The organism is Myxococcus sp. AM010 (assembly GCF_013372585.1).
GTDB classification, from domain to species: Bacteria; Myxococcota; Myxococcia; order Myxococcales; family Myxococcaceae; genus Myxococcus; species Myxococcus vastator.
Window position 1 is genome coordinate 1 of the sequence record NZ_JABXEO010000046.1, and the last position, 55,000, is coordinate 55,000.

Annotated in this window: 53 protein-coding genes, 6 tRNA genes and 1 pseudogene (1 of these 60 cut by a window edge); 15 read left to right on the forward strand and 45 right to left on the reverse strand. The window is 69.9% G+C overall.

The features are described from left to right. Positions 1–471 (forward strand): annotated as a pseudogene (locus HV826_RS20880) (tol-pal system YbgF family protein); the annotation flags it as partial. 22 nt (positions 472–493) lie between these two features. Here HV826_RS20880 and HV826_RS20885 read toward each other — a convergent pair. Both HV826_RS20885 and HV826_RS20890 read right to left on the reverse strand, forming a co-directional pair. Further along, the gene (locus HV826_RS20885; protein ID WP_176418790.1) at positions 494–1,684 is read right to left on the reverse strand and encodes a tRNA-uridine aminocarboxypropyltransferase; all 1,191 of its coding nucleotides are present in this window, start codon (positions 1,682–1,684) and stop codon (positions 494–496) included. Between the two features lie 208 nt (positions 1,685–1,892). Next, a complete protein-coding gene (locus tag HV826_RS20890) occupies positions 1,893–2,675 on the reverse strand; it encodes a hypothetical protein (RefSeq protein ID WP_217918714.1) in 783 nt (260 codons plus the stop codon). Between the two features lie 260 nt (positions 2,676–2,935). Between HV826_RS20890 and HV826_RS20895 the strand changes: the two genes are divergently transcribed. Together HV826_RS20895 and HV826_RS20900 are read left to right on the forward strand one after the other, a co-directional pair. Continuing rightward, a complete protein-coding gene (locus HV826_RS20895; protein WP_176418792.1) occupies positions 2,936–3,700 on the forward strand; it encodes a 16S rRNA (uracil(1498)-N(3))-methyltransferase in 765 nt (254 codons plus the stop codon). Positions 3,701–3,731: 31 nt separating this feature from the next. Continuing rightward, a complete protein-coding gene (locus HV826_RS20900; RefSeq protein ID WP_176418793.1) occupies positions 3,732–5,282 on the forward strand; it encodes an aminopeptidase P family protein in 1,551 nt (516 codons plus the stop codon). 6 nt (positions 5,283–5,288) lie between these two features. On the opposite strand, the gene HV826_RS38115 is transcribed toward HV826_RS20900, so the two are convergent. From HV826_RS38115 to HV826_RS20975, 15 genes are all read right to left on the reverse strand, one after another. Next, a complete protein-coding gene (locus HV826_RS38115; RefSeq protein ID WP_176418794.1) occupies positions 5,289–6,668 on the reverse strand; it encodes a DUF2914 domain-containing protein in 1,380 nt (459 codons plus the stop codon). A gap of 90 nt (positions 6,669–6,758) precedes the next feature. Continuing rightward, a complete protein-coding gene (gene grxD / locus HV826_RS20910; protein WP_176418795.1) occupies positions 6,759–7,079 on the reverse strand; it encodes a Grx4 family monothiol glutaredoxin in 321 nt (106 codons plus the stop codon). A gap of 14 nt (positions 7,080–7,093) precedes the next feature. Then, positions 7,094–7,351, reverse strand: a complete 258-nt coding sequence (locus tag HV826_RS20915; RefSeq protein WP_176418796.1) for a BolA family protein — start codon at positions 7,349–7,351, stop codon at positions 7,094–7,096. Further along, entirely contained in the window at positions 7,351–7,896 is a 546-nt protein-coding gene (locus tag HV826_RS20920; RefSeq protein ID WP_176418797.1) for a YqgE/AlgH family protein, read from the reverse strand. Before HV826_RS20920 ends, HV826_RS20915 begins: the two co-directional genes overlap by 1 nt. Before the next feature lie 72 nt (positions 7,897–7,968). Next, on the reverse strand, positions 7,969–8,430 hold the full coding sequence (locus HV826_RS20925) for a response regulator (protein ID WP_163782692.1): 462 nt from the start codon (positions 8,428–8,430) through the stop codon (positions 7,969–7,971). Between the two features lie 69 nt (positions 8,431–8,499). Continuing rightward, positions 8,500–9,312 carry an ABC transporter permease subunit gene (locus HV826_RS20930; RefSeq protein WP_176418798.1) on the reverse strand — a complete coding sequence of 271 codons (813 nt, stop codon included), beginning with the start codon at positions 9,310–9,312 and terminating at the stop codon, positions 8,500–8,502. Beyond that, positions 9,309–10,193 carry an ABC transporter permease subunit gene (locus tag HV826_RS20935; RefSeq protein WP_176418799.1) on the reverse strand — a complete coding sequence of 295 codons (885 nt, stop codon included), beginning with the start codon at positions 10,191–10,193 and terminating at the stop codon, positions 9,309–9,311. Before HV826_RS20935 ends, HV826_RS20930 begins: the two co-directional genes overlap by 4 nt. Further along, on the reverse strand, positions 10,190–11,896 hold the full coding sequence (locus HV826_RS20940; RefSeq protein WP_176418840.1) for a peptide ABC transporter substrate-binding protein: 1,707 nt from the start codon (positions 11,894–11,896) through the stop codon (positions 10,190–10,192). The genes HV826_RS20935 and HV826_RS20940 overlap by 4 nt, the downstream gene beginning before the upstream one ends. A 138-nt stretch (positions 11,897–12,034) precedes the next feature. Continuing rightward, positions 12,035–14,482, reverse strand: coding sequence for an endopeptidase La (lon, locus tag HV826_RS20945; protein WP_176418800.1), 2,448 nt, complete (start codon positions 14,480–14,482; stop codon positions 12,035–12,037). 198 nt (positions 14,483–14,680) lie between these two features. Then, positions 14,681–16,846, reverse strand: a complete 2,166-nt coding sequence (locus HV826_RS20950) for a prolyl oligopeptidase family protein (protein WP_176418841.1) — start codon at positions 16,844–16,846, stop codon at positions 14,681–14,683. A gap of 197 nt (positions 16,847–17,043) precedes the next feature. Further along, positions 17,044–18,327, reverse strand: a complete 1,284-nt coding sequence (gene clpX, locus HV826_RS20955) for an ATP-dependent Clp protease ATP-binding subunit ClpX (protein ID WP_217917562.1) — start codon at positions 18,325–18,327, stop codon at positions 17,044–17,046. Positions 18,328–18,544: 217 nt separating this feature from the next. After that, entirely contained in the window at positions 18,545–19,165 is a 621-nt protein-coding gene (gene clpP / locus HV826_RS20960) for an ATP-dependent Clp endopeptidase proteolytic subunit ClpP (RefSeq protein ID WP_011552098.1), read from the reverse strand. A 21-nt stretch (positions 19,166–19,186) separates the two neighbouring features. After that, a complete protein-coding gene (gene tig, locus HV826_RS20965) occupies positions 19,187–20,464 on the reverse strand; it encodes a trigger factor (RefSeq protein ID WP_176418801.1) in 1,278 nt (425 codons plus the stop codon). 106 nt (positions 20,465–20,570) lie between these two features. Further along, positions 20,571–20,652: transfer RNA gene (locus HV826_RS20970), tRNA-Leu, on the reverse strand. Positions 20,653–20,757: 105 nt separating this feature from the next. After that, positions 20,758–20,830, reverse strand: a tRNA-Lys gene (locus tag HV826_RS20975). Between the two features lie 385 nt (positions 20,831–21,215). On the opposite strand from HV826_RS20975, the gene bet reads away from it, so the two are divergent. Further along, positions 21,216–22,352: a phage recombination protein Bet gene (gene bet, locus HV826_RS20980; protein WP_176418802.1), complete on the forward strand. Its 1,137-nt coding sequence runs from the start codon at positions 21,216–21,218 to the stop codon at positions 22,350–22,352. An 87-nt stretch (positions 22,353–22,439) separates the two neighbouring features. On the opposite strand, the gene HV826_RS20985 is transcribed toward bet, so the two are convergent. The 14 genes from HV826_RS20985 to HV826_RS21050 all read right to left on the reverse strand — a co-directional run bounded on the left by HV826_RS20985 (position 22,440) and on the right by HV826_RS21050 (position 30,645). Beyond that, positions 22,440–22,513 (reverse strand) — tRNA-Arg (locus HV826_RS20985). A gap of 23 nt (positions 22,514–22,536) precedes the next feature. Next, a tRNA-His gene (locus HV826_RS20990) sits at positions 22,537–22,610 on the reverse strand. A gap of 131 nt (positions 22,611–22,741) precedes the next feature. Continuing rightward, complete coding sequence (locus tag HV826_RS20995; protein WP_176418803.1) at positions 22,742–23,164, reverse strand: hypothetical protein; 423 nt, start codon at positions 23,162–23,164, stop codon at positions 22,742–22,744. A 143-nt stretch (positions 23,165–23,307) separates the two neighbouring features. Further along, positions 23,308–23,384 (reverse strand) — tRNA-Arg (locus HV826_RS21000). A 36-nt stretch (positions 23,385–23,420) separates the two neighbouring features. Further along, positions 23,421–23,494, reverse strand: a tRNA-Pro gene (locus HV826_RS21005). Between the two features lie 76 nt (positions 23,495–23,570). Beyond that, positions 23,571–24,164, reverse strand: coding sequence for an RdgB/HAM1 family non-canonical purine NTP pyrophosphatase (gene rdgB / locus HV826_RS21010; protein WP_176418804.1), 594 nt, complete (start codon positions 24,162–24,164; stop codon positions 23,571–23,573). Beyond that, positions 24,161–24,874, reverse strand: a complete 714-nt coding sequence (rph, locus tag HV826_RS21015) for a ribonuclease PH (RefSeq protein WP_176418805.1) — start codon at positions 24,872–24,874, stop codon at positions 24,161–24,163. The genes rdgB and rph overlap by 4 nt, the downstream gene beginning before the upstream one ends. 87 nt (positions 24,875–24,961) lie before the next feature. Continuing rightward, positions 24,962–25,771: an N-acetylmuramoyl-L-alanine amidase gene (locus HV826_RS21020; protein WP_176418806.1), complete on the reverse strand. Its 810-nt coding sequence runs from the start codon at positions 25,769–25,771 to the stop codon at positions 24,962–24,964. A gap of 50 nt (positions 25,772–25,821) precedes the next feature. After that, entirely contained in the window at positions 25,822–26,880 is a 1,059-nt protein-coding gene (gene selD / locus HV826_RS21025) for a selenide, water dikinase SelD (protein WP_176418807.1), read from the reverse strand. Between the two features lie 64 nt (positions 26,881–26,944). Further along, entirely contained in the window at positions 26,945–27,883 is a 939-nt protein-coding gene (locus tag HV826_RS21030) for a DUF4388 domain-containing protein (protein ID WP_176418808.1), read from the reverse strand. Between the two features lie 5 nt (positions 27,884–27,888). Further along, on the reverse strand, positions 27,889–28,611 hold the full coding sequence (locus tag HV826_RS21035) for a lipopolysaccharide assembly protein LapB (RefSeq protein ID WP_176418809.1): 723 nt from the start codon (positions 28,609–28,611) through the stop codon (positions 27,889–27,891). Between the two features lie 39 nt (positions 28,612–28,650). After that, the gene (locus tag HV826_RS21040) at positions 28,651–29,355 is read right to left on the reverse strand and encodes a hypothetical protein (RefSeq protein WP_176418810.1); all 705 of its coding nucleotides are present in this window, start codon (positions 29,353–29,355) and stop codon (positions 28,651–28,653) included. After that, positions 29,352–30,128 (reverse strand): outer membrane protein assembly factor BamD, encoded by a 777-nt coding sequence (locus HV826_RS21045; protein ID WP_176418811.1) that lies wholly within the window; start codon positions 30,126–30,128, stop codon positions 29,352–29,354. The genes HV826_RS21040 and HV826_RS21045 overlap by 4 nt, the downstream gene beginning before the upstream one ends. Before the next feature lie 10 nt (positions 30,129–30,138). Continuing rightward, a complete protein-coding gene (locus HV826_RS21050; RefSeq protein WP_176418812.1) occupies positions 30,139–30,645 on the reverse strand; it encodes a regulatory protein RecX in 507 nt (168 codons plus the stop codon). 35 nt (positions 30,646–30,680) lie between these two features. On the opposite strand from HV826_RS21050, the gene HV826_RS21055 reads away from it, so the two are divergent. Continuing rightward, a complete protein-coding gene (locus HV826_RS21055; RefSeq protein WP_176418813.1) occupies positions 30,681–31,418 on the forward strand; it encodes a hypothetical protein in 738 nt (245 codons plus the stop codon). 27 nt (positions 31,419–31,445) lie between these two features. Here the strand turns inward: HV826_RS21055 and HV826_RS21060 are convergent, their stop codons facing one another. The 4 genes from HV826_RS21060 to HV826_RS21075 all read right to left on the reverse strand — a co-directional run bounded on the left by HV826_RS21060 (position 31,446) and on the right by HV826_RS21075 (position 36,147). Further along, positions 31,446–32,861, reverse strand: coding sequence for a type IV pilus twitching motility protein PilT (locus HV826_RS21060; protein ID WP_176418814.1), 1,416 nt, complete (start codon positions 32,859–32,861; stop codon positions 31,446–31,448). A gap of 133 nt (positions 32,862–32,994) precedes the next feature. Next, a complete protein-coding gene (rpsI, locus tag HV826_RS21065; RefSeq protein ID WP_140789134.1) occupies positions 32,995–33,396 on the reverse strand; it encodes a 30S ribosomal protein S9 in 402 nt (133 codons plus the stop codon). Positions 33,397–33,410: 14 nt separating this feature from the next. Then, positions 33,411–33,857, reverse strand: a complete 447-nt coding sequence (rplM, locus tag HV826_RS21070) for a 50S ribosomal protein L13 (RefSeq protein ID WP_176418815.1) — start codon at positions 33,855–33,857, stop codon at positions 33,411–33,413. A 214-nt stretch (positions 33,858–34,071) separates the two neighbouring features. Then, a complete protein-coding gene (locus HV826_RS21075) occupies positions 34,072–36,147 on the reverse strand; it encodes an ATP-dependent helicase (RefSeq protein ID WP_176418816.1) in 2,076 nt (691 codons plus the stop codon). Between the two features lie 127 nt (positions 36,148–36,274). On the opposite strand from HV826_RS21075, the gene HV826_RS21080 reads away from it, so the two are divergent. Next, positions 36,275–36,757: a hypothetical protein gene (locus HV826_RS21080; protein ID WP_176418817.1), complete on the forward strand. Its 483-nt coding sequence runs from the start codon at positions 36,275–36,277 to the stop codon at positions 36,755–36,757. Between the two features lie 16 nt (positions 36,758–36,773). Beyond that, a complete protein-coding gene (locus tag HV826_RS21085; RefSeq protein ID WP_176418818.1) occupies positions 36,774–37,271 on the forward strand; it encodes a caib/baif family protein in 498 nt (165 codons plus the stop codon). Positions 37,272–37,295: 24 nt separating this feature from the next. Here the strand turns inward: HV826_RS21085 and HV826_RS21090 are convergent, their stop codons facing one another. After that, on the reverse strand, positions 37,296–38,483 hold the full coding sequence (locus HV826_RS21090) for a class I SAM-dependent rRNA methyltransferase (protein ID WP_176418819.1): 1,188 nt from the start codon (positions 38,481–38,483) through the stop codon (positions 37,296–37,298). A 5-nt stretch (positions 38,484–38,488) separates the two neighbouring features. Beyond that, positions 38,489–39,721: a metallopeptidase family protein gene (locus HV826_RS21095; protein ID WP_176418820.1), complete on the reverse strand. Its 1,233-nt coding sequence runs from the start codon at positions 39,719–39,721 to the stop codon at positions 38,489–38,491. A gap of 112 nt (positions 39,722–39,833) precedes the next feature. On the opposite strand from HV826_RS21095, the gene HV826_RS21100 reads away from it, so the two are divergent. Next, positions 39,834–40,415, forward strand: coding sequence for a nucleoside triphosphate pyrophosphatase (locus tag HV826_RS21100; RefSeq protein WP_176418821.1), 582 nt, complete (start codon positions 39,834–39,836; stop codon positions 40,413–40,415). 11 nt (positions 40,416–40,426) lie between these two features. On the opposite strand, the gene HV826_RS21105 is transcribed toward HV826_RS21100, so the two are convergent. Both HV826_RS21105 and HV826_RS21110 read right to left on the reverse strand, forming a co-directional pair. Then, positions 40,427–41,389 (reverse strand): hypothetical protein, encoded by a 963-nt coding sequence (locus HV826_RS21105; RefSeq protein WP_176418822.1) that lies wholly within the window; start codon positions 41,387–41,389, stop codon positions 40,427–40,429. 13 nt (positions 41,390–41,402) lie between these two features. Beyond that, positions 41,403–42,347 carry a zinc ribbon domain-containing protein gene (locus tag HV826_RS21110; protein ID WP_255217329.1) on the reverse strand — a complete coding sequence of 315 codons (945 nt, stop codon included), beginning with the start codon at positions 42,345–42,347 and terminating at the stop codon, positions 41,403–41,405. A gap of 527 nt (positions 42,348–42,874) precedes the next feature. On the opposite strand from HV826_RS21110, the gene HV826_RS21115 reads away from it, so the two are divergent. Next, a complete protein-coding gene (locus HV826_RS21115; protein WP_240358844.1) occupies positions 42,875–43,117 on the forward strand; it encodes a hypothetical protein in 243 nt (80 codons plus the stop codon). Between the two features lie 61 nt (positions 43,118–43,178). Here the strand turns inward: HV826_RS21115 and HV826_RS21120 are convergent, their stop codons facing one another. Together HV826_RS21120 and HV826_RS21125 are read right to left on the reverse strand one after the other, a co-directional pair. Beyond that, positions 43,179–43,430 (reverse strand): hypothetical protein, encoded by a 252-nt coding sequence (locus HV826_RS21120; RefSeq protein ID WP_176418823.1) that lies wholly within the window; start codon positions 43,428–43,430, stop codon positions 43,179–43,181. 163 nt (positions 43,431–43,593) lie between these two features. Then, entirely contained in the window at positions 43,594–45,087 is a 1,494-nt protein-coding gene (locus tag HV826_RS21125; protein WP_176418824.1) for a PD40 domain-containing protein, read from the reverse strand. Between the two features lie 120 nt (positions 45,088–45,207). Here HV826_RS21125 and HV826_RS21130 point away from each other — a divergent pair, with 120 nt between their 5' ends. Further along, the gene (locus HV826_RS21130; RefSeq protein WP_176418825.1) at positions 45,208–46,005 is read left to right on the forward strand and encodes a TatD family hydrolase; all 798 of its coding nucleotides are present in this window, start codon (positions 45,208–45,210) and stop codon (positions 46,003–46,005) included. 28 nt (positions 46,006–46,033) lie between these two features. Next, the gene (locus tag HV826_RS21135; RefSeq protein ID WP_176418826.1) at positions 46,034–46,894 is read left to right on the forward strand and encodes a ThiF family adenylyltransferase; all 861 of its coding nucleotides are present in this window, start codon (positions 46,034–46,036) and stop codon (positions 46,892–46,894) included. Between the two features lie 12 nt (positions 46,895–46,906). On the opposite strand, the gene HV826_RS21140 is transcribed toward HV826_RS21135, so the two are convergent. Next, positions 46,907–47,890 carry a PD-(D/E)XK nuclease family protein gene (locus HV826_RS21140; RefSeq protein ID WP_163784521.1) on the reverse strand — a complete coding sequence of 328 codons (984 nt, stop codon included), beginning with the start codon at positions 47,888–47,890 and terminating at the stop codon, positions 46,907–46,909. A gap of 96 nt (positions 47,891–47,986) precedes the next feature. Here HV826_RS21140 and HV826_RS21145 point away from each other — a divergent pair, with 96 nt between their 5' ends. From HV826_RS21145 to HV826_RS21155, 3 genes are all read left to right on the forward strand, one after another. Beyond that, positions 47,987–48,814, forward strand: coding sequence for an SDR family NAD(P)-dependent oxidoreductase (locus HV826_RS21145; RefSeq protein ID WP_176418827.1), 828 nt, complete (start codon positions 47,987–47,989; stop codon positions 48,812–48,814). After that, on the forward strand, positions 48,811–49,935 hold the full coding sequence (gene mutY / locus HV826_RS21150) for an A/G-specific adenine glycosylase (protein ID WP_176418828.1): 1,125 nt from the start codon (positions 48,811–48,813) through the stop codon (positions 49,933–49,935). Before HV826_RS21145 ends, mutY begins: the two co-directional genes overlap by 4 nt. Before the next feature lie 155 nt (positions 49,936–50,090). Continuing rightward, positions 50,091–50,315 (forward strand): DUF2934 domain-containing protein, encoded by a 225-nt coding sequence (locus HV826_RS21155; RefSeq protein ID WP_176418829.1) that lies wholly within the window; start codon positions 50,091–50,093, stop codon positions 50,313–50,315. Between the two features lie 63 nt (positions 50,316–50,378). Here the strand turns inward: HV826_RS21155 and HV826_RS21160 are convergent, their stop codons facing one another. Both HV826_RS21160 and HV826_RS21165 read right to left on the reverse strand, forming a co-directional pair. Beyond that, complete coding sequence (locus HV826_RS21160) at positions 50,379–51,218, reverse strand: FRG domain-containing protein (protein WP_176418830.1); 840 nt, start codon at positions 51,216–51,218, stop codon at positions 50,379–50,381. A gap of 61 nt (positions 51,219–51,279) precedes the next feature. Continuing rightward, positions 51,280–52,371 carry a hypothetical protein gene (locus HV826_RS21165; RefSeq protein ID WP_176418831.1) on the reverse strand — a complete coding sequence of 364 codons (1,092 nt, stop codon included), beginning with the start codon at positions 52,369–52,371 and terminating at the stop codon, positions 51,280–51,282. Positions 52,372–52,510: 139 nt separating this feature from the next. On the opposite strand from HV826_RS21165, the gene HV826_RS21170 reads away from it, so the two are divergent. Continuing rightward, a complete protein-coding gene (locus HV826_RS21170; RefSeq protein ID WP_255217331.1) occupies positions 52,511–53,107 on the forward strand; it encodes an outer membrane beta-barrel protein in 597 nt (198 codons plus the stop codon). Between the two features lie 68 nt (positions 53,108–53,175). On the opposite strand, the gene HV826_RS21175 is transcribed toward HV826_RS21170, so the two are convergent. Further along, positions 53,176–55,000, reverse strand: partial view of a HEAT repeat domain-containing protein gene (locus HV826_RS21175; RefSeq protein ID WP_255217332.1) — the 3' portion only. 116 nt of this gene lie beyond the right edge of the window; the window shows 1,825 of its 1,941 coding nt (coding positions 117–1,941); its start codon lies beyond the right edge, outside the window; it ends in the stop codon at positions 53,176–53,178.

Consider the following 55,000-nt stretch of genomic DNA (forward strand, 5'->3'; position numbering starts at 1 on the left):
CTCCCCGCGGAGGCCCTGGCCCCCGTCGCCGCCGCGGGAGGCCCTCCGGCCGAGCCCCGGGCCCCCGTGGACCCGAACCAGGAGTTCGCGCCCTACCCCGCGCCGTCGGTGAACGTCCCCGTCGAGCCCGCGCCCCAGCCGCCTCCGGAGGCCGTGGCGAAGAAGGCCGCGAAGAAGCGCGGCCCCATGATTCCCATGGCCCTGGTTTCCAGGGACGCGGACGAGCGGTTCCTGGGCTACGCCCGGCTCCAGGTGAACTCGCGCAAGTGCGAGCGCTTCCTCGTGGGACTGGACGAGATTGCCCAACGCAGCCCCCGGGCCGCCCACCGCGAACAGGCGCGCTACCTGCGCGCGCGGTGCTTCGAGGAGAAGCTCGAATCCCACCGGGCCCGGGACGAGTACCGCCAGTACCTCAATGACTTCCCGCGAGGACGCTACGCCAAGGAGGCCAAGACGGGGCTGCTGCCTTGAGCGGGCGGCAACGGGCGCGGACTCAGCTGCCCGTGCGCGGCAGCTTCTGGGGCGGCTCGGTGGCGTTGCCTCGCTCCACCAGCTCGCGCACCACGGACTCCAGCGCGCGGATGCGTCGGCCCGCGCGGCCCGGGGCCCACTGCGGCACCTCCGGGCCCTCCAGCTGCGTCATCGCCTGCTCCACGCCGCCCGCCTTGCCCTTCAGCGCGCGCGCGGTGGCCAGGCGCACGCTGCTGGCCGGGCGCCGGGTGATGCCGCCCGCCCACAGCAGGTCCAGCGCGAACGTGGTCCACACCGCCAGCTCGTCATCGGGACGAAGGAAGGCCTCGAAGCGCTTCATCGCCTCCGCCCGGGGCTCCCCCGCGCGGAGGATGTCTTCCGACAGCTCCACATGCAGCGGCGTGCTGTAGGCCAGGGGCTGCTCGGGCGCGATGATGGCCTCGAAGCGCTCGCCCGTGGCCGGACGGCACGCCACCGCGTGCACCAGCTCCGTGGGAATCTCCTCGGCCCCCGCGGGGTGGGCGTTCGCCTCGCCGTAGAAGACGACGAGCTTCTCGAAGCGCTCCGCCAGCGTGCGCAGCTCCAGCGGCGGACGCCACGGCCCGAAGTAGATGCGGCGCCGGTTGGGCGAGGTGCGCGTCGACTGCCGCGCCAGCTGCGTGTCCACCATGTACTCGAAGGCCCGCAGCATGGTGTCGAAGCGCGCCGGGTCGCCTTCCAGGACGCCCAGCATCTCCACCACCGCCTCGATGGTGGACACGCAGTGGTCCGCGGGCTCCGCGCGAATGCGGTAGTTGCTGGGTCGGCGCGGCACGAAGCCGATGCGCGGCAGCCCCGCCAGCACCGGGTTGCGCGAAACGACTTTCTTCGCCTGCGGCCAGGTGCCGTCCACGACGATGAGCGTCTTGGGGGGATTCAGCCGCGCCTCTTCCACGGAGATTGCGTCCTCGCCCGGGAAGAGCACCGCCACGGAGTCCCGCTGCGCGGCCAGCTCTTCAATCCGCCGGTGGCCGGTGAAGTCCACGCCTTCATGCAGCTCGGAGTTGCTCAGCGACAGGTGGGCCATGCGCGCGGTGCCGATGGCCACGCGGCTCTCACGCGGGTGCTGGAGGAACACGACGCGCGTGCGCGTCTCCAACCGGGGCGGCAGTTGCGCGCAATAACACGCGCTCTCGGGACGGCGGCAACGCAGGCAGAGGTTACGCACGGCCACCGCCTTTACGGCACGCCCCGATGAGGGGCAAGTCCCACCACGGGAGGGCCGGGCAGGCCGAGTGCCCGGGGACCGGCTTCCCCAGGACACCGGCGGCCGGGCACGCCCCTGGACCCAGGCGTTCTCACGCGTGCTGCCGGTGGCCCCGGTCGGCGCCGCTCCGCGTTCACGGCGACGCGACCCCGCCTTCGCGGCATGACGGCGATTGTCACTGCTCGGGCAGGCCGCGCTCTCGCGCCCAGCGGCCGTGGGCATGTCGCCGCAACACGGCGAGCCGCGCTGGGTCCATCAGTGGCTCGAAGGCCTCAAGCCACTCGTCCATTTCGCCGCAGTGCGCATCCCGAGGTCCTTTGAGCGCGCCGAGCATGATGTCGCCGTTCCAGGTGTCGAACTCGCGCGCCGCCGCGTGGTCGAACGCCGCGCGGCCCTCCTCGGTGGCCAGGTACTCGCCCAGGCTCGCCTCCATCCAGGTAGAGAGCTGCTCGTCGCCGTGCTGGCCCCGGCAACTGAGCAGCCGGGCCGCCGCCAGGGCGCAGGTGTCGGGAGCCCATCCATGGTGCTCGATGAGCTGGTCGAGCACGCCCCACTGGTCGACTTCGTGGTCCAGGTCGCAGCTTCGCAGGAAGTCGATGTACGCGGGGAGCCAGGTGCGGTCGCGCAGGACCAGCGCCCCAATGGCATGCGTGCCGGCCGGGGTCTCCGCATCGGCCCACATGCGGTTGCCGTTGGCGCCCGCGCCGGTGACGACGGCGTAGTCGCGCAGCAGCGGGTGCAGGGACTCGAAGTGGGCGGCGCGCTCACACACCTCGTATTCGCGCAGCTCCCACTGGGCGGCGCCATCGGCGGTTGCCCCGCGCAGCGAGAACGTGAACGCATGCAGGCCGCCGTCGCCGCTCGCCTGCCGAGCCCCATCCAGGGCCCGCATCACCGCACGCAGGACCTCGCGGCACGTGTCCTCGGCGAGGGGGCCGTCCTCCACGGCGCCGGTCATGGGAATCACGAGCGTGACGGGCGCGCGCTCGTTCTTGCCTCTGGACTGGATAAGCAATTCGATTCCCACGCAGGCGGTCCCTTCGTCACGTTCGGCTGGCGGACACTAGGGGGCGGGGCGCGGGACGACAAGCGGCTGCGACCTGACGCTCAACGGCGACACTGGCGCGCGGATGGGCTGCTTGGAAATGCGATGGCGCCGCCGACCCATTCGTGCCTTCACCATTCCCCCTGCCGCGGGCGACGGGGTACAGAGGCCCGGTGAACCTGCTGCTCCTCCTGGACGAAGACCTCCTGCCCGACGGCACCGCGCGCCTCACCGGGCGGCGGGCCCAGCACGCCCGCGAGGTGCTGCGCGCCGAGCCCGGCGAGTCCCTTCGCGTAGGGCACCTGGGGGGCCTCACCGGCACCGGCGAGGTGCTGGAGAACAGCGCGGGCGTGCTGCACCTGCGCGTCACCCTCACGGAGCCCCCGCCCCCGCGCGCGGGCATCGACCTGCTGCTGGCCATCCCCCGCCCCAAGGCGCTGAAGAAGGTGCTGCCCGCGGTGGCGTCACTGGGCGTGGACCGCATCGTCCTGGTCAACGCGGCGCGCGTGGAGAAGAGCTACTTCGACTCCAAGGTGTTGGACGCCACCTTCGTCCACGAGCTGCTCCTCCAGGGACTGGAGCAGGCCCGGGACACGCGCCTCCCAGAGGTCCTGGTCCGTGAGCGCTTCCGCCCCTTCGTCGAAGACGAGCTCGACGCCGTCTTCGGCCCCCAGACGCTCCGCCTGCTCCCCCACCCGCCCGCGAGGCAGCCACTCCGAGCGCTGGGCGTGGGTCTGACCCAGCGCGTCGTCCTGGCCATTGGACCGGACGGCGGCTGGGTGCCCTTCGAAGCCGACCTCCTGGAGGCCCAGGGCTTCCGCCCCTTTTCGTTGGGGCCCCGCATTCTCCGCGTGGAGACGGCCGTGCCCGTCCTCCTGGGGCAGGTGGCGCTTCTCCGGGAGGACACTGCGGCGCCTCCCGTGACAACTCTGACTTGAAGGCCCGGCGTGGCCGGGTGAAGAGTTGTCCATGGCCACGACCCGTTCTTCCGCCGCCGCTCAGCCCGCCCTGGGCGAGCAACAGCCGATTGTCACCTCCGAGGAGCAGGCCCCCGCGGCCGCGCCCGCGAAGCCCGCCACGCACGACACGGTGCCGCCGCCGGCCCTGCTCGACTTCATGATGAAGTCGTGGAAGCCGCGCTCGAAGAAGCTGCCCCCGAAAATCAAGCAGGCGGACGCCTTCAAGGCCCGCCGCCGCGCGCTCTCCAAGCTGTTCCCCGGTGAGACGCTCATCATCCCCACCGGCCACGAGAAGGTGCGCGCCAACGACACCAACTTCCGCTTCCGGCCGGGCAGCGACTTCTACTACCTCACCGGCAACCTGGAGCCGGACTGCGTGCTCGTCCTCCAGCCCAAGGAGAAGGGCGGCCACACCGACGTGCTCTTCGTGGAGCCCAACCCGGGCCGCACCGACGCCACGTTCTTCACCGACCGCGTGAAGGGAGAGCTGTGGGAAGGCCCTCGCCTGGGCGTGAAGGAGAGCCAGGCGCGCTACGGCGTGGACCAGGCCCGGGGCCTCAACGAGCTGCCGGACTTCCTCTCCGGCCTCGGCGGCGCGGCGAGCCGCCCCACGCGCGTGCTGCGCGGCCTGTCACCCAAGGTAGACGGCGCCGTGGCGGAGCCGGGTGAGAAGGGCCAGGACAAGGGGCTGGCCCAGGCGCTGTCGGAGATGCGGCTGCGCAAGGACGCGCAGGAGCTGCGTGAGCTCCAGACGTCCATCGACTCCACGCAGCGCGGCTTCGAGGACGTCATCCGCGGCCTGAAGACGGCGAAGACGGAGCGCTACGTGGAGGGCATCTTCAACCTCCGCGCCCGCGTGGAGGGCAATGACGTGGGCTACCGCACCATCGCCGCCTCCGGCGCCCATGCGTGCATCCTGCACTGGCACCACAATGACGGGCCGCTCGTCCCCGGCGACCTGCTGCTGCTGGACGCGGGCGTGGAGGGCCAGACGCTCTACACCGCGGACATCACCCGCACGCTGCCCATCTCCGGGAAGTTCTCCAAGGAGCAGCGTGAAATCTATGAGCTGGTGCTGGAGGCCCAGGACGCGGCCTTCGCCGAGGTGAAGCCGGGCAACGACTTCATGGAGCCCAACCGCGCCGCCATGCGCGTGCTGGCGGAGGGCCTGGAGGCCCTGGGCATCCTCGAGGACGCCGAGGAGGCGCTCAAGGACGAGCACCAGTTCTACAAGCGCTACTCGCTCCACAACGTCAGCCACATGCTGGGCCTGGACGTGCATGACTGCGCCCAGGCGCGGCAGGAGGCCTACAAGTACGGGAAGCTCCAGGCGGGCATGGTGCTGACGGTGGAGCCCGGCCTCTACTTCCAGACGGACGACCTCACCGTGCCCAAGCGCTACCGCGGCATCGGCGTGCGCATCGAGGACGACGTCGTCGTCACCGCGCGCGGCTGCAAGGTCCTCTCCGCCGACATCCCTCGCAAGGCGAAGGACGTGGAGGCGTGGATGAAGTCCCTCTGGGCGGCGGACAAGGCCGCCCGGAAGGGCAAGAAGAAGTAAGGCGCGCTACTTCGGCTTCGCCGCCGCGGACGCGGCCCGCTCCTGCCACTCCGCGTGAGGCAGGGGCTTCACGTCCTTGAGCGTGGACACGGCGACGTCGAAGACGCGGGGCCCGGGGTTCGCATCCGGCCCCGCGGTGAAGTTGAGACGGTGGATTTCGTGCCCGTCCTCCGTCTCCAGCACCACGCGCCACGCGCCGGGCTTCAGGTTGGACGTCGTCGCATAATAGCGGTAGCCGCCGTCCGTGCCGTTGCTGCTGACGGTGGCCATGAAGCCGTTGCCGTACGTCGTCCAGCCCTTCCGCGGGTCGTCGAAGTACCAGCGCACGCGGACCTTGTACGACTGGAAGTGCTTCGGCGCGAAGATGCGGAAGAAGTAGTAGGGCTTGTCTCCCGGCTGCATCAGGAAGTCCGGCCCGCCCCACGTCCACGGCTTGTACCAGGCACCGGAGTCCACCGAGGACAGGTGGTAGACGCCCGGGCTCACCCGCTCCACCTGGTGGTAGATGCCCGCGAACTGCACGGCCACCGGCAGCGGCGGAATCACGCCCACCAGGTACAGCCCCAGCAGCGCGGCCTGCACGCCGAAGCCGGGGATGGCCACGTTGCGCAGCACGTACCGGTTGTCCGGCCGCCAGCGCCGGATGAGGCGCATCACCCCGAAGATGCTCGCGCAGCCCAGGGCCACGGCCAGCAGGAAGACCCAGAAGCCCATGCGCCCCAGCACCACCGGGAGCAGGCAGACGAAGTACATCGTCACGCACAGGCTGAGCAGCACCATGCGCATGACGGGGCCCAGCTTGCGGAACAGGGGCAGCTCGTTGGCCGCCAGCAGGGCGAAGAGGCCCACCACGAACAGGTAGGGCAGCGCGCCCGACGTGCTCTTGAAGAGCAGCAGCATGAACGCGCTGAGCAGGCTTCCGAAGAGGAAGTGGATGCCGTCCTCGCGCCAGCGCCAGACCTTCTGCAGGAACTTCGGCGGCTCCACGCCGTCCGGGTAGCGCTGCTCCAGCAGCAGCAGCCCCGTGAGGAACAGCAGGTAGCCGAAGTTCTGCCCCAGCGTCAGCGTGTCATCGATGCGGCTGATGGTGAGGACGTCGTAGATGAAGCCGCCGAAGAAGAAGACGGCCATCTCCCACTTCTCATGGCGGGCGCGGAACTGCTGCACCTTGTCCATGAGGGTAGGCGTCTTCGCCGTGTCGACCAGGTCCTCCGGGTCCACCACCACGCCCGGCGCCTGGGCCGGCGACACGGTGTCCGTCAGGGGGACGGCGGCGTTGCGCTCTGCGACGGGGACGTTCGCCTCGACGGCGGGGGCCGCGGTGGGCACCTCGGCGGAGGCTTCGTCCGGATTCTCGGGGGTGTTCTGACGGGTAGCGGTGACCACGGCGGTTCCTCGGGGCAGCGGCCTCCCATCCTAGCCGCAGCGAGGGGAATTGGTCTCCCCCTCGCCCGTCACGCCCCGAGGCCCCGTCCGCTAGGCCGGGCTCTTGCCCGCGACCAGGTCGGCCAGCTCACCGCGCTCGGCCAGCTCCATGAGGATGTCGGAGCCGCCGACGAACTGCCCGTTGATGAAAATCTGGGGGATGGTGGGCCAGTTGGTGAAGTCCTTGATGCCCTGGCGAATCTCCGGGTCCGCGAGCACGTCCACCGTGTGGACCTCCCCCAGGGGCTGCAGCACCTGCAGCGCCCGCGCGGAGAAGCCGCACTGAGGGAAGAGGGCGTTGCCCTTCATGAAGAGGACAATCTTGTGCGACCGGGTCTCCTGCTCCAACCGGGCCTTGAGTTCAGGCGTCATGGGTGCCGCTCCTTCTAGCGAGTCCCGAGCTTCTGCCACTGCTCGGGAGAATAGGTTTTTAGCGCGAGCGCATGCAGCTCGCCGCTCTTCAGCCACTGCTGCAGTGGCGCGTACACGAGCTGGTGCTGCTGCACCATCGCTTTCCCAGCGAAGTCAGGGCTCACCACCCGGGCCTCGTAGTGGTCTCCCGTCCCGGTGTAGTCCCGCACGTCCACCTCGGAGCCCGGCAGGGCCTCCAGGATGCGGGCCCGGATGAATTCGGCGTCGAGCATCAGTTCATTCCCCTTCCCATCACCAGCATGGCGGGGTCCACCCCCATGCCTCGCAGCGTCGTGTCCCACAGCTTTGCCGGCTCCTGCCCGAGCACCGCCTCCGCGGAGGCCTCGGTGAAGAGCCAGGAGCCGGCGGCAATCTCGCTCTCCAACTGGCGCGGCCCCCAGCCCGCATACCCCAGGCAGAAGCGCAGGCGCGGGTTTGGATTCGTCAGCAGCGGGCCCAGCGCGTCCAGCGTCACGCTCAGGAACAGGCCGGGCAGCACCGCGTGCTTCTCCCGCTGCTCCGTGTCGTCGTGGAGGACGAAGCCCCGCTGGGGCTCCACCGGGCCGCCCAGGTAGACGGAGTACTCCTTCCGCCCGGCGGCGATGCCCAGGCTCTGCCCGCGCGCCAGCTCACCGAGCGTCAAGGGGGCCGCCCGGTTGATGACGAGCCCCATGGAGCCCGTCTCCGAGTGCTCCAGCATCAAGACGACCGAGCGGTAGAAGTTCGGGTCGCCCAGCTGGGGCATGGCCAGCAGCAAGCCAGGAGCAAGGTTCTTCACCCCCAGGAGCATCAACCGTTCACGCGGATGGCGCAACCGGAACCCGCCCCGGCGCCCCTGGCCAGAGGGGCCTCAATGCCAGCTCGTGTGCCTGGAGCGGAGGGCCTCGGCCAGCCGCTCAGGGTCCAGGGGCTTGCCGATGAAGAGGTCCGCGCCCAAGCCCTTGCACTTGCGCGCCATGGCCCCGTCGCTCATGGCGCTGACGCCGATGAGGACGGACTGGGGGAAGCGCTCGCGCAGCCGCGACATCAGCGTCGCGCCGCTGCGGCCAGGGAGGAAGACATCGACGATGGCGGCGTCCATGCGCTTGTTGCGCACGGCGAACTCAGCCTCCTCGGCGCTGCCCACGGGCAAGGGCTCGTAGCCCCAGCCCGCCAGCATCTCCACCAGGATTTCGCGGTGGGCAGGGTCATCCTCGACGACAAGCACCGCGCCGCGCGCGGGCTCCAGCTTGAGCAAATCCGAGCGCTCCTCGCGCTCGCGGGTGTCGAGTTCGGTGGAGGTGGCAAGCTCTTCGCTAGGCGTCAGGGACATGGAGGCACCGATGTGGGCAAAAGGTTTCCGTGTGAGGAGAACCCCTCCCCCAACGTTGGGAATTCCACTTCAGGACGCCCGGCGCGGTGCCCCGGAGAGCGCCTGGGAAGCGAGCGAGGCGCCGAGCACCAGCAGCACGAGCAGCGCCCATGCGGGCAGCACCACCCGGCCGCCGCCTTCGTAGATGAGGGCCGCGTAGCTGGTGCCCAGGTAGCGGCCCAGGGACATGGGCTCCATCCGGGCGATGCCGAAGAAGCTCACAGTGGACTCGGTGAGGATGGCGGCGGGGAGCCGCGACAGGAACACCGCCAGCGCGAAGGGCCGAAGCGCGGGCCACAGGTGGACGCGCAGCAGGTGCAGCCCCCCACCGCCGAGCGCCCGGGACGCGGCCACGTACTCTTGTGATTCGAGCGTCGCCAGGCGGTTGCGGAACATGCGCGCGGGCCCGGCCCAGCCCACCAGGGCCAGCGAGACGACCATCAACCCGAAGGGGCCCAGGCCGCCGCCCGCGCCCGCGTCGGAGAGCGACTGCCCCGCGAGCTGGAGCACCATCACCACCAGCACGTCCGGCAGCGCGAAGACGGCGTCCACGGCGCGCAGCAGCGTCTGCTCCACCGCGCCACCGGACAGCCGCGCCACGGCCGCCACCGCGAGGCCCCAAAGCGTGGAGAGCGCGCCCGCCGCGAGCCCCACGGCGAGGGAGACCCAGAGCCCACCGAAGGCGAGCTCGCACACGGTGCGGTCCGGGCGCGTGGGGTCCATGCCCAGCGGACAGGTGCTGGCCAGCGCCTCCGGGAAGAGCCGCCCCGCCACGAGGCTGAGCAGGCCCAGTCCCACGAGGAGCGCCAGGCCCACGCGGGCGCGCGCGGGAACGCGGCTCATGCCGAGCCCTCCCGGGAGCGCGGGTCCACGGCGTAGCGCAGCACCTCCACCGCGAGGCTCACGACGACGAGCAGCGTCGCGAAGGTGGTGGTGGCGACGACGACGACGGCCACCTGCTTGTTGAGCACGGCGAGGACGTAGAGCTGGCCGAAGTACGGCAGGCCCAGGACGCGCTCCGCCGCGAAGGACCCGGCGAGCAGCGACGTGGCCACGGGCCCCACCGCGTCCAGCATCGCGGGCCACACGTTGGGCAGGACGTGGCGGCGCAGCACCGCGGCGCGCGACAGGCCCTTGCCCAGCGCGGTGCGCACGTAGTCGCGCGACAACTCCGCCTCCAGCGAGTCACCCACCAGCGTGCCCAGGAAGATGCCGGGCCAGATGGACGTCACCAGCGCCGCGCACAGCTCGGGCAGCAGATGTCCGCGCTCGACGACACCGGGCGCGAGCAACAACGCGGGGATGAAGACGGGCGTTCCGAACGCCACGGCGGGCACCACGTCACCGAGCGCGGCCCAGCGTCCCTTGCGCCACCCTGTGCGCAGCAGTGCAAAGCCCAGGGCCCACGTCAGCGCGAGCGGCAGCGCCATCAAGCCCACGCCCACGCTGCCGGACAGCTTCGTCAGCAGCTCATCGCCGGTGATGCCCTGGGCGCTCGTGCCCAGGCGCTCGCCGCGAAAGAGCTTCTCCCACGGGCGCAGGAAGCCCAGCGGCTCGCCGATGCCCAAGTCCCTCCGGTACGAGGCCGCGAGCTCACGCGACACCTGCCGCTTCGCGTCCGTCTCCGTGGTCAGCGGCAGCGACGCCATGAGGAAGTACGACGCCACGGCCACGACGGGCACCAGGACGACCTGCCGCGACAGTCGCTGGGCGATGGCCCTCACGGCGACGCCCCCGCCCGGGACGCATCCGCCGCCGGCGCCAAGCGCAGCGCGCGCAGCGCCAGGAAGTTGAAGGGGTCCACGTCCAGCCCGCGAAGCCGCTCACGCGCGCGGTAGTAGCGGTCCGGGTGGTACAGGGGCGCAATCACCGCCTGCTCCCCCACCAGCACCTCCTGCGCCTGGACATACGACGCACGGGCGCTCGCCTCGTCCGGCGCGCCGTCCCCCGCCTCCAGCAGCCGCTCGAAGCGCGCCATGGGCTCGCCGTCCGCCTGCGTCTCCCAGCCCGTCTGGTGGTTGCCCTCGCGCTCGAACAACGTGAAGAACGTATTCGGGTGCGCGTAATCCGCCCCCAGGCGCCGCAGGTACAAGTCATACGTGCGAGGCCCCCGCGGGGAGCGCCGGGCAAGCTCCGCCGAGAAATCCGAGCGCGCCTCCAGCACCACCCGCACGCCCACGCGCGCCAGCTGCGCGGCCAACCGCTCCGCGATGGCCACCTCGGGCACGAAGCCATCCCCGGAGCGGTAGACGAGCCGCAACGGCCGCTCCAGCCCCGCCACACCCGCCAGCTCCTCGCGGGCCTGCTCCGGCGCATAGGTTGGCAGCCGCGCGGCCTGCTCCGTCGTCGCGGCCCCCGGCAGCTCGGGCGGCAGCAACACATGAGACGGCCGCGCCGCGGGCAGCAGCCCCGCCAGCAGCGCCTCGCGGTCCAGCGCCCGAGCCAGCGCGCGCCGAACCTCGGGCCTGTCCAGCGGCGCCTTCTCCGTGTTGAAGGCCAGGAAGTACGTGGACAGCAGCGGCTCGCGGCGCAGGTCGTCCGGCCGGTGGATGCGCAGCGCCGCGGCGCTGTCCACGAAGACGAAGTCCACCCGCTCCCGCTCGTACAGCGCCGGGCCAATCTCCGACTTCAGCAGGGTGATGACCGGAGCGGGCGCCTCCCCTTCTGCCATCGGCGGCGGAAAGGACGAGGCCGGGTTGAGGACCAGCCGCACCCGCTCCCCCGCGCGGTCCCACTGCTCGACACGGTAAGGCCCCAGCGCCAGGGGCCGGCCATCCCGCGGACGGTCGAAGTAGTCCCGGACCTCCTCGTCCGACTTCCCCTCCAGGTCCGCCGAGGGCGCCGGATAGAACAGGTACACATTGGCCACGCGCGCCAGGAAGTAGCTGCGCGGCCGCGCCAGCGTCACCCGAAGCGTGTGCGCGTCCACGGCCTCCACGCCCACGCGCGCCAGCGCGGCGCGAACCTCGGCCTCCGGCGCGCCCCGCTCCTGGAGCGCCAGCGCCTCGGAGGCCCCTTCCAGGTCCGCCATCTCCCCGCGCTCGCGGCCCTGCAGCGCGCGCCGCCAGCCCACGACGAAGTCACGCGCCACCAGCGGTGCGCCGTTGGACCAGCGAACGTCTCGCCGCAGGTGGAACGTATAGACGTCCCGCCCCTGCCCGTCCGTGACGCGCTCCCACCGCTCGGCCAGCCCCGGCTCCACGCCATGGTCCGGCCCCAGCTGCGTGAGCCCACGCTGCGTGGCCAGCATCACCGGGTAGTTCGCCCAGCTGTCCGGGTCCGAGTGGCTCCAATCCAGCGTGGTGGGCATGGCCGGCACCACCACCTTCACGCCGGGCTCCGGCTGAAAGCCGCACGGCCCACACGACGCGGCCCACACGGCCAGCAGGTACCACCACCACCGGAGTCGAGCGCGCGGAGCCACCAGGGACCCTTCTACCCCGAAGCTCCCGGCGCCCGAAAAGGGAGAAGCCAGGAACCCGGCGACCTCGGTCGTCCGGCGTCCTGGCTTCCCTTCAGCGCGGCCCGGCGGGCGCGGTGGCTCGCCGGGTGCCGTCTGTCTCCGCTAGGCCGGAGCCACGGCCGGCGACGACGGCAGCTCGGCGCCCAGCTTGCCACCGTCGGAGACGGGCTTGCGGCCGAACTCCTCCGGCCGCTCCAACACCAGCGCCTCGCGCAGCACGTCGTCCACGAACTCCACCGGGACGATGCGCAGCTGCTTGCGAATCTTCAGCGGGATGTCCTTCAGGTCCTTCTTGTTGGCCTTCGGGATGAGGACCGTCTTGATGCCCGCCCGGTGCGCGGCCAGCGTCTTCTCCTTCAGGCCGCCAATGGGGAGCACCCGTCCACGCAGGGTGATTTCCCCCGTCATCGCCACGTCGCGGCGGATGAGCACGCGGGTGAGCGCGCTCACCAGGGCGGTGCAGATGGTGACGCCGGCGGACGGACCGTCCTTCGGAATCGCGCCCTCCGGCAGGTGGACGTGGATGTCGTAGTTCTCGAACGCCTTGCGGTCGATGCCGAAGCGCTCGGCGCGGCTGCGCACGTAGGACATGGCCGCCTGCGCGGACTCCTGCATCACCTCGCCCAGCTTGCCGGTGATGATGAGCTTGCCCTTGCCCGGCATCACCGTGGCCTCGGTGGTGAGGATTTCGCCACCCAGCTCCGTCCAGGCGAGGCCCGTGACGATGCCCACCTGGTCCTCGCTCTCCGCCACGCCGTAGCGGTAGCGGGGCGTGCCCAGGAACTTCATGGCCATCTTCCGGTCCACCTCGATGTCCCGCTTGCCGTTCTTCAGCACGTCGCGGGCAATCTTGCGGAACACGCCACCAATCTCACGCTCGAGCGAGCGCACGCCCGACTCCCGCGTGTAGCGGTGGATGATGGTCCGCAGCGCCGGGTCGGAGATGTCCACCTTGAGGTCCGCCAGCCCGTTGGCCTCCTGCTCCTTCGGGATGAGGTAGCGCCGGGCGATGGAGAGCTTCTCCGGCTCGGTGTACCCCGCGATGCGAATCACCTCCATGCGGTCCTGCAGCGGACCGGGGATGTTGTGCATCGTGTTCGCGGTGCAGATGAACATCACCTTGGACAAGTCGTAGTCGAGGTCCAGGTAGTGGTCGTTGAAGTTGTGGTTCTGCTCGGGGTCCAGCACCTCCAGCAGCGCCGCGCTCGGGTCGCCACGGAAGTCCGTGGACATCTTGTCGATTTCGTCGAGCAGGAAGACGGGGTTGTTGCTGCCCGCCTTCTTCAGCGACTGGATGAGCTTGCCCGGCATCGCGCCGATGTACGTGCGGCGGTGGCCACGAATCTCCGCCTCGTCCCGCACGCCGCCCAGCGACAGGCGCACGAACTTGCGGCCGGTGGCCCGGGCGATGGAGCGCGCCAGCGACGTCTTGCCCACGCCCGGCGGCCCCACGAAGCACAGCACGGGGCCCTTGAGCTTCTTCACCAGCTGCTGCACGGCCAGGTACTCGAGGATGCGCTCCTTCGGCTTCTTCAAGCCGTAGTGGTCCTCGTTGAGCACCGTCTCCGCCTCGGTGACGTCCAGGCGGTCCTGGGTCTCGTCGTACCAGGGGAGGCTGATGATCCAGTCGATGTAGTTGCGGACGACCGTGGCCTCGGCGCTCATCGGGCTCATCATCCGGAGCTTCTTCAGCTCCTTCTTGACCTTGAGCGTGGCCTCCTTGCTCATCCGCTTGTTCTTCAGCTTCTCTTCAATCTCCTGGATTTCGTTCTTGAACTCGTCGCGCTCACCCAGCTCCTTCTGAATGGCCTGCATCTGCTCATTCAGGTAGTACTCCTTCTGGGTCTTCTCCATCTGCTTCTTGACGCGCGTGCGGATCTTCTTCTCCACCTGGAGAATCTCGATCTCCCCCTGCATCAGCTCGTAGAGCTTCTCCAGGCGCTTGGCCGGGGACTCCGTCTCAAGCAGGGCCTGCTTGTCGTTCAGCTTCAGGGAGAGGTGCGCGACGATGGTGTCCGCGAGCCGCGCCGGGTCGTCGATGCTGGCCACCTGCATCAGCATCTCAGGCGGAATGCGCTTGTTGAGCTTGACGAAGGCCTCGAAGACGGAGTGGACGCTGCGAACGAGCGCCTCCAGCTCCACCGTCTTCTCCGCCTGCTCCTCCACCTCTTCCACCTCGACCATGAAGAAGGCGTCGTTGGGGTGGAACTTCTTCACCTTGGCGCGGCGCACGCCCTCCACCAGCACCTTGACCGTGCCGTCGGGCAGCGGGAGGAGCTGGATGACGTGGCCCAGCGTACCGAAGTGAAAGATGTCGTCGGGGGTGGGGTCGTTCGTCTTGGCCTTCTTCTGCGCGGCCAGCAGGATGACGGCCTTGTCGTCCGGCCCCTTGTGCGCCATCGCGTCCTTCAACGCCGCGATGGACTTCTCCCGGCCGACGAACAACGGCACCACCATGTGCGGGAACACGATGATGTCCCGAAGGGGCAAGAGCGGGACCGTCAGACCCCGCTTCTGGGCTTCCTTCTTGTCGTCACGTCCGAAGAACATGTATCCGCCACCTGCGGGCCGTCGGAGTTGCAGGCCCCTGGAAGAGTTGCCCGTCTGCTCGCTCGCCGAGCATTCGTACGGGATGCAGCAGTTCTATAACACGGCGATTCGCGGCGCCGTTCCCCGGCTCAAGATTGGGGAACGGCGTCGTGCCATCAAGGGAACACCCGAGGCTCCCTCGGGCGTCCGCTTGGGGTGTCAGCGGCCCTGCGCAGCCACCCCACCCTGTGCCCCCTGGACCTCCAGGGCATGGAACAGGAACGAATACAGGTCCACGCTGGACTCAATGGCCTTGGCCACCTGGTCCGCGCCGCCGTGGCCCGCGTTGGCTTCAATACGCAGCAGCGCCGGCGCCGGGTTTCCGGGCGCGTTCTGCACCGCCGCCACGAACTTGCGGGCGTGCATGGGGTCCACCCGGTCGTCGTGGTCCGCCGCCATCATCAGCAGCGCGGGGTAGCGCACCTCCGGCCGCACGTGGTGGTAGGGCGAGTAGGCGTGCAGCGTCTTGAAGTCCTCGGGCTTCTCCGCCGTGCCGTACTCCGGAATCCAGGTCCGGCCGCTGCCGAAGAGGTGGTAGCGCACCATGTCCAGCAGGGGCACCGCGCACACCACCGCGCCGTACAGCTCCGGCCGCTGCGTCATGGCCGCGCCCACCAGCAGGCCGCCGTTGCTGCCGCCGTAGATGGCCAGCCGCTTGGGCTGCGTGTACTTCGCCTGGACCAGGTGCTCGGCCGCCGCGTGGAAGTCGTCGAAGACGTTCTGCTTCTTGTCCAGGCGGCCGGCGTCATGCCACGCCTTGCCGTACTCGCCGCCGCCGCGCAGGTTGGCCACCGCGTACACGCCGCCCGCGTCCAGCCAGGGCAGGATGCTGGAGCGGAAGGTGGCCTCCATGTTCACGTTGAAGCCGCCGTAGCCGTAGAGCAGCGTGGGCGCGTTGCCGTCACGCTTCAGGTCCTTGCGGTGCACCACGAACATGGGCACCTTCGACCCGTCCTTGGACGCATAGAAGACCTGCTCGACCTGGTACTGCGCCGGGTCCATGGGTACGTCCACCTTGGCCCACAGCTCCGACTTCCCGGTGCTGACGGACGTCTTGTAGATTTGACGGGGCGTGGTGAAGGACGTGAAGACGTAATAGGCGTCATCCAGGTCCTCCAGGCCCACCAGGTTGGACGCCGCGCCCACGCCCGGCAGTTGCACCGTGCGCACCGGATGGCCCTTCAGCGTGGCCACGCGCACCTCGGACGTCGCGTCCTTGAGGTACTCCAGCGCCAGGTGCCCGCCGACGATGTTGGCGGACAGCAGGGACGCGGACGGGTCCTCGGGGACGATTTCCTTCCACGACGCGCGGGCCGGCTTCGCCGGGTCCACCTCGAAGACGCGCTGGCGCGGGGCGCCCTCGTCGGTGAGGACGTAGAAGCGGTCCTTCCAGGCGCGAACCTCGTACTTGGCGCCCGCGCCCTTCACCAGCAGGCGGAAGTCCTTCTCACCCGGGCGCTTCCAGTAGACGTCGTTCTCGCTCCAGCCGCGGAGGATGTAGACGAACAGGTACTTGCCGTCGCGGCTCAGGTCGCTCTGGAGGAACGTCGTCGGGTCGCCGGTGCGCTCGTGCACCACCGGGTCCTTCGACGGGTCCGTGCCCAGCGCGTGGTAGCGGATGGTGGTGTAGCCGGGGCGCTCGTCCACCTTGATGGACGCGTCCGTGGGCAGCCACTCGTAATAGAAGCCCTTGCTGTCGGGCGTCCACTTGGGCGTGGCGTACTTGCCGCCCTCGATGACGTCCACCTTGGACCACTCGCCGGAGTCCACGTCGATGACGTGCAGCACCGCCTCATCCGCGGCGTTGGGCTTCTGGGCGAAGGCCACCTTCTTGCCATCCCAGGACGCGGCCCACGTCCCCAGGGACACGGTGCCGTCCTTGCTCCAGCCGTTCGGATCCAGCAGCACCTGCTCCTGCGCGCTCTCCCCCTGGCGCCAGTAGAGGATGGCCTTCTCCTTGTCCTTGTGGGTGCGGACGTAGAAGAAGCGCCCGGCGCGGCGCGACGGGGTGGAGACGGAGTCGGTGTAGAACAGCTCCGTGAAGCGCTTGTGCAGCGCCTCGCGGCCGGGGAACTTCGCCAGGGCCTCGCGGGCGTGCGCGTCCTGCGCCGCCATCCACGCCTGGACCTCGGGGGCCTTCTCGTCCTCGAGCCACCGGTAGGGGTCCGCCACCTGGACGCCGTGCAACGTGTCGACAACCTGCTCTGCCCGGGTCGCCGGGTGTGACATGCGGGGGGACTCCTCAGGGACGGGGGCCGCGGAGGCTGCCGCGGGCAGCTCCTCACGCGCGGCCTCCTTCTGGGAGGCACACGCCGCGAGCGACATCAGGGCGGGGACGAGCAGCTTTCTCATGGGCCCAGCACATACAGAAAGGCCCCCGGCCGTCCCACAAAAAGTGTGGCGGGGCCAACGCAGCCCGGCCCCTCCCCTGATGAAAGGGGCGCGCCCGGACCCCACCTGGTGGCTCCGTGACGCGCCCCGTCAATCAGGCGACACCGGGGCCCCAGACAGGGGCCCAGGCGTCAGGCGGATTCCTTCTTCGGCTCCGCGGCTTCCTTGTCCGGCTGCGCGTGCAGCACCACCGGCTCGCTCTTCTTGAGAATCACGTCCTCGGAGATGAGCACCTCGCGGGCCGTCTTGCGGGACGGGATTTCGTACATCACGTCCAGCATGGCCGACTCCAGGATGGAGCGCAGGCCACGGGCGCCCGCCTTGCGGCGGATGGCCTCGTTGGCAATGGCCTTGAGGGCGCCGTCGGTGAACTTCAGCGTCACGCCGTCCAGCTCGAAGAGCTTGCGGTACTGCTTGGTGAGCGCGTTCTTCGGCTGGTTGAGGATGTTGATGAGGGCGGCCTCGTCCAGCTCCTCCAGCGCGGTGATGATGGGCAGGCGGCCGATGAACTCCGGAATCATGCCGAACTTCAGCAGGTCCTCCGGCTCCACGTGCTTGAGCAGCTCCGTGAGGCTGCGTTGCTTCTTGGACTGCACCTCCGCGCCAAAGCCCAGGCTGCGACCGCCCATGCGCCGCTCAATCACCTGGTCCAGCCCGCCGAAGGCGCCGCCGCAGATGAAGAGGATGTTGGTGGTGTCCACCTGCAGGAACTCCTGCTGCGGGTGCTTGCGGCCCCCCTTGGGCGGGACGTTGGCCACCGTGCCTTCGATGAGCTTGAGCAGCGCCTGCTGAACGCCCTCGCCGCTGACGTCGCGGGTGATGGAGGGGTTCTCCGACTTGCGCGCGATCTTGTCGATTTCGTCGATGTAGACGATGCCGCGCTGGGCCCGCTCGATGTCGTGGTCGGCGGCCTGCAGCAGGTTGACGATGATGTTCTCCACGTCCTCGCCCACGTAGCCGGCCTCGGTGAGGCACGTCGCGTCGGCGATGGTGAAGGGCACGTTGAGGATGCGCGCCAGCGTCTGCGCCAGCAGCGTCTTGCCGCTACCGGTGGGACCCAGCAGAAGGATGTTGCTCTTCTGGAGCTCCACGTCCTCCATCGCGACCTTGGACTCGATGCGCTTGTAGTGGTTGTGCACGGCGACGGAGAGCGTCTTCTTCGCCCGCTCCTGCCCAATCACGTACTCGTCCAGCACCGCCTTGATTTCGGAGGGCCGGGGGATGCGCAGCTTGGTGTCCTTCGTCTCCTCGCGGTCAATCTCCTCCGCGATGATGTCGTTACACAACCCGATGCACTCGTCGCAGATGTAGACCGTTGGCCCCGCGATGAGCTTCTTGACCTCCTTCTGTGACTTTCCACAGAAAGAGCAGCAGAGGGTCTGGTTGTCTCGCTTCTCCACGTTCTTGCCCGCCATTTCGTCCCTCGCTGCGCCTGAAAGGCCCCCGACCCCGAACTCCACCCCGTTCCTGGCTCGGAACCAATCTAGTCAGCCCCCGTCCGGAACGTCCACGCGCCTTCCGGGTACTTAACAGGGCCTGTGCCGTGACGCAGAAAGCAGAAAGCCGGAGTCGCGGGGGCGCATTCCCGCGGCTCCGGCTGCCAACCGAGGCCCCGAAGCCTCGGCAATCCGCCTACTTCTTCTCTTCCTTGCCCAGCCCCACGACCTTCCGGGGGTTCTGGATTTCATCGATGATGCCGTAGGCCTTCGCCTCGGACGCGCCCATGAAGTAGTCGCGGTCCGTGTCCTTCTCGACACGCTCGATGGACTGTCCGGTGTGCTTGACGATGAGCTCGTTGAGCTTCGCCTTCATCCGGAGGATTTCCTTCGCCTGGATTTCAATGTCCGTTGCCTGACCGCGCACACCGCCCAGGGGCTGGTGAATCATGATGCGGCTGGACGGCAGGGCGTAGCGCTTGCCCTTGGCACCGGCGAGCAGGAGGACGGCCCCCATGGAGGCCGCCTGCCCGACGCAGATGGTGGACACCGGACACTTCACGTACTGCATGGTGTCGTAGATGGCGAGGCCCGCCGTCACCGACCCGCCCGGCGAGTTGATGTAGAGGTTGATGTCCTTGTCCGGGTCTTCCGACTCCAGGAACAGCAGCTGGGCGACGATGACGTTGGCCACGTCATCGTCGATCTCCGTGCCCAGCATCACGATGCGGTCCTTCAGGAGCCGGCTGTAGATGTCGTACGAGCGCTCACCCCGGTGGGTCTGCTCGATGACGTAGGGAACGGGCATGAAGGGCATGTCGACCTCGGTGAGGGAACCTTACGAATACTTCGCCCGGCTCCTCAGGAATTCAATCGTCTTTTCCTCCCGGAGTCGGAGAGACAACCCGAGCCGCTCGTCGGCGCCCTTGAAGTACTTCTGCACCGTGGCCACGGGCTGGCCCGCCTCGGTGGCGAGCTGCTCGATGCGGGCGTCCACGTCCGCGTCGGAGGCCTGGATGCCCTCCTTCTGAGCGATGGCCTCGAAGAGCAGCGTGCCCTTCACTTCCTGGAGGGCCTTCTCGCGCATGTCCTCGCGCAGACGGTTGAAGTCCAGGTTGAGCTGGCGAGGGTCCACGCCGGAGCGCTGGAGCTGCTGCAGCGCGCCGCGCAGCATGGAGTCCATGGCCCGCTCCACCATGGCGCGGGGCACGTCGAAGGTGTTGCGCTCCAGCAGCGCCTTCACCAGCGCCTCGCGCTCCTCGCCCTCCACCTGGGACTTGCGCGCCTTCTCCATGTCCTCACGGAGCTTGGTGCGCAGCTCGTCCATGGACTGGGAGATGCCCGTCTGCTTGGCGAAGTCGTCGTTCAGCTCGGGGACGATTTCCTTCTGCACGCCCTTGAGCGTGACGTGGAAGCGCGCCGTCTTTCCGCGCACCTCCTCCACCTGGTACTCCTGCGGGAAGGCGTAGTCGATGTCCTTGGACTCGCCGACCTTCACGCCCTCCAGGGCGGCAATCTTGGACTCCACCAGCTCACCGGGCTGCACCTGCACGGTGATGCCCTCCGCCTTGCTGCCCGCGAAGGGCTGGCCGTCCACGGTGGCGTCGAAGTCCACGGTGGCGTAGTCGCCAGAGGCGGCGGTGTCGCGGTCGGTGACGGGCTCCAGCCGGGCCATCGACTGGCGCATGCGCTCCAGCTGCTCGTTCACCTGCTCGTCGGTGACGGCGGCGTCGGACTTCGTCAGCGGCAGCTCGACGTAGTCCTTGGCCTCCACCTTGGGCTTCACCTCGACGCGGGCCTCGAAGGTGAACGGGGTGTTGGCCTTGAGGCCGGAGTTGGTCACCTGCGGCGTGGCGACGACCTCCACGTTGTGCTCGCGGATGGCCTCCACGTACGCGCTCTGCACCACGCGCTGGATGACCTCGTCCTCCACCTGGTCACGGAACCGCTGCTCCAGGATGCGGCGAGGCACCTTGCCCTGACGGAACCCCGGCAGCCGCACCTGGCGGCCCAGGTTGGAGTACGCGCGGGTCAGCTCCTCCGCCACGCGGGCATCGTCGACCTCGATGGAGAGCTTCTTCTCAATGGGAGAAAGCTCTTCGACCTGGACCTTCATGCGGGCCTCGCTCGCCACCGCCGCCGGACAATCAGTCGTTTCGGGCGGTGCCGGAAAAGTGGGACGTGCGCCTTTAGGGGATAGGCACGAACGGGTCAACGCGAAATGGGCGAGGAGGGACTCGAACCCTCACACCTTGCGGTACCAGATCCTAAGTCTGGCGCGTCTACCAGTTTCGCCACCCGCCCGGGTTGCCTCGTCGTGCGCTGCACCGTCTTACCGTGAAACGTCCACGGGACGGCAGAGGGCCAGAAAAACAAAAAGGCCCCTCCATTTCTGGAGGGGCCTCGCAGTGAGAGCGGAGGGAATCGAACCCACAACCTATGGATTAAGAGTCCATTGCTCTGCCAATTGAGCTACGCTCCCGGCACTGCCCCGGTCCGCCGCCTGCGCTGCGCGACGTCCAGGTGGCGGCGGTAACTACAGAACGCCGCTGGCTGTGTCAAAACGTTTTTTCGCGCCCCCCCTTCATTCCTGTCCATGGCGATCTGTCTCCGGTGATTTCTGGAGGCGGCGCTGGTCCGCATGCCCTTCAGCCGGGCCCGGCGCGTGACGCAGGCCTGTGAAGCGAGCGCCCTGCACCGATGTTCAACATGGCCGTAGCACGTGTTCGTCCCCGCCTGGCGGGACGGCGGGCGCGTGACGGCCCGCGGTCAGTCACCTCAAGAGCACCGAGCACCCCGCGGCAACCATGCGGGCGGACGGAGGTCGTCCGCCCTTTTCGCGCAGGACGTAGCAGGAGAAGACAGCGATGGAAGCCAACCCCCAACAGAAGGTGGAAGGAACGGCGAGCGGCCACGGAGGCCAGCACGCCGGGTGGACGCGGGAGCGCGTGGAGCTTGTGAAGCGGACCATCTGCCCTCGCGGCATCAGCGAGGACGAGTTCGCCCTCTTCATCGAGCAGTGCAAGCGCAGTGGCCTGGACCCGCTCCTCAAGGAGGCCTTCTGCGTGGCGCGCCGGCAGAACGCCGGCAACCGCGAGCGGCCCAACTGGGTGACGAAGTACGAGTTCCAGCCCTCCGAGGCCGGCATGCTCGCGCGCGCCGAGCGCTTCCCGGACTTCAAGGGCATCCAGGCGAGCGCGGTGTTCGCCGAGGACGACATCGTGGTGGACCAGGGCCGCGGCGAGGTGGTGCACCGCTTCAACCCCGCCAAGCGCAAGGGCGCGCTGGTGGGCGCCTGGTCGCGTGTGGTGCGCGAGGACAAGCTGCCGGTGGTGGTGTGGTTGGACTTCAGCGGCTACGTCCAGCAGACGCCACTGTGGTCCAAGATTCCCACCACCATGATTGAGAAGTGCGCCCGCGTGGCCGCCCTGCGCAAGGCGTACCCGGAGGCCTTCGGTGGACTCTACGTGCGGGAAGAGATGCCCGCCGAGGACTACGAGTCGCACGCGGATGAGCACGGCAGCGGCCCCTACGAGGTGCTGGGCGCCAAACCCGGCCCCATCAAGGCGTCCTTCTCGCCGCTGCCATCCCAGGAGCCGCGCGCGTCCCAGGCCGCCGCGGCCCAGTTGGACATCGACGTGCCGCTCCAGCCCAGGCGTCCCCGCGAGTCCCCCCTGGAGGCGGCGGCCAACCCCGCGGCCCCCCAACCGGAGCCGGTGGCCAAGGCCCCACCCGCGGCCAGTCCGGAGCCCGCGCCACGCCCCAAGCCGAGCGCCGTGGTGGTGGCGTTCGGCCCCCACAAGGGGAAGACGGCCTCCGAGCTCTCCGACGACGAGCTGAGCGAGTCCATCGACCTGGCCAACGAGAAGCTGATGGAGCAGCCCCGGGCGCGCTGGGCCAAGGCCATGCGGGAGAACCTGCTGGCGCTGGAGGCGGAGACGGAGCTGCGCTGCCGGGTGCCGGCGACGAAGGGCGGCGGCAACGGCGTGGCCCATGATGCGTGAAGCGGAGCCGGGGACCGATAGGCTGTGAGGGGGCGCCCCCGCTGCGAAAGTGGCGGGGGCGTTCCTGCTTCAACCTGCTGGAAGGTGCGCGCTCGGAGGGACTTGAACCCCCAACCCCCGGGTTCGAAGCCCGGTGCTCTATCCAGTTGAGCTACGAACGCAAATTCGAGGGTGGGTCAAGAAGGGCGGCCAACCGGGATCGAACCGGTAACCTCCGGAGTCACAGTCCGGCGCTCTAACCAGTTGAGCTATGGCCGCCGTTACAGCGTTACCGCGAACGGCGTTTGAAGCGGCGGCTTCCCTATCGTGGAAACCGGGACCGTGACAAGGCCCAAATGATACGACGCTCAACTCATCGGAAACTGACGCCTTTTCGCGAGCATCGCCGGCTAGGGCGAAACAGTCGCGGCGGACGCCGGGTCCGACGAAGGTGCCGGAGGCGGCAGCTCGAACGCATCCAAATCGAGGCCCACCTTGGACGGGTCCTCACGGTCGAGAACGACCATCACCCATGATGAGGGCTGGACGCGGGAAGACCACTGGTTAGGGATGTTCACGTCGATTTTCGTCGTGAAGACCGCCTGCCGCGGCGAATGAACGCTCAGCGTCAGCTCGAAACAACTGCTGCTCTTGAAGCCAATGATGCACGAGCCCCTGGCGGCCCGCTCGACACGCGCCGGAGCAGGGGTGCCATCCGTCGCGCTCGCCGTGTTTCGAGCGCCAAGGAACTGCCCCACCATGACCATCAAAATGATGGCGACGAAGATCGCACCGACGACCCTGAGGTCCAAGCTCTTCTGAGAACGCCCCATGCTTGCAACCTACAGGGCCACTGGGCAAGTCACGGCGGGAATCTACGCCTTCGATACCAGAGCGTGGCCGTAAGCCCGTGCCGAGTAGGTGCCGCCGCCCTTACGGGCGACGGCATTTCCTCAAGGCTTTCAGGCGGATAAGGTGGCGCCCCAGGCAGGACTCGAACCTGCGACCCCCGACTTAGAAGGTCGGTGCTCTATCCAGCTGAGCTACTGGAGCTGGCCGGGCCGCCTGCTTCCGATGCTGCACTTCAAGTCGGGGCGAGAGGATTCGAACCTCCGACCCCCTGCGCCCAAGGCAGGTGCGCTACCAGGCTGCGCTACGCCCCGAGAAGTCCGGCATTGTTGAACCATCCCGAACGGACGCGCAAGGCCGACGTGACTGACGGCCTCGCATTCCGAACGGCTACAAGCCCAGCAGGTGGGGCTTCATCTTCTGGAAGGCTTTCCCCCGGTGGGAGATGGCCGACTTCTCCTCCGGCGTCAGCTCCGCCAGGGCCCGCTCTCCTCCCGGGAGGATGAAGACGGGGTCATAACCGAAGCCGTGGCTGCCCTTGGGGGCGTGGCCGATGTGGCCCGTGCACTGCCCCACCTCCACCTTCGCCTCCCCTCCTCCGGGCCTCACCAGCGCCAGCGCGCAGCGGAAGGACGCGGTGCGCTTTTCGTCGGGCACGCCAGCCAGTTCGGTCAACAGCTTCTCGTAGCGGGCCCGGTCATCCCCCGGGGCATACCGCGCGGACTGCACGCCGGGCCGGCCGCCCAATGCGTCCACGCACAGGCCGGAGTCATCCGCCAACGTGAGCATCCCCGTGGCGTCCGCGTAGGCACGGGCCTTCTTCACGGCGTTCTCCTCGAACGTGGCGCCGTCCTCGACGGGCTCCGGCACGGGGGGCAGGTCCGCCAGGGACACCACCTCCACCGCGTCTCCCACGAGGCCGCGCAGCTCTCGCAGCTTCCCCTTGTTGGAGGTGGCGAAGAGTAGCCGGGGCTTCACCGTCATCCCAGCACCTGCGCCTGCGCGGCGGTCAGCCGCTGGATGGCGGCCAGCCCGCCGTCCACCATGGCGTCCAGGGCCTTGCGGTCGAAGAGCTGGTGCTCCGCCGTCCCCTGCAGCTCCACCATGCGGCCGTCCGCGGTGGCCACCAGGTTCAGGTCCACGTCCGCAGTGGAGTCCTCGTCGTAGTCCAGGTCCACCCGGACCTCGCCCTTGACGATGCCCACGGACACGGCCGCCAGCGGCGTGAGCTTGGGCAGCTTGGAAATCGTGCCGGCCTTCTGCAGCGAGCGCAGCGCCAGCACCAGCGCCACATAGGCCCCGGTGATGGAGGCGGTGCGGGTGCCGCCGTCCGCCTGGAGCACGTCACAGTCCAGCGTGAGGGTGCGGGTGCCCAGGGTGGACAGGTCCACCGCGGCGCGCAGGGAGCGGCCGATGAGCCGCTGGATTTCCATGGTGCGGCCCGTCTGCTTGCCCTTGGCGGACTCGCGCGGGTTCCGCGAGTGCGTGGCGCGCGGCAGCATGCCGTACTCCGCCGTCACCCAGCCGGAGCCCTTGCCCATCAGGTGCGGCGGGACGCGCTCCTCCGTGGAGCAGGTGACGAGCACCTTGGTGTGGCCGAACTCCACCTGGACCGAGCCCTCCGCGTAGCGGGAGACACCGGGGGTGAGGACGACGGGGCGAAGGTCCAGCGCACCACGTTGGAAGGAACGCACAGCAGGCTCCTGGGAAATGAGGACGAGCGTCCCCTTCTCTACCAGAGCCACGCGGCGCGGGTGTCGTTTGCCTTGGCGCCGGTGCACTCAGGGCGACACGGGGCCCGCCACCTCGGTCTCCCGGGCGGCATCCCTGCGCCGCGTCTGCTTGAGGAAGGCCAGCACGCCCTCGGCAATCGCCTCGGCCAGCTTCTCCTGGTACTCCGGCCGGCCCAGCCGGGGGCCCTCCTTGGGATGGGAGATGTAGCCCACCTCCACGAGGACGGCCGGGCACTCCACGCCGGAGAGGACGAAGAAGGGGGCCTGCTGCACGCCCCGGTTCGCCGCGCGGGTGCGGCGCACGAGGCGCGGGTGGATGGCGTAGGCCAGGCGCGAGGAGTCCGCGTGCGCCTCCGTGCGCGCCAGGTCCTGGAGGATGAAGGCCAGCGTGGAGTCCGTCCGCGCGGCGCGCGACAGGGGCGCCTCCGCGTTCTCCCGGTCCGCCACGGCGAGCGCGGCGTCACCGGAGGCGCTGGCGGACAGGAAGTACGTCTCCACGCCCTCGGTGCGCGCGCGCATCCGCCGGGTGGGCATGGAGTTGGCGTGGATGGAGATGAAGAGGTCGGGCGCGTGGTCATTGGTCCACGCCACGCGCTCCGTCAGCGACACCAGCGTGTCGCGCTCGCGCGTGAGGAACACGTCGCCCCCCGCGGCCTCGAGCTTGTCCCGGAGGCGGAGCGAAATCTGGAGCGCGACGTCCTTCTCCCGCAGCTTGCCGGGGCCCTTGGCGCCTTCCTTCGCGCCACCATGTCCCGGGTCGATGATGATGCGCGCGGGACGCTCCGCCGCCCCGGCGATGACGGGGACCAGCCAAAGCAACGACAGGAGGCCGAGGAGGGGGCGGCGCGGCGACGACATGCTGGGGCCCCATGCTAGCGGAGCCCGGCCGCCAGCGCGAAATCAGGGCCTCAGCCCACCACGTCGATGCCCGGCTTCCCCACCTGGACTTCACCAATCAGCGCCGCGTCCACGCCGGCCGCCTCCAGCGCCTTGAGCGCCTTGAGCGCCTGACGTGCGGGGACGCTGGCCAGGAGGCCGCCGTTGGTCTGCGCGTCCGCGAGCACCCACTGGATGCACTCGGGCAACCCTTCGGGGAAGCGGACCTTCTTGTGGACGTGGGCGAGGTTCGACTTCGTACCGCCGGGCACCACGCCGTCCTCCGCCAGCGCGGGCACCTCCGCGATGAGCGGGATGCGCTCCAGGTCCAGCATGGCGCGCGCCTTCGCCGCGGTCATCATCTCCAGCAGGTGCCCCAGCAGGCCGTAGCCCGTCACGTCCGTGAGGGCGTTCACCTTGAACTTCCCGGAGGCGAACACCTCACCCGCGGCGCGGTTGAGCGTCGTCATCACGCCCAGCGCCCGCTTCGCCAGCTGCTTGGAGGCCACGCCCCGCTTGATGGCGGTGGTGGCGATGCCCGAGCCCAGGGGCTTGGTGAGGAAGAGCACGTCCCCCGGCTTCGCGCCCGCGTTGGTGAGCACCTTCTTCGGGTGCACCACGCCGGTGACGGCCATGCCGAACTTCGGCTCGGGGTCGCGGATGCTGTGGCCGCCCAGGATGGGGATGCCGGCCTCGTCCGCCTTGGACTGGCCGCCCGCCAGGATTTTCGACAGCACCTTCAATGGGAGCTCGTCCGGGAAGCACACCAGGTTGAGCGCGAAGAGGGGCCGCGCGCCCATGGCGTAGATGTCCGACAACGCGTTGGCCGCGGCGATGGCCCCGAACTGGAACGGGTCGTCCACCACCGGTGGGAAGAAGTCCACCGTCTCCACCACGGCCATGCCGGGCGCCAGCCGGTACACGGCTGCGTCGTCGTTGGTGGAGAACCCCACCAGCGCCTGGGGGCCCTTCGTGGACTTCAGCCCCCCCAGCACCTGCGCCAGGTCCGAGGCCCGCAGCTTCGCCGCGCAGCCCGCGCAGTGGCTCAGCTCGGTGAGGCGCTTCACCTTGTCCGTCTTCTTCTCCGCCATGCCCGCTCCCCCGCGCCTCGCCGTCCCGGCACGGGCCCCGAAAAGGGCCCGGCCCGTTCACCGCTCAGGCCGCTCGGATGTAGTCCCGCTTGAGCAGCTGCACCACGGCCTCGGCGGTGACGACGTCGTCCGCGTCCGCGTGGTCCATCACCGCGTTCAGGGTGCCGTAGTTGTGCACCAGCTGCAGCACGTCCAGCAGCTCCGGCGCCAGCTCCTTGAGCGGCGGCGTCAGCGGCGAGGCCAGCGCCAGCGCGGCGTCCGCCGCCGGGAGGCTGGGCTGCAGGCGCTTGATTTCGTCCAGCTGGCGGAGCGCGTCCATGAGGAGCGCCTCGGTGGACGAGTCCAGCTCCACCATGAACTCCTGGTTCTCCGCCGGGCGCAGCTCGAAGTCGCCCTCTTCCCAGGTGATGATGCGGTTGAAGCTCTTCTGCGGACCCAGGTTGTGATTCTCACCGATGACGGCGTAGTACACGCGGCCCTGGCGCAGGTAGATGCGCCCTTCCTGGTCGCTGCGCTGCACCACCAGCACGCCGTTCTTCTTGGACGTGTGGAACAGCTGGAGCAGGTCCGGGAGGGGAATCTCTTCAATCTTCCCCGTCATGGAGCTGGCCTTGTTGGTCGTCCGCGCGGCCTGGGCCGCGGCGGCCTCCTCCAGCTTCAGCCGGGCGGTGCCCTCATCCACGCTGGCGCCTTCAGCGCCCTGGTGCACGAGCTTGAGGATGGACGTGCCAATGAGGATGCGGTCCCCTTCCTTCAAGCGGGACTGCTTCACCTTCTCACCGTTGACGAAGGTGCCGTTGGTGGAGCCCAGGTCCTCGATGGTGATGCTCCCATCGGAGAAGCTGATGCGCGCGTGCTTGCGGGAGACCATGTCCTCCACGAGCACCATGTCCAGCTCACTGGAGCGGCCGATGACGATCTGCTTGTCCGCCTTCAGCGGGAATTCGCCGCCCTGGTACTTCCCTGAGATGAACTTGAGGGCGTAGGTCTTTTGGGTGTCCATGGTCGTCAGCCAGCCTGCTCCGCCTTGCCGGGGTCCTTCACCAGGTTGAGGTACATCTGCGCGCTCTTGTTACCGGGGCTGCGCACCAGCACGTCCTCCCAGACCTGCACCGCCTCCGCCCGCCGCCCGGCCGAGTACAGCGCGACTCCATACTGGATGTGTCCCGGAATGAAAGCCGGGTTCTGGGCGATGACCTGCTCGTATTCGATGAGGGCCGCCGCGTTGTCCCCCGCGTCGCGCAGGGCGTTGCCCAGCTTGAGGCGGATGTCCACGAACTGAGGACACAGCGCGAGCGCGCGCCGGTACTCCTCAATGGCCTTGGCCCACACGCCGCTGGAGGCGAAGACGTCGCCAATCTCGCCGTACATGTTGGCGATCTTCTTCTCCACGTAGGGGTCCAGCTCGTCCGGGCCGGATTTCTGCTGGGAGAGGGCGGCCTGGTAGACCTCCTTCGCCTCGGCGTACTTCCCCATGTCGTTGTAGATGACGGCCAGGTTGAGCGCCGCCTCGGTATAGGCGGGGTTGAGCTGTAGCGCGGATTCGAACGCGCGCTGCGCCCGGGCGAACTGCCCCTGGTCGTGGTAGATGATGCCGAGCATGTTGAATACGTCCGCGAACGTCGGATTCTGCTCGACGATCTTCGCGAGGTATTGCTCGGCCTGCGCGTACTGCTTCTTCTCGAAGTAGCCGCGCCCGAGGGTCAGTAGCTGCTTGAGGGGCTCGTCCATGAATCGGCCCGCCAGGGCCCTGCCTCCGAGACGGCTAGCCTACATGAGGCTGGGAGAAAACAAGAATTCATCACCACTGAGCGACAACGAGAGTCGCCGCTGGCCCCGGGTGTCCACCGGCCGCGCCGGCAGCGCCCCCTGAAGGCGCCAATGCTCCGTCACCACCGCGTCGTCCCGCTCCAGCCGCACGTACCACGCTTCCACCTGGTAACCCCGCGCCCGGACCTGGCGCAACTGCTCCCACTCCGGCCCGCCCACGCCGGGCGTGCCCGGCCCCGCCAGCCGCACCAGGGACTCCGCGTCCGCTGCCTGGAGCGCCCTGCGGCGGGACTCCAGCGCCGTAACCACCGCCAGGAGCCGGGGCGCTGGCGTCGTCTCCGGCACCCAGGACCCGTTTCGCACCACGAAGGGTACCCGCTCCACGCCCGCGGTGCCCACCCGGGTGTCGCCCAGGGCGCCCTCGAAGTCGAGCGTGGCCTGCGCTTCCGCCCGCCGACCTCCGGGCGCCACGTTGACGGTGATGCGGGCGAAGCGGTGCTGCCGGGACGTCAGCGGCCCCGGCGCGCCGGGCACGGGCAGCGACAGGCCGCTGGACTCCGTCTCCTTGAGCGCGGTGATGATTTCCAGCTCGGGGCCCGCCGCGGCGCCCAGGAAGCGTGGAACGAACAGGGCCAGGGTGGCGCTCAGCGCAAGGATGACGATGAGGCCGCCACCCAGGCGGCTCCAGTCCTGGGTCGTCCTCACGAGCCCAGCATACGTTGGGCGCGCTCCGCCGCGGGCGTGCCGGGCAGGCGGCGCAGCACCTGGCGCAGCGTGTCCTGCGCCTTCTGCGGGTCATTCAGCTTCACGTACGCGTCGTGCAGGTCGAAGAGGGCCTCCTCCTCGTACTGCGTGCCCGGGTAGCGGCGCAGCAGCCCTTCCAGGCGTTGGGCCACGGCCTTCCAGCGCTCACGCTTCTGGTAGAACTGGGCCGCGTACAGCTCGTGCAAGGCGAGCCGGCGCTGGGCGTCCTCCCGGTGCGTCTTCGCCTCCGCCACATACTGAGACTGGGGGTACTGGCGCAGGAACCCCTCCATGGCCACCAGCGCGGAGCGGATTTCGCCCTGGTCCTTCTCGTGGGAAGGCGGCAGGGCGAAGAACTCGGAGGGGTAGGCCTGCACGTGCGTCAGCGCGGAGCGGAAGGCGGCGTAGTCCACCTTGGCGTGCGTGGGGTGGAGCTTGATGAAGGACTGGTACTGCTCCTTGGCCTCGGGGAGCGCCTCGCGCTCGAAGTCCACGTCGGCCAGCTTCAGCTCGGCCTCGCGGGCGGCCTCCTGGTACGGGAACTTCGTCCGGACGTACTCGAAGTACTTCTGGGCGCGGAAGAAGTCCTTGTTCTCCAGGGCCTCGGAGCCGAGCCGCAGGTTTTCGTCGGCGACGGCGGCATAGTCAGGCTCACCGGCCTGGCCCTGCGTGAGGGACGCACACCCGGTACCGAACAACAGGAAGGCGGACAGAAAGGCGACGGCGGAACGCATCCCCACCACGCTATTCCTCCGGCCCCGAGGGGTCCAGTGAAGCTTCTCCGAGCAACCGGTAGATGACGTCCTCCGAGAAGCCCCGGCTGTCCAGGAGCCGTCCTGCGCGGGCCCGCTCCCTGGCCTCCAGCGGGCGGCCGAGCAGCCCCCGCTTCTCCAGCACCGCGCGGGCCGTGGCCAGCGCGTCGAAGGACACCGCGTCGCTCGCCTCGGAGAGGGCCTGCTGGGCCGTGCCCTCCTCCAGCCCGTGCGCCCGCAGCCGGTGGGCCACCGCCTCCGGCCCCAGCCGACCCCGGCCCAGGAGCTGGGTGGCCCGCTCGCGCGCGAAGCGCTCGTCGTCCAGGTAGCCCCAGTCCTTCACGCGGGCGAGCGCGGCCTCGCGCACCGCTTCGGTGAAGCCCTTCCGGGCCAGGGCCTGCTCCAGCTCGCGGCGGCTGCGCGCGCGCATGGACAAGCGCTTCAGGCACGCGTCCGTGGCACGGCGAACAGCGTCGGGCCCTTCGTCCTCCGGAGGCATGGCAGGATACCTAGCATGTGGTAACAGGCCCGGCCATGCACCCCGTACTCGCCCGCTTCCTCGCCGCCGATGCCGCTCGGGAGACGCTCCTCAAGCAGCAGTCGGGCGGAGACCTCTCCGCGGAAGAGCAGGCCTTCACCGACGCCGCCTCCGCCAACCCGAAGCACAAGTCCGTGCTGCTGGGCGTGGGAGGCCGAACCCTGTCCACCGACGCCCAGGCTTCGCTCGTGCTGCTGGCGGCCCACGCCGCGGTCCGCGCGCTGGACCAGGACGCCACCCTGGCCGAGCCCACGAAGAAGGCGCGCGAGGCCCTGGCCGAGGAAGGCGCCAGCCCAGAGGAGACGGACGCGTTCCTGGCCTCCGTCCTCCTGGAGGAGGCTTTCGGCTACGAGCAGGACGTGGACGCTTTCGACAGCGAATACGTGAAGGAGGCGCTGGGCGAAGTGCCCGCGCTGGCCGCGCTCACCAAGGAGGCGGTGGACGCGCTCTTCCTCACGTTCGTGAAGGCCGCGGCCAACGACGCGGAGCGGAAGGTGCGTGAGGGCATGGCCCGCGCCCTCTTCGACATCGCGTGGTCGGAAGGGCCCGCGCCCATCAACCCCGAGCACATGGAGGCCGTGCTCGACGCGGAGGTGGTGGACCGTCCCGAGGAGGAGCAGGAGGCCAAGGTTCAGGCCACCGCGCAGCTGCTCCAGGCGCTGTCCAAGGAGGGCCTCGTCGGCCCCATCCGCCTGTCCCGGCTGCGCGCGCTGCTGGGTGAGGACGACGCGTAACCGCCGCTGTCGGGGACAGCGGCGCCGTTAGAAGCGCTCGATCTGGAAGTCGTCGTCCCCACCTGCCGCGGCGGGTGCCGGGGCCGGAGCGGGCGCAGGCGGGCGCGCGGCGGGCGGCGCCATGGGACGCCCCACCGGCGCGCCGGACGGAGCCCCCGGACGCGTGGCCTGCGGCGGCGGAGCGCCCGGACGCATCTGATGGGGCGCCGGCGCCGCTGGACGCATGGGCTGCGCCATGGGCGCCGGAGCGGGCGCGGCCTGCGGCGCTGGCGCACCCGTGGGCGCCCCCTTCTGCGCGAAGGCGGAGGAGCCGGGGATGGGCCGCGAATCGCCGGGCTTCGAATCGAAGTTGTCCCACTTGGAGTCGGACGTGCCGCTGATGCCGGAGAAGCGCAGCGCGAAGTCGTCCGGGTTGGTGGCCTGCCGGTGGGCCTCCTCGTAGGTGACGAGCCCCTGCCGCACCAGGCTCATCAGCGACTGGTCGAAGGTCTGCATCCCGTACGTGTCCGTGCCCTGGGCAATGGCGTCGTGGATCTCCTTCGTGCGGTCCTTGTCTTCGATCATCTCGCGGACACGGGCCGTGACACGCAGCACCTCCACGGCGGCCACGCGGCCCTTGCCGTCCGCGCGCGGCACCAGACGCTGGGACACCACGCCCTTGAGCACGCTGGCCAGCTGGAGGCGCACCTGCTTCTGCTGGTGCGGCGGGAAGGCGGAGACGATGCGGTTGATGGTCTCCGTCGCGTCCAGCGTGTGCAGCGTGGACATCACCAGGTGGCCCGTCTCCGCGGCGTGGAGCGCCGTTTCGATGGTCTCGTGGTCTCGCATTTCGCCCACGAGGATGACGTCCGGGTCCTGCCGCAGCGCGCTCTTGAGCGCCTGCGCGAAGCTCATCGTGTCCACGCCCACCTCGCGCTGGTTCACGATGGAGCGCTTGTCGCGAATGAGGAACTCGATGGGGTCCTCAATCGTCATGATGTGGCTGGTCTCGTTGGCGTTGATGTAATCAATCATCGCCGCCAGCGTGGTGGACTTGCCGGAGCCCGTGGTGCCCGTCACCAGCACCAGGCCGCGCTCCTCCCCGCAAATCTTGGCGAGAATCTGGGGCAGCATCAGGTCCTGGATGCTCATCACCTTGAAGGGGATGACACGCAGCACGGCGCCCACGGTGCCACGCTGCTGGAAGACGTTCACGCGGAAGCGCCCGAGCCCCGGCACGCCGTAGGCCAGGTCCACCTCGTTGCTCCCCTTGAACTTCTCCTTCTGGAACTCGTTCATGATGCCGAAGGCCATGCGCGCCACCTCCTCGGGAGGGAGGCGGCGGCCGTCCTTCAGCGGAACCAGCGAACCGTCCACGCGGAACATGGGCGGCAGGCCTGCCTTGAGATGAATGTCGGAGGCACCGCCGCGCAGGGCGATCTGGAGGATCTCGTTGAGTTCCATGAGCGGAGCGGATGCTACCAGACGCTCGCGCACGCATGCGATGGGGCGTGATGGACCCCGAAAACACATCGGCGGAGGCCCCCGAATGAGGACCCCCGCCGCGTGAGGACAACCCAGCTGCCGAGCGAGTCGCTTAGCGCTTGGAGAACTGGAACCGGCGACGCGCGCCCGGCTGACCGTACTTCTTGCGCTCGACCGCGCGAGCATCGCGGGTGAGGAAGCCGGCCTTCTTCAGCGCCGGACGGAACTCCGGGTTGAAGGAGCACAGCGCACGGGCGATGCCGTGACGGATGGCGCCGGCCTGGCCGGAGAGACCGCCACCCTTGACGTTGACCGTGACGTCAACCTTGCCCTTCTGCTCGAGGATCTCGAGGGGCTGGTTGAGGACCATCTTGGACGTCTCGCGGCCGAAGTACTCGTTCAGCTCGCGGCCGTTGATGGTGACGAGGCCAGTGCCAGGACGAATCCAGACGCGGGCGGTGGCCTCCTTGCGGCGGCCGGTGGCGTAGAAACCGAGCTCTTGGTGGATGGGCATGGACGTTGTCTCCCTTACGCCTCGACCTCGAACGCGGCAGGCTTCTGGGCCGCGTGCGGGTGCGTGTCACCTGCGTAGACCTTCAGCTTCGTCATCATCTGGCGGCCCAGCGCGTTGCGCGGAAGCATGCGCCGCACGGCGTTGATGATGATGTCCTCGGGGTGACGCTGGCGGAGCTTCTCCAGGTTGGTGATCTTCAGGGCGCCCGGGAAACCCGCACGCGGGTGCCGGTAGTACATCTTGTCCTGCTCCTTCGTACCCGTCACCTTCACCTTTTCGGCGTTGATGACGACCACGTGGTCGCCCGTGTCCATGGACGGCGTGTAGATGGCCTTGTGCTTGCCCTTCAGCAGGGTGGCAATCTGGCTCGCCGTGCGGCCCAGCACCTTGTCGGACACGTCAATGACGTGCCACTGGCGCTTGATGTCCCCAGCCTTCGCGCTGTAGGTCTTCTGCGACATTTCGTGCACTCCAGACTTCTCGCGGCCGCCGTGTGCATTCCAGGGACCGCTGCTCGTGCTTAATCAACCGCGGGTCGACCGTGAAAACTTCACGGAGGCCCGGAAAGGCCGACCGTCCTAGTGGGTGTGGCGGATCAAGTCAAGGTCGCACCGCACCGGACGTCTGGATTCCCTGCCCTCCCCCTCCGGGACGCCCCGGACAGGGAGCGCCCACCTACCGGGCCGCTCCCCCGGACGGCCCGGCGCCGCCTGGAGGGGCGCCTGGAGTCGCGGGTTTCTTGAAGCGCTCCTTCAGGTTGGCGAAGAATTTCTTCTCCTCCGTGGTGGGAGGCCCCTGACGCGGCGCGTCCATCTCCACCGTCTCAATCACCTCCGGCGGCAGGTCCTCCAGGAAGCGCGAGGGCGTCCGGGGCACCTCCTTGCCGCGCTTCACGCGGGTGGCCGCGCGGGTGAGGTAGAGCACCTCCTTGGCGCGGGTGATGCCCACGTAGCAGAGGCGCCGCTCCTCCTCGAGGTTCTGCGCCTCGCCCTGCATGCCCCCGTGGGGCATCAGGTCCTCCTCCATGCCGATGAAGAAGACGAGCCGGTACTCCAGGCCCTTGGAGGCGTGCACCGTCATCAGGGTGACGCGGCGGTTGGCGCCCGGCACCTCCTCTTCCTCCTGCCGGGTGTCCAGGCTCAGGCGGTTGAGGTACGTCGGCAGGCTGGCCTTGGGGCCCTCGCGCTTCTCGAAGTTCTCCAGCGAGTTGAGCACGCCGTCCACGCCCTTGAGCTTCTTGTCCGCGGCGGTGGCGCTGGTGGCGTGGGCGCGGGTGGCCTCGCGGAAGCCAATCTCCTCCAGCAGCTTGCGCGTCACGTTGGCCAATTGGCCGTGCTCGTACGCGGCGCGGTAGCGCTCCACCAGGTCCACGAAGTCCGCCACCCGGGCCCCGGCCCCCGGCGGCAGGTCCTCATAGTCGGTGGCCTTCTTCATCACCGTCCACAGCGTGACGCCCTCGCCCCGGGCGTGGACGTTCAGGCGCTCCATCGTCACGTCGCCAATGCCGCGCGAGGGCACGTTGACGATGCGCAGGAGCGAGATTTCGTCCAGCTTGTTCACGATGACCTTGAAGTACGCGATGACGTCCTTCACCTCGCGCCGGTCGAAGAACTCGCTGCCGCCCACCACCTCGTAGCCGATGTTCTTCTCCCGCAGCGTCTCTTCAATGGGGCGGGACTGGCCGTTGGTCCGGTAGAGCACGGCGATGTCGTCCGCGGAGACGCCCAGGGCCATGTGCTTCTGGATTTCGTGCGCGACGAAGCGGGCCTCCTCTTCGTCATTGGGGCACGTCACCACCTTCACCTTCGCGCCCCCCTTGCGGTCGGTCCACATCTGCTTGGCCTTGCGCTCGGGGTTCTTCGCGATGACGGCGTTGGCCGCGTCCAGCACCGTCTGGACGGAGCGGTAGTTCTGCTCCAGCCGGACCTCCTTCCCTCCCGGGAAGAGGCGGTCGAAGTCGAGGATGTTGCGCACCTCCGCGCCGCGCCACGAATAGATGCACTGGTCGTCGTCGCCCACCGCGCACACGTTGCGGGAGCGGCCCGCCAGCAGCTTCAGCAGTTCCAGCTGCGCGGTGTTGGTGTCCTGGAACTCGTCCACCAGCAGGTAGCGGAAGCGCTTGGTGTACTTCTCGTAGAGGTCCGGGTGCTCACGCAGCAGGCGCGCGGGCAGCAGCAGCAGGTCGTCGAAGTCCACGGAGCCCTGGGCCTTCAGCGACAGCTGATAGTCCGGGTACACCATGTGGGTGATGAGGTCGTAGTCATCCCCAATCCCCTCCGGCTTGGGCTCCGGCGCCTTGCCGGAGTTCTTCGCCTTGGAGATGAGGTTGAGCACCTTGCGCGCATCAAACGACCGGTCGTCGATTTTGTGCTCACGCATGGCGCGCCGGATGTTGGCCAGCTGGTCGCCCATGTCGGCGATGGCGAACTTCCTGGGCCAACCCAGCCGGTGGATGTCCTCGCGGAGCATCTCCGCGCCAAAGGCGTGAAACGTACACACCAGCACGCCCTGCGCCCGAGGCCCCGCCATGTGGACCAGGCGCTCCTTCATCTCCGTGGCGGCCTTGTTGGTGAAGGTCACCGCCAGGATGTTGCGGGCCATGATGAGGCCTGGCCGCTCGTTGAGCAGGTGGACGATGCGGTGGGTGATGACGCGCGTCTTGCCGCTGCCAGCGCCTGCCAGCACGAGGAGCGGTCCCTCCAGGGTGACCACGGCCTCGCGCTGCGGAGGATTGAGCTTCGAGAGGTCCATTGCGCGCGGGGCGGGGATACCCTTTGATTCGTTCGTGCGCGACTCTTTTTTCCCCAGGCGCTCTGGCGCTTTTCTCGCACTCGTCCTGGGCACGGGATGCCTCGGCGGGTCCGGCGCGTCCCCGGAGGTGACACCCGTGGTGCCGGCGGCGAGCGCGCCCTGCGTGTACTTCAAGCAGTTGGCGCCCTTCCTTCCAGAACGGCTGGACGGCTTCACGGTGGCGCACACCCAGGGCTCCACCGGAAAGTACGGCGAGGTGTCCGTCTCCGAGGCCGAGCGGCGCTACACCCGAGGTGAGGGGCGCGAGGTGAAGGTGCGCATCGTGGACACCACCATGGGCGAGCGCATTGGCAAGGCCATCCAGGAGGCCGCCGACCGCTCCCGGGGCAAGCCGGCCAGTGACCCGTCCGCGCCCATCCACATGGACGACGCCGTGGGCTTCGTGCGGTACGACGCGGAGGAGTCCGTGGCCGAAGCGAACCTCCTTGTGGGGGGGCGCTACGTGGTTGCCGTCACCAGCCGGGGATTTCCGGGTACGGTGGAGGTGCGCCGGGTGGCGCGCGGCATCGACCTCGCGGGACTGGCTCGCCTGAGGCCCGGTCCGAACTGATGAAGGAGTGTCCCAGGTGGTGAAGGACAAAGGAACGCGGCCCGACAAGGCGGACCTGGTCGCGCAGGAGAAGGCGGCGCGGGAGCTGGTGTCCACCCTGGGCAAGCGGGAGTTCCTGGAGCAGTTCCAGAAGCTGGCCAAGAGCTTCGCGTCCGATCCGGGCAACCCCGGCTCCTACGCGTGTGAGGGCTGTCAGCGCTGCGCCAACTGCATGTTCTGCAAGGACTGCGACAGCTGCTTCACGTGCACGCACTGCACCCGGTGCGAGCTGTGCAACAACTGCTCGCACTGCGTGGACTGCAAGAGCTGCAACGCCTGCGCGTACTGCGTCCAGAGCGAGAACTGCTCCACCAGCGCGTACCTGGTGCTGAGCCGCAACCTGCAGGACTGCAACTACTGCTTCGGCTGCGTGGGCCTGGCGAAGAAGGACTTCCACATCCTCAACGTCCCCTTCCCCCGGACGGAGTACTTCAAGGTCGTGGGCCGGCTGCGCAAGGAGCTGGGCATTCCGTAGGCCCCAGCCCCGCCCCTTGCCTCGTCAGAGGGCGCGCACGTAGAGGGCCTTCAGGTACTCCGTCTCCGGCAGCCCGGCCAGCACCGGGTGGTCCAGCCCCGCGCCCCGCCGCTCCAGAATCTGCACCGGCCGCTTCGCGTCCGCGGCGGCCGCCAGCACCATCTCCTCGAAGGCGGCGCGGTCCAGCTTGCCGGAGCAGGAGCAGGTGACGAGCAGCCCGTCCGGCTTGAGGCAGCGGAAGGCGCGCAGGTTCAGCTCATGGTAGGCGCGCAGCGCGGTGGCCAGGCCCTCGCGGCGCTTGGCCAGCCCGGGGGGGTCCAACACCACGGTGTCGAAGCGACGCCCGCTGGTGTCGAAGCGGCGCAGCACGTCGAAGGCGTTGGCGTTCTCCACGGTGACGTTGGCGCGGCCGTTGGCCTCGGCGTTGGCCTTGGCGCGCGCGGCGGCCTTCTCGTCCTGCTCCACCGCCAGCACGGACGTGCAGGTGCGCGCCAGCGAGAGCGCGAAGCCCCCGTGGTAGCTGAAGAGGTCCAGCCCCTCGCCGCGCGCCAGCTCCCCGGCCCGCAGGTGGTTGTCCACCTGGTCCAGGAAGGCGCCCGTCTTCATGTCGCCCTGCAGGTCGACCTCGAAGCGGTTCTCCCCCTCGTGGTAGGTGAAGCGCGCGGCGCCCTCGCCGTGCAGCAGGCGCGCCTCGCGCGGCAGGCCCTCGAAGTCACGGCCAGAGGCGTCATCCCGGCACATGACGTGGGTGGCGCCGGTGAGCTCCACCAGCATCTTCGCCAGCGTCTCCTTGCGCGCGTCCATGCCCTCGGAGAGCGTCTGGAGCGTGAGGCCCTTTCCGTAGCGGTCCACGAAGAGGCCCGGGAGCTGGTCCGCCTCGCCGTGCACCAGCCGCAGCCCGTCACGGCTGGACAGAAACGCCCGGCGCGCCAGGGCGGCCTCCAGGCGGCGGCGGAAGAAGGCGTCGTCCACCGGCTCCTCGGCGGGGCTCTTGCGCGTCAGCAGGCGCAGCGCCAGGGGCGAGCGGCGGGCGTAGAGGGCCTGGCCAATGGGGTTGCCCTGGGCGTCCACCACCAGCACCACGGCGCCGGGGCCCTTCACGTCGGGCGGGGCGGCGATTTCGGTGCGGTACAACCAGGGATTGAAGTGCCGCAGCGAGCGCGCCCCCTTGGGGCTGACACGCGCGACGGGCAGGGCTGCATGGGGGGGCATCAGGCTCACTCCAGGCCGCGAGCGGCCAGTTCTTCGTCGTCTTCGCCGCGAAGGTGCCCGATTTCGTGCAGCAACGTCACGCGGATCTGCTCGCGAAGCTCCTCGGGCGTCCGGACGGCGCGCGCCAGGTTGCGGCGGTAGAGCACCACGGAGCGGCACGGCACCTCGGAGCCGTCACAGGGTTCGCCCAGCGGCGGGCCCCGGAAGAGGCCCAGAATCGTGGGCGACAGCGGCGGCTGGTTGGCCAGCAGGTCCGCGTCCGCGGGCAGCTCCTCCGCCGTGACGGGCACGCCGTCCAAGTCCCCCCGCATGTCCCTGGGCAGCTCGGCGACGGCCTTCACCACCTGAGCGCGGAAGTCCTCCTCCGCGGGCAGCGGCGGCTCGGGGAAGTCGTCGGGCGCCAGCGTGCGCGCCTGGTCGAAGTGGCCCTGCGCCTGCTCCCACTTGCCCTCGCGCTCCAGCAGGAGCCCCAGGTGGTGGTGGGCGTGCGCGGCGCGCTCCGGGTCGTCCACGAGGCGGGTGAAGGCGGTGCGGGCCTCCCGGAAGCGGCACAGCTCGAAGAGGGCCAGGGCGCGCTCGTAGAGGGCCTCGCGGCTGCCGGGATTTCGCGCCAGGACAATGGCCGAGTGCGCCAGCGAGGACTCCGCCTGCCCCAAATCATTGAAGGCCATGGCGGCCACCAGCGCGAGGTGCGGAATCAGCTCCGGGGGCGTGTTGGGCTGGGACAGGCCGCGCTCCGCGTAGAGCGCGCCCAGTTCGTCCCGCTCCCGGGTGGAGGACAGCTGCACGGCGTACAGGTGCGCCGAGCCCAGGAGCGCGGACGGGTCCCCCGGGTCGATGGCGAGCGCCCGCGCATAGGCGAGCTGCGCCTCCGTCTCGCGGCCCAGGGCGGCCAGCGCCACGCCGCGCTCCGCGTGGGCGGTGGCCAGGTCCGGCTCCAGCGCGGCGGCCTGGGCGGCGCAGGACAGGGACTCCTCGAAGCGGCCTTCCTCGAAGTAGCGACGCGACGCATCCAACGGGGCCGCGCCGTCCGAGCGGCACACGGCCAGCGGCTGCATCCGGTGGGTGGCGTCCTCGGGAGGCGGCGCGGGGCGCACGCTGGCGGTGGGCGACCCGGCGCCAGGCCCGCTGAGGGCAGGCACGGCCGGACAGGACGCGTCCGGCGCTTCGGAGGCCGGAGGGCCGCGCTTGCAGGCAACGATGAGGAGACAGAAGGCGAGCAGACCGCGCCGCGACATGGGCCGCCAGGGTACGGCATCACCCCGTGCCCGGGAAGCCAGGACGTGCATGCTCGCCTGCTGACGCGACCGGACACCCACCCGCTCCACACTGCACTAGGTTGCCCATCCCATGAGCGAATTGATTCTGGCCTCCACGTCGAGCGCCCGGCGGGCCCTGATGGATGGACTGAGGCTTCCCTACCGCGCCGAGGCCCCCGGCGTGGACGAGGTGGTGGCCCCGCACCTGTCGGTGACGGAGGCCGTGCGGGCGCTCGCGTCGCGCAAGGCCCGCGCGGTGCATCAGCGGCACCCGGAGGCCTGGGTGCTGGGCGCGGACCAGCTCGTCGAGGTGGCGGGCGAGGTCCTCTCCAAGCCGGTGGACCGGAGCGCGGCTCGGGAGCAACTGCGCAAGCTGGTGGGCACCACCCACGCCATCCACACCGGGGTGTGCCTGGTGGGGCCCGGCGGCGAGGCGCACGAGTCCGTGGAGACGGCGCGGCTGACGTTCTACGCGGTGAAGGACGAGGAGCTGGAGCGCTACCTCGACCTGAACGAGTGGGAGGGCTGCTGCGGCAGCTACCGCGTGGAGGAGGCCGGCCAGGCCCTGTTGGAGCGGCTCGACGGCGACCGCGCCAACGTGCAGGGCCTGCCCATGGTGACGGTGGTGCGGCTGCTGCGACAGGCGGGCTTCCGCTTCTTCGAGCGCCGCTGACGCCCGCGCCGTCACGCGTCGGAGGACAGCTCCGCGAGAATCTCCGCATAGGCGGCGCGCGCCTTGTCGGACTGGTCCGCCTTGAAGCTCACCGCGGCCACCACCGGGTGCCCGCCTCCGCCGTAGCGCCCGGCGATGGCGGACAAGTCGTGCCGCCGCAGCTCCGGCTTCCACGGGTTGGAGCCGATGGACACCTTGGCCCGCGAGGCCCCCTTCCCCACCCACAGCGTGTAGCGCGCGTCCGGGTAGAGGGCGTAGGCGATGAACTTGTTGAGGCTGTCCACGCCTTCATCCACGAGGTCGAAGAAGACGACGCCGCGCTCGTAGCGCGCCTGGGCACGCACCAGCTCGATGTTCGCCTGGTGGCGCGCCAGCAGCGGCGCAAGCGGCGTGGCGATGAGCGGCGAGGCGGCGATGTCCGCCAGCGAATCGGACTGCATGCGGCGGATGACCTCGGGGATGAGGCCCGGGTCCTTGTTGGCCTCCAGCACCGTCATGATGCGCAGCGCCGGCTCCTCCAGCGCCACCGCCATTTGCGGCGAGGGGAACTGGGCCCCGTCGATGATTTCCGCCCAGTGGATGAGGTCCGACAGGGGCGACGCATCCCAGCCGAAGCGCTCCCGGGCCACGTCCGCCAGGTACTTCGTGCAGCTCTTGCGGTGCGCGTCGTGGAACTTGCGCCCGCTGGTGTCCGCGCGGAAGTGCGCCTCGTCCCCCGGCTGCTGGAAGGCGGAGGCGTGGTGGTCGAACCACCACGTGAGCCTCGCGTCCTGGCTGTAGCGGAAGTCGACGATGACGTTCTCCTCACCGGTGAACACCGCCGGGTCGATGCCCTCGGCGCCCGGCTTGTGGTTCAGACCGAGGTACCGGAAGGCCGCGTCCGGCCGGACGCGCTCCCGATAGAAGCGGGAGAACACGGCCGCGCTCGCGGCGCCGTCGAAGCAGCTGTCGTGAAAGAGGACCTGGACGTTCATGGCGACGAGCCCCTTACTGCAACGCGAGTCCCGCGCCCACCGTCGTGAAGGCCACCTCGTCCGCGCCGCCACTCGCCTGGGCGGCCACCACCGCCAGCCCCACGAGCCGCCCGTCCGCCAGCACCCCGCACGCCAGCGTGCCCTCCGCCCCCCCCGGCGTGCGCAGCGGATGCACGGTGGCCTTGCTCCCCAACGCCGGAGGCGCGGGCAGTGACAGCGCCTGTCCCAACGTGCCGCCCAGCGCCTGGAGCAATCCCTTGCACCCCACGGCCGCCGCCTTGCCCGTCCCGCGCTCCACCCAGAGCAGGCCGTAGCGCCCCCGCGCCGCGTCGCCGAAGCCCACGCCGCCGCCCTGCAGGGTGGACGCGGGCAGCGCCAGGTGCGGTGCGAGCTGCTCGCGCGTCAGCTGCCCCCACCCCGCGGGCAGCTCCAGCCGATACCCCAGCTCGCTGCCCACCAGGGACTGCCGCACGCCCGCGCCCGACAGCCCCGAAATGGGAAGCGCCAGCAACCCCGCGGAGGCGACCGCTGCCCCCAGGCCCAGCCCCAGCCCCAGATAACGCCGCATGGGCCCCGGCTCGCCCACCACCATCACCAACGCGAGCACCCCGAGGATGAAGTAGGCCACGTGGACCGGCGCCAGGGGGGCCTCGCGCGCCAGCCAGCCCGTGGCCAGCAGTTGCAGCACCAGGCCCACCTGCGCCACCCCCTTCGCGGGGCCCCGGTTGAGCACCAGCACCAGCGCGAGCACCGCGTCCAGGCACACCAGCCCGTACGTCCACGCCGGGTCCTCCAGCGAGCCCAACAGGCCCGCGGCGCGGACGAACCAGGCCGCGGCGCTCGCCAGCAACACCCCCGCCGCCGGGCCCGGATGGGCGGACACCGCGCTGGTGACGAGGTCCCCGCCGAACACCGTGGCGTCGTCGTCCGCCTCCACCATGGGCCGGTCCAACCGCATCCGGCCGACCTTCTTGTGGGACTGGAGATGGTCGAACGGCTCCCCGCACGAGGGGCACGCACTGGCACCGCGCGGAATGGGGCTGTGGCCACAATTCGGGCAGAGAGTCTGAGGCATGGCCCTCGGCGTATACCGCACTGCCCGCGCCGCCCACGAGGCCACGACATTCGTGTCAGGAGATTCAGGCTTTCCGCCCGGAAAGGCAGACTTCTGCGGGAAGGCTCGACTCTGACATCGAGGTCAGATTGGACCTGGGTGCCAAGAATTGTAAGCCACGTGACGAAACAAGGCCGTTGAACGAAACGTCGAGATTGCGCTCGGAGTGAACGAAAACGCTCGATGAAACGATTCATACCCGGGCAGCACCGTGAACCCGGCGAGCTGGCTGTCTGCTTAACCCCGCTTTCTACCTGGGAAATGAGGGGCATTGTCCCACCGGACAGGTAGTCAGGCGGCTGGCACCTCAACTGCATGTGTCAGACCCACGGTGTACTCACCCGCGTAGCACGGTGCGGTGGGAGGAACCCATGGGCAAGCGGACGACTCGTAGAAGTGGCGCGGTTCCCAGGCAGGGCCGGCGGGTGATGCCCGCGCTCCGGCGAACGGCCCAGCGGGCCCGGGCGGCGGCGGACAAGGTCCACCTGACGGTGGGCGAGGTCATCGCGGCGGCCTTCGAGACCTCCGGTGGGGAGCTGGTGGATGTGCTGGCCCAGCTCACCTCGCCGCAGATGACCCGGGCGCTGGGGCGCCGCATCGTCGTAGAGGGCTGAGCCCTCCGCCCCTGTCCCCGTCAGCGTGGCGCGTGCGGCTGTCCGCGCGCCGGCGTGGACGTCAGTCTCCCGCCAGCAGGATGCCGGCGGTGTAGCGCTGCCGCGTGGGCTCTCCCGCGAGCAGCTTCTCGAAGTCTTCGGCGTTGTTCGGGTGCACCAGGAAGCTGCCGGAGCGTGTCTCCAGGCGCACAGGTGCGGCCAGCGCCTGTGGCTCCTCGGCCACGGTGCCACCACTGCCCACGTCCAGGCGGTGAGGCGGCACGGTGGCGCAGGCGGTGAAGAGCAGGAAGCCAGGAACAAGAATGCGCCTCATGCGGGTCCTCCGGTGGACGGGCCCAGGAGCGGGCCAGCGCGCCCCTCCCTATGCCGCATCCCGCGCCGAGACAAGGCACCGCGCGCCAGGCCGGAAACGACGAAGGCCCGCGTCCCCTTGGGGAGACGCGGGCCTGGGACTTCACGCCGTCAGCGGCCCGGGGCTACCGGGGCTGCCAGCGCGGGCGGTGGTCATCGCCGCGCGACGTCTGGAGGGTGTAGTCGCCCACCGGGTGGATGATGGGGTCACCCACCTTGGCGCCTGCCACCGGGTCAATCTGCTGGACGTAGAGCTGCCCCCCCTGGATGTAGGCCACGTGGTGGGCATCCGGAGAGAACGACGGGAGCGTGGCGCCCTCGGCGAAGCTGACCTCATCCCCCACCGGGGCGCCGTCCGCCGTGTTGATGCGGCGCAGGAAGACGATGTTGCCCGGGTCGCCGGCGCAGGGCGAGGCGGCGCCGCCGCAGAGCACCGGCTCACCCGTGGTGGGGTTGAAGAAGTAGGCGCGCACGTACGCCACCCAGCTGCCGTCCGGCGCCCAGGTGGGGTTGGCGATGTAGGAATCCACCGAGCCACCCTCGACGGCCGCCGTGCTGAACTCGGCAATCGTCTGCACGGCGGCGCCGCCCACCGGGACGATGTAGAGCGCGGCGTTCAGCCCCACCGGCCGCGTGTCATCCGGACGGAGGAACAGGAGCTGGTCATTGACGCGGTTGTAGTGCGGCTGCTCCGCCGTGGCGCCCGCGATGGCCAGCGGCGTGGGCGCGCCGCCCACGGTGGCCGTGGAGAGGCCGACGGTGGCGGTGCTGAACGCGAACGTGTCGCCGTTGCGCCAGTCCGGGAAGGTGCCCGCGGCCGTGGCCTCCTCCACCGTGCCGCCCTCGGCCGGGACGCGGGAGATGCCGGAGATGCTGTCGCCCGCGCGGCGCACGTACAGGAGCGAGTCACCCGGCTCCCACTCCAGGTAGAGGAAGCCCTCGGTGCTGCCCGTGGTGCCGTTGGCGAGCACCGCGGGCGGGTCCGCCACCAGCGGCACGTCGCGCGCCACCAGCTCACCGGCCAGGTTCCCCGTCGAGGTGCCCGTCTCGGTGGCGCCCTGGACGAAGGCGATCCGGTTGCCGGCCGGGTTCCAGCGCGGGTAGCGGCTGTTCACCGCGGCGTCCGACAGCCGGGTGGGCTCCGGCTCGTCGAAGCGCGTCACCACCGCCGCCATGGCGTCGGTGTCATCCATGGCCGTGAAGGCCACGTGCAGCGACTGGCACGTCATGGCCTCGGCCGCGCCCTCACAGCGCAGGCCCGCGGCGCAGTCGGCGGACGAGGTGCAAGCCTCATCCTTGGCCCCGGTGCCGATGACGACCACGCCGCCGTCGCCGCCCGTGCCCGCGTCCGTGCCGGCATCCTCCTCGGTGCCCGCGTCCTCTCCGGTCCCCGCGTCTTCCTCGGTGCCCGCGTCCTCTTCGGTCCCCGCGTCCTCCTCGGGCGGCGGCTGGACATCGCGCAGCTCGCAGTCGCCAGAGCGGCACGTCCACTCCTGCCCCTCCGGGGGTGGCCCGTTGTCGCGCCGGCAGTCGAAAGCATCGACACACTCGTCACCGCACCCCGTCGACAGCACCAGCAGCGCGCCACACAGCGCGCTGAAAACGACACGCATGGTCATGGAAACCCTCCGAAGAACAGAGGGCGCGTATACCGTCAGGCTTTCCGGGCGTGCCTACCCTGCGGTGCAGGAGCGCGCAGCGTGTTCCTGACTGAACGGCCACGAGGAGTGCCCTGCTCAATGATAGACACCCACTGCCACCTGGATGCGGCGCGCTTTGATGAGGATAGGAATGATGTCCTCGCGCGCGCCTGGGCCGCGGGGCTTCACGGCATCGTCATTCCTGGCGTGGGTCCGCGTGACTGGGAGCCCCTGCGGGAGCTGTCCCGACAGGATGCCCGCCTTCAGGTGGGCCTGGGCATCCACCCGCAGCTCCTCCCTGACATGCCGCCCGAAGAGGACGACGCCGTGCTCGAGCACCTGGACGCGCTGCTCGCGAAGGGCGGCGCGGCGGCCGTGGGCGAGTGCGGGTTGGACGGCCCCAGCCTGCCGGGCGCGCCGCTGGAGCGGCAGGTGAGGGTGCTGAAGCGGCACCTCGCGCTGGCGCGCAAGCACGGCCTGCCCGTGCTGATGCACTGCCACCGGCTGCACCCGGCCCTCATCGAGCTGCTCAAGCAAGAGCCGCTACCGGAAGCGGGCCTGCTCCTGCACAGCTACAGCGGCGGCGTGGAGCTGGCGCGCTTCTACTTGCAGAAGGGCTGCCACTTCTCCTTCGCGGGCCCCGTCACCTGGGCGGAGGCCCGCAAGCCGCTGGACGCGCTCCGGGCAATCCCCCTGGAGCGGCTGATGGCGGAGACGGATGCCCCGGACCAGGCCCCCACGCCCCACCGAGGGACGCGCTCCGAGCCCGGCTACCTTCCCCACATCCTGGAGGGCATGGCCCGCGTCCGAGGGGAGCCCGCCGAGGCGGTCGCCCGGCAGACGACCGAGAATGCCCGCCGCTTCTTCCGGGAAGCTTTCCCTGCGCCTTCGCGGTAGGCGAGCGGTCGCGTTATAGAGGACCGCCATGACCCCGCAGCCGCTCCCCTCCCCTGAGACTCCGCCCACCGCCCCGGACTCGCTCGCCCGTCCCTTCAAGCTCTCCCGCCGCTTCGACCGGACCGGCCGCCTGCTGGGCGACTCCGCGATGGAGCGGCTGGCCAACGCCCGCGTGGTGGTGTTCGGCCTGGGCGGCGTGGGCAGCTTCGCGGCGGAGGGCCTGGTGCGCAGCGGCGTTGGCCACCTGACGCTGGTGGACCACGACGACGTGTGCGTCACCAACACCAACCGCCAGCTCCACGCGACAGTGAAGGCCGTGGGCAAGCCCAAGGCGGAGCTGATGGCGCAGCGCTGCCAGGAAATCAACCCGGCGGCGAAGGTGGAGGCGGTGCGCGAGTTCTACCGCGCGGACGTGGCCGAGCAGATGCTTCAGGCGGGCCAGTACGACTTCGTGGTGGACGCCATCGACAACGTGAAGGCGAAGCTGCACCTCTTGCACCGCTGCGTGACGCTGGGCGTACCGGTGGTCAGCTCCATGGGCGCGGCGGGCCGGCTGGACCCCACCGCCATCCGCGTGGAGGACCTGTCCGAGACGCACATGGACCCCTTCGCCAAGGACATCCGCAAGCTGCTCAAGCGCAAGTACGCGGTGGAGACGGACAAGCACACGGGCATCACCGCCGTGTACTCCATTGAAGCGCGGCGGCTGCCGGTGACGCTCCAGTACGACGACGCCACCGACGGCTTCCTGTGCGTGTGCCCGCAGGACAACGAGTTCCACACCTGCGACCACCGCACGCAGATTGACGGCAGCGTGGCCTTCGTCACGTCCTGCTTCGGGATGAACGCGGCGGGCGTGGTGGTGCGGCGGCTCGCGTCGGCGCGCTAGCCGGACGCCGCCTCACGCCACCTGCTGCGGCCGGGGCGCCTGGGCGACGGCGCCCTCGCGCCCGCAGGGGCGGCGGAAGACACACCGCGCGCAGGCCGTCAGCGACTCCGTGGGCGGAAACGCGGAGGCGTCCAGCGGCGTGTTGGTGGCCGCGTCCTTCAGCAGCGCGCGCATCTTCGCCACGCTCTGCTCGAAGTGCCGGCGGAAGGAGGCCATGGCGTCCGGGTCCACCGTGACGTCCTGCTCCTTGCCCTCGTTGAGGTACACGAGCGAAGCGCGCACCTTCTCCACCGGGAAGCGGTAGCGCTGCGCCACATAGAGCGCGTAGCCGAGCACCTGCTCGTCATACCCTTCGCGCGACTTGCCCGTCTTCCAGTCCACCACTACCGGCGTGCCGTCCGCGTCCACGAAGGCGAAGTCGGGAATCGCGAAGACCTTGAGGCCGTCCAGCGTGAAGTGGGCGAAGTCGAAGCCCGCGTCCACCTCCAGCCACTGCTCGGGCTTGAGGCTGTGCGCCAGGTCCTTCCAGCGCGAGGAGAAGAACCACGACAGCGCGGAGCGCACCGTCTCCCAGTTCTGCTTCCACGCCTCGTCCGGCACGGCTTCGGCGTACTCGTGCTCCACCAGGCCGGTGAACTGCTTGCGGTACTTCTGCGACCAGTAGTTCTTCGAGCGCGAGTGCCGGAAGTCGTCCTGCATCAGCTTGCGCGTGCGCGCCTCCACCGCCGCCGGGTCCACCTGGCGGCCCGCGCGCCAGTCCAGCAGCACGTCCTTGATGCTCTCGTGCACCACGCTGCCGGCCCACGTGTAGCGGTTGCCCAGCTTCTTCAGCACGTAGAGCTCGCGCACGTCCTTGGGCGCGCTCGCCTCCCAGCCGCCCCAGGAGCGGTAGTAGTAGAGGTAGTACGCGCGAAGGCACTCGGAGAACTTCTCGTGGCGGCTCTTGGACCAGGAGAAGTCGTTGCTGAGAGGAGGGCGCGGCATGAGGGCGCGCATCCTAGGCGTTCGCCCGCTCCACCAGAAGGGGAACAGGCGAGGAAACAGGCCCCCGCTGGTCGCTGAAAGACAGTCCCCCCAGGCAACCGGGAGGGTATGGTGCGCGCCGGCATGAAGACCCAATTCCTCAAGGGCCGGGTGGTCCTCGTCACCGGGGCCTCCGGAGGCATTGGCAGGGCGGCGGCGAAGGCCTACGCGGCGGCTGGCGCGGATGTCGTCCTGGCCGCGCGCCGGCTCCCCGAGCTCGCAGACGCGGCCCGTGAAGTGGCGTCACTGGGCGTGAGGGCACTGCCGGTGCGGTGCGACGTCACGGTGGGCGACGACGTGACGCGGCTGGTGCGCGAGACGGACGCCGCCTTCGGTGGGCTGGATGTGCTCGTCAACAACGCGGGCCAGGGGCTCTACGGGCCGCTGGAGGGCGTTGGTGAGGCGCAGCTCCGGCAGGTCTTCGAGCTGAACGTCTTCGGGCTGTGGCGGATGACGCGCGAGGCCCTGCCGCTGCTGCGCAAGCGGCGTGGCGCGCAGGTGGTCAACGTCAGCTCCGTGCTGGGCCACCGGGGGCTGCCCCTGCTGGGCGGCTACTGCGCGTCCAAGGCCGCCGTGAATGTGATGACGGAGTCGCTGCGCGCGGAGCTGGCCGCCGAGGGCATCCGGGTGCTGCTCGTGTCGCCCGGCTTCACCGAAAGCGACTTCCGGGAGAACCGCCTCCATGCGGAGGGCTGGCGACAGGACGCCATCCCGCTGAAGGCCATGTCCGCGGAAGCGGTCGCCGATGCCATGGTTCGCGCCAGCCGGAGTGGACGGCGCGACACCGTGCTCACGCTGCCCGGCCGGGTGATGGTGGTGGCCAACCGGTGGGTGCCTTCCCTGTTCGACCGTGTCGCCCGCCGCATGGCGGTGGCGCCGAAGAAGAAGGACGCATGACCTCCCGCAGTCCGCTCGCGGCCACTGTCTCTCCCGCCCCGGCGCACCTGGCCAGCGTGCGCGGGCCACTGCTGGACTGGTACGACCGGAACAAGCGAGACCTGCCCTGGCGCCGCACCCGGGATCCGTATGCCATCTGGCTGAGCGAGGTCATGCTCCAGCAGACCCAGGTGTCGACGGTGATTCCCTACTGGGAGCGGTTCCTCGCGCGCTTCCCCACTGCGCGCGCGCTGGCCTCGGCGCCGCTGGATGACGTGCTCGCGGGTTGGAAGGGCCTGGGCTACTACAGCCGCGCCCGCAACCTGCACCGCGCCGCGCAGGAAGTCGTCGCGCGCTTCGGCGGCACCCTGCCCTCCACCGCCGCGGAGCTGCTCGAGCTGCCCGGCTTCGGCCGCTACACCGCCGGCGCGGTGGCCTCCATCGCCTTTGGTGAAGAAGCGCCCCTGGTGGATGGCAACGTCGCGCGCGTCTTCGCTCGCCTCTTCGAGGTCGAAGGCCTTCCGGGAGACCGCCAGCGAGAAGCCACACTGTGGGCGCTCGCCGCCGCGCTGGTGAAGGGCGAGCGGCCCGGTGACTTCAACCAGGCCCTCATGGAGCACGGCGCCACCACGTGCCGGCCAGAGAACCCGCTGTGCCTGCTGTGCCCCGTGCGCGGCGCCTGCGTCGCCTTCCGCAAGGGCCGCGTGGACGAGCTGCCCCCCGCCAAGGTGCGCGCCACGCCCAAGAAGCTGACGCTGGCCGTCGCCGTGTGGCCCCATGCCGGCACCCTCCTCTTCGCCCGCCGCGCGGACGCCGGCCTCTTCGGAGGCCTGTGGGAGCTGCCGGCCGCCGAAATCGCCGACGACGCACCAGACAGCGAAGCCCGCGCCCGGCTCGCCGCCGCGCTGGGCGTCGACGTGACGCTGCAAGGCCCGCTGGGCACCGTGAAGCGGCAGCTCACCCACCGCGACCTCTCGCTGCGGCTGCTGCGCGTCTCCGGTCCTCGCCGGCCCACGCGCACGCCCGCCTTCCAGGAGCTTCGCTGGTGTTCCCCGACCGACGCGGGGGACCTCGGCATGAGCACCGCGATGCAGCGAGCGCTCGACGTCGTGCTCGGAGTGGGCGTGCTGTCAGGCGACTGAGGGCCTGCACGCCGGCCTCGCACGTTGCGCCTGTGCGCCGTCCGACACAGAGGCAGTCCTCCTGTCGCACTGGCAACCCCGGCCCTGGCATGCCGGTTTCGTTCGGGCTCGACGCGCCCCAATCTCCGCGGACTCTTTTCCGGAGGAATCCGAACATGGCACGCCACACCGCCTACAAGCCGACGGGGCCGTCTTCGAGCAAGCCGCCAGCCGCGTCGGCCCGGTCCAAGCTCCGGGCTCCGGAACCGCGTCCCGGCCCCACCAACGAGCAGCTTGCCCGTCGGGCCTACGAAATCTTCCTGGCCCGTGGCGGCACGCACGGCAGCTCCGAGCAGGACTGGTTCCAGGCCGAGCGCGAGCTCCGGCTCGGCCGTCAGTGACAGCCCGCCGTCGCAGCGCCGGGGGCCATCGCCAGGGGGGAGCTGGCGTGCCGCCAGGCCAACTCACTTCGCCACGCGCCGCCGCTTGCGCACCGCCGGAGCGCCCGAGGCGCACGCGGAGGCACGTGGGCTGTAGTATCGTCGGAGCCAGCGGCTGAGCCCGTCGAAGCCAGGGAAGAGCACGCGCTCGGTGATGTTGCTCTGGTCCAGCTTGTCGCGCACCTCCCACTTGAGCGCGGCGGGAATGATGAGCTTGCGCACGCCCTCCGCCTGCGCTTCGAGAAAGGTGTCCAGGCAGAGCTCGGGCCCGTTCATCACCGAGAAGAGCGCGAACTGATTCACGATGCGGGCATCCAACGACGGCGGCTCCAGGAAGAGCACGAACGGGTGCCTCGCGAGCTGGTCGAAGGTCGAGAGGTCCGATGCCGCCGTGGCCAGCATCTCCCCCGTGAAGACGTCCGCGCCTTCTCCCTGGAGCAGCGTCTTCAGCCGCCTGGGAAGGTGGCGGTTCGTCTGGCGGTAGTCCACGCACCACACCACGCCGTCCTCCCCATACCGCTCCGGGTTCTCGGTGAGGAAGTGGAGCGCCACGTAGGGGCTGAAGGTCCAATCCAGCAGCCGCGTGGGCAGCCCATGATGCTGGGCCAGGGCGAGCCAGTCCCAGAGTGACTCCACCGGCTGCGGGCTGTAGCCCCGCGCGTACTTACGGAAGGCCCTCAGCAGGTCCTTCTCCTTGCGCACGAACAGCCCCTTGCGGTTGAGCGCCGTGGACAAGTCATTGGCCACCTGGGGCATGCCACGGAAGACGAAGGTGGAGCGGTGACGCCCCAGCACCTCGCTCCACGACCCGGCGAAGAGCGCGTCCTGCAGCTCCAACCATGTCCCGATACGCTGTTCCAACATGGGCGCCTGAACCCCCGCGACAAGATAAACACCGCGGGGGCCCCGGCCTTACGGCGGCCGCTCAGTGGGGGTTCACGGTGTCAACGGAGGGACGCTCGGCCAGGAGCGCGCCCCGGAGCCGCCGCTGCGCCGCCTTGAGCTCCTCCAGGATTCGCTCCGCGTCGATGACCGTGCGCATCGCCAGCCCGCAAGCGGGCGTCAGCACCACCGTGGACACCACCTGCGCGAAGGTGAAGCCGCTGGGCAGCGCCGCCTTCAGCGTGGCCTCCACCGAGTCCACCAGCTCCCCCACCTCATAGGTGGACGCCAGGTCCGTGGGGATGATGCCCAGGCTCAGCGTCGCGCCCGCGCCAAGGAAGCGCTCCAGCGCGGCGTCCGCCTCCACCATGGCGTCCAATGACAGCCGCACGTCCAGGGAGAGCAGGTCCGGCTGGACGTCCAGCAACGCGGCCCAGTCCGTGTTGCCGCAGCAGTGCAGTCCCACCAGCGCGCCTTCGCGCTGCAAGGCCACCACCAGCAGCTTCAGCTCCTGCATGGCAATCAGGTGCCGGGGATTCGTCCGCTGGAGCGCATAGAGCCCGGGCTCGTCCAGGTAGAACAGCGGCGTGGTGCCCGCGCGGCGCAGCGCCTTCACCATGGCCAGTGCGCGCGCCAACGTCAGCCGGTACATCGCCTCATCCAGGCCCGGCACCTCCAGCGCGGGCTGTCCGTCGGTGGTGCGCGCCACCGAGCGCACCGTGAAGGGGCCCGCGAGCTGCGCCTTCGCGAAGGCCAGCTTCCGCGTCTCCACCTCCCACAGGAAGGGCCGCCACGCCCGGCACGCCTCGGGGGAGGGCTCGAAGGCCTCGAACTGGCCGGACTGGAACGCCGCCTCCAGCCGCGCCTCGAAGGCCGCGCGCCCCGCCTGCCAGGCCGCGAGGTCCACGGTGCACAGGCCCTCCTCATCAAAGGACAGGCCCGGCAGCCCCTCCAGCGCCGCGGGAATCATCAGCTCCGAGGGCTTGCCCACCGGCAACTGCGGCAGGAACGGGATGTCCAGGGCCAGCGCGGCCTGGAGCCCCAGCTCCACTTGCGTGTGCGGCAGGCTCCCGACTCCGGTGGTGGCGCAGGCAGGCAGCAACTGGACGGCTCGGCGGATGTTCGGCGCGCTCATGGCGCGGACTGTATCCCCTCCCCGGCCCTCCGGTGTGGCTGCCCATCCCCGATGCGCCGGGTTCCCGACCTTCCTGTCCGGCAACAACGTTCCACCCGAGAACCGGGAGACACCCCGGCGGACAAGGGAGGGGGCATTCATGAACAGGCGAGGTGGATGGGGGACGGGCACCCTGGCGGCGGCACTGCTCGCCAGTCCCGCCGTCGCGGAGACGCCCCGCGTCAAGGCGCAGCCCGCCCCGGGCTTCGGGGCCTCCGGCCTGACGGTGCGCAGCGGCGTGACGGCGTGGTCGGGCAACGTGGGCAGGCAGACGGGCGTGGGCGCGTTCCTGGCCCTGCTGGGAGAAGTCCCCATCGTCTCCGGCGTGGGCCTGGAGTTGGGCTACGAGGCCTCCGCCAACGGCTACGCGGAGCCCCGACGCGGCACCCTGTGGCGGCACAACGGCGGCCTGCTGGCCAAGGTGGGCCCCACGCTCTTCTCGCAGTGGAGGCCCTTCATCGGCGCGGGCGCCGGCCTCAGCTACTTCCACCCCACGCCCATGGACGTGGGCACCGCCTTCGAGAAGGGCTGGGGCGCGGAGGTGCCCCTCGCCGCCGGGCTCGAGTACCGGTACAGCGGCGTCACCGCCGGCCTGCGCGCCACCTACCGCGTGCTCGTGGCGCGGGACTTCGCCCCGGACAGCGCCGACGCCGGCAACCTCTTCAGCGCCGACCTGGGCCTGGGCATGCGCTTCTGAGGCGCCCTTCACCGGCTTGCGTGGGGCGCGCGGGGCCGGCGACTCGCCACCGGAAAGCGGCGGGGACCTCAGGGGACGGCGTTGGCGAACACCGCGTTGAGGAACCCCAGCGCCGCCTGCCGGATGCTGGCGTTGGAGTCGTTCTGACTGGCCCAGGCCAGCAGCGGGCGCACCTCGGGGGTCGTGGTGGCCCTGGAGCCCAGGAACTGGACGAGCTCCGCTCGCAACCCGTCCGACGGGTCCCCCCGCAGCGCCTGGTCGAGCGCGGACAGGAGCGGCCCCAGCGGGCGGAAGCTGATGGCGAAGAGCACGGCCTTCCGGACCTCCGGCGAGGGGTCCCCGAGCAGCCGCTGCGCGAGGAGCGGGTCCACCGCCGGGTCGGCAAGCAACCGCAGCGCCTCCACTGCGGCCTGCCGCACCTGGGGAGCCGCTTCACGGAGCCCCTCTTCGATATAGACGAGCGCGCGGGAGTCCCGTGTGTTCCCCAGCGCTCGCAGCACCAGGGCCTTCTCCTCCACCGAGTTCGACGAACGAAAACGCGCGCCCAGCTCCTCGACGAGCGTCTGCGCGCCCCGTGCGTCCTGGGACCCGGCCCCCATCCGCATGGCCGCGTTGCCCAGCGCCAGGGTCGCGGTGTCCCGCAGCTCCGGCTGCGTGTCGCGCGCGCGCGCCCGCAGCGCCTCCACGCCCTCCGGAGTGGGAGCCTCCGCCATGCCCAGGGCCGCGACCGCGTCCGTCCGGACCGGGACGGACACGTCGCCATCCTCCAGGATGCGGGAGAGGGCCTGAATCGACTCCGTCGTACTGGCCGCTGACAGCGCGCCCAACATCGGGCTGGCGGCGAGCGGCTCCAACCCCTCGTGCAGCACCCCTGGCACCTTCAGGGCCTCAGCGGGCTCCAGCACGAACAGCGCGCGCAGGCGCTCCATCGCCAGGGTCCTCGCGTCGTCCCGGGCCTGTGCGTCCTTGGGCAGCGCGCGCAGGTCCTCGAGCATGTCCTCGAAGCGGCGCCCCCCCAGAATCTGGCGGTGGTGGGCCTGTGGGTCCTGCGCGTGGCCCTGGATGCTGGCCAGCGGGATGGTGGTCAACCCGTCTCGCAGCGCGGCCAGCGCGCCGGGCAACGTGGTGTCCCGGCTCCGCGCCAACAACAGCAGCCGCAGCCGCAGTTCATGACTGGCCCGGGGCATGCCATCTCCCGCGTCCACCTCGAACTGCTCGCTGGCCACCAGCGACTCTGGCCACAGGTCCGCGCCCAACTGGAACTGGGAATCGGTGCGCACATCAATGCGGAGCTTGTCCTTCGCGAGCGGCTGGAGGCCCTGCGCCGTCGCCACGTGGGTATAGGCCAGCTTCGACTTGGAGAAGCGCAGCGGCTCCTCGGCGCGCCGGTACGCGGCGTTGTACTGGCCCGTGGCATCGTGCTCCTCGCTCTGCCAGCCCGCGCCAGGGACGCCCTGCACCACGAACTGCGTCGCCGCCACCACCGAGCGGAGCAGGCCCTGCGCCAGCACGTCCGTGCCCGTCTCCATGTGGACGAGCCGCGCGGCCCCCGTGCGCTCCATCGTCACGAAGAACGGGAGGGAGAGGCTCCCTATCAGCAACTCCCGCTGCTCCGGGGACAGGGCGTCATGGCCCTCGATGTCGACGGAGACGCTCTCTGGCAACAGGCTCACCCGCGCATCGACCCGCGCGTCACTCGCGCTGACGATGCCCACACGCCACTCGCCCTGGAGGTGAAAGCGCATTGATGGCGGCGCATCCCCTTGCGGCTGCGTCTGCTTGAAGGCCACCCGCTGCGTCACGTCCAGCGAATACCGGTACTCCGAGCCTGGCACCCAGGCCCGCCTTCCATCCTCGCTGGCGCGCACGGGCTCAGGCCCGGAGCGCGGCGGG

What these genes read in the sequence shown, in the direction of transcription:
- HV826_RS20890 (WP_217918714.1), bottom strand. Translation starts at nt 2,675, where the DNA reads ATGACCGGCGCCGTGGAGGACGGCCCCCTCGCCGAGGACACGTGCCGC.
- HV826_RS20900 (WP_176418793.1), top strand. Translation starts at nt 3,732, where the DNA reads ATGGCCACGACCCGTTCTTCCGCCGCCGCTCAGCCCGCCCTGGGCGAG.
- grxD (WP_176418795.1), bottom strand. Translation starts at nt 7,079, where the DNA reads ATGACGCCTGAACTCAAGGCCCGGTTGGAGCAGGAGACCCGGTCGCAC.
- HV826_RS20915 (WP_176418796.1), bottom strand. Translation starts at nt 7,351, where the DNA reads ATGCTCGACGCCGAATTCATCCGGGCCCGCATCCTGGAGGCCCTGCCG.
- HV826_RS20925 (WP_163782692.1), bottom strand. Translation starts at nt 8,430, where the DNA reads ATGTCCCTGACGCCTAGCGAAGAGCTTGCCACCTCCACCGAACTCGAC.
- HV826_RS20930 (WP_176418798.1), bottom strand. Translation starts at nt 9,312, where the DNA reads ATGAGCCGCGTTCCCGCGCGCGCCCGCGTGGGCCTGGCGCTCCTCGTG.
- lon (WP_176418800.1), bottom strand. Translation starts at nt 14,482, where the DNA reads ATGTTCTTCGGACGTGACGACAAGAAGGAAGCCCAGAAGCGGGGTCTG.
- HV826_RS20950 (WP_176418841.1), bottom strand. Translation starts at nt 16,846, where the DNA reads ATGTCGCTCGCGGCGTGTGCCTCCCAGAAGGAGGCCGCGCGTGAGGAG.
- clpX (WP_217917562.1), bottom strand. Translation starts at nt 18,327, where the DNA reads ATGGCGGGCAAGAACGTGGAGAAGCGAGACAACCAGACCCTCTGCTGC.
- clpP (WP_011552098.1), bottom strand. Translation starts at nt 19,165, where the DNA reads ATGCCCTTCATGCCCGTTCCCTACGTCATCGAGCAGACCCACCGGGGT.
- tig (WP_176418801.1), bottom strand. Translation starts at nt 20,464, where the DNA reads ATGAAGGTCCAGGTCGAAGAGCTTTCTCCCATTGAGAAGAAGCTCTCC.
- bet (WP_176418802.1), top strand. Translation starts at nt 21,216, where the DNA reads ATGGAAGCCAACCCCCAACAGAAGGTGGAAGGAACGGCGAGCGGCCAC.
- HV826_RS20995 (WP_176418803.1), bottom strand. Translation starts at nt 23,164, where the DNA reads ATGGGGCGTTCTCAGAAGAGCTTGGACCTCAGGGTCGTCGGTGCGATC.
- rdgB (WP_176418804.1), bottom strand. Translation starts at nt 24,164, where the DNA reads ATGACGGTGAAGCCCCGGCTACTCTTCGCCACCTCCAACAAGGGGAAG.
- HV826_RS21020 (WP_176418806.1), bottom strand. Translation starts at nt 25,771, where the DNA reads ATGTCGTCGCCGCGCCGCCCCCTCCTCGGCCTCCTGTCGTTGCTTTGG.
- selD (WP_176418807.1), bottom strand. Translation starts at nt 26,880, where the DNA reads ATGGCGGAGAAGAAGACGGACAAGGTGAAGCGCCTCACCGAGCTGAGC.
- HV826_RS21030 (WP_176418808.1), bottom strand. Translation starts at nt 27,883, where the DNA reads ATGGACACCCAAAAGACCTACGCCCTCAAGTTCATCTCAGGGAAGTAC.
- HV826_RS21035 (WP_176418809.1), bottom strand. Translation starts at nt 28,611, where the DNA reads ATGGACGAGCCCCTCAAGCAGCTACTGACCCTCGGGCGCGGCTACTTC.
- HV826_RS21045 (WP_176418811.1), bottom strand. Translation starts at nt 30,128, where the DNA reads ATGCGTTCCGCCGTCGCCTTTCTGTCCGCCTTCCTGTTGTTCGGTACC.
- HV826_RS21050 (WP_176418812.1), bottom strand. Translation starts at nt 30,645, where the DNA reads ATGCCTCCGGAGGACGAAGGGCCCGACGCTGTTCGCCGTGCCACGGAC.
- HV826_RS21055 (WP_176418813.1), top strand. Translation starts at nt 30,681, where the DNA reads ATGCACCCCGTACTCGCCCGCTTCCTCGCCGCCGATGCCGCTCGGGAG.
- HV826_RS21060 (WP_176418814.1), bottom strand. Translation starts at nt 32,861, where the DNA reads ATGGAACTCAACGAGATCCTCCAGATCGCCCTGCGCGGCGGTGCCTCC.
- rpsI (WP_140789134.1), bottom strand. Translation starts at nt 33,396, where the DNA reads ATGCCCATCCACCAAGAGCTCGGTTTCTACGCCACCGGCCGCCGCAAG.
- rplM (WP_176418815.1), bottom strand. Translation starts at nt 33,857, where the DNA reads ATGTCGCAGAAGACCTACAGCGCGAAGGCTGGGGACATCAAGCGCCAG.
- HV826_RS21075 (WP_176418816.1), bottom strand. Translation starts at nt 36,147, where the DNA reads ATGGACCTCTCGAAGCTCAATCCTCCGCAGCGCGAGGCCGTGGTCACC.
- HV826_RS21090 (WP_176418819.1), bottom strand. Translation starts at nt 38,483, where the DNA reads ATGCCCCCCCATGCAGCCCTGCCCGTCGCGCGTGTCAGCCCCAAGGGG.
- HV826_RS21095 (WP_176418820.1), bottom strand. Translation starts at nt 39,721, where the DNA reads ATGTCGCGGCGCGGTCTGCTCGCCTTCTGTCTCCTCATCGTTGCCTGC.
- HV826_RS21100 (WP_176418821.1), top strand. Translation starts at nt 39,834, where the DNA reads ATGAGCGAATTGATTCTGGCCTCCACGTCGAGCGCCCGGCGGGCCCTG.
- HV826_RS21105 (WP_176418822.1), bottom strand. Translation starts at nt 41,389, where the DNA reads ATGAACGTCCAGGTCCTCTTTCACGACAGCTGCTTCGACGGCGCCGCG.
- HV826_RS21110 (WP_255217329.1), bottom strand. Translation starts at nt 42,347, where the DNA reads ATGCGGTTGGACCGGCCCATGGTGGAGGCGGACGACGACGCCACGGTG.
- HV826_RS21115 (WP_240358844.1), top strand. Translation starts at nt 42,875, where the DNA reads ATGGGCAAGCGGACGACTCGTAGAAGTGGCGCGGTTCCCAGGCAGGGC.
- HV826_RS21120 (WP_176418823.1), bottom strand. Translation starts at nt 43,430, where the DNA reads ATGAGGCGCATTCTTGTTCCTGGCTTCCTGCTCTTCACCGCCTGCGCC.
- HV826_RS21125 (WP_176418824.1), bottom strand. Translation starts at nt 45,087, where the DNA reads ATGACCATGCGTGTCGTTTTCAGCGCGCTGTGTGGCGCGCTGCTGGTG.
- HV826_RS21130 (WP_176418825.1), top strand. Translation starts at nt 45,208, where the DNA reads ATGATAGACACCCACTGCCACCTGGATGCGGCGCGCTTTGATGAGGAT.
- HV826_RS21135 (WP_176418826.1), top strand. Translation starts at nt 46,034, where the DNA reads ATGACCCCGCAGCCGCTCCCCTCCCCTGAGACTCCGCCCACCGCCCCG.
- HV826_RS21140 (WP_163784521.1), bottom strand. Translation starts at nt 47,890, where the DNA reads ATGCGCGCCCTCATGCCGCGCCCTCCTCTCAGCAACGACTTCTCCTGG.
- HV826_RS21145 (WP_176418827.1), top strand. Translation starts at nt 47,987, where the DNA reads ATGGTGCGCGCCGGCATGAAGACCCAATTCCTCAAGGGCCGGGTGGTC.
- mutY (WP_176418828.1), top strand. Translation starts at nt 48,811, where the DNA reads ATGACCTCCCGCAGTCCGCTCGCGGCCACTGTCTCTCCCGCCCCGGCG.
- HV826_RS21155 (WP_176418829.1), top strand. Translation starts at nt 50,091, where the DNA reads ATGGCACGCCACACCGCCTACAAGCCGACGGGGCCGTCTTCGAGCAAG.
- HV826_RS21160 (WP_176418830.1), bottom strand. Translation starts at nt 51,218, where the DNA reads ATGTTGGAACAGCGTATCGGGACATGGTTGGAGCTGCAGGACGCGCTC.
- HV826_RS21165 (WP_176418831.1), bottom strand. Translation starts at nt 52,371, where the DNA reads ATGAGCGCGCCGAACATCCGCCGAGCCGTCCAGTTGCTGCCTGCCTGC.
- HV826_RS21170 (WP_255217331.1), top strand. Translation starts at nt 52,511, where the DNA reads ATGAACAGGCGAGGTGGATGGGGGACGGGCACCCTGGCGGCGGCACTG.